Annotated in this window: 40 protein-coding genes and 3 pseudogenes; 17 read left to right on the forward strand and 26 right to left on the reverse strand. The window is 67.7% G+C overall.

The features are described from left to right. Both ABZ857_RS04540 and ABZ857_RS04545 read left to right on the forward strand, forming a co-directional pair. Positions 1–269, forward strand: a pseudogene (locus ABZ857_RS04540) (IS256 family transposase); the annotation flags it as partial. An 85-nt stretch (positions 270–354) separates the two neighbouring features. Next, on the forward strand, positions 355–759 hold the full coding sequence (locus ABZ857_RS04545; RefSeq protein WP_357037417.1) for a DUF4265 domain-containing protein: 405 nt from the start codon (positions 355–357) through the stop codon (positions 757–759). Between the two features lie 25 nt (positions 760–784). Here ABZ857_RS04545 and ABZ857_RS04550 read toward each other — a convergent pair. Both ABZ857_RS04550 and ABZ857_RS04555 read right to left on the reverse strand, forming a co-directional pair. After that, positions 785–1,341 (reverse strand): annotated as a pseudogene (locus tag ABZ857_RS04550) (site-specific integrase). A gap of 24 nt (positions 1,342–1,365) precedes the next feature. Continuing rightward, on the reverse strand, positions 1,366–1,524 hold the full coding sequence (locus ABZ857_RS04555) for a hypothetical protein (RefSeq protein ID WP_357037420.1): 159 nt from the start codon (positions 1,522–1,524) through the stop codon (positions 1,366–1,368). Between the two features lie 459 nt (positions 1,525–1,983). Here ABZ857_RS04555 and ABZ857_RS04560 point away from each other — a divergent pair, with 459 nt between their 5' ends. Next, positions 1,984–2,235 carry a winged helix-turn-helix domain-containing protein gene (locus ABZ857_RS04560; protein WP_357037423.1) on the forward strand — a complete coding sequence of 84 codons (252 nt, stop codon included), beginning with the start codon at positions 1,984–1,986 and terminating at the stop codon, positions 2,233–2,235. A 250-nt stretch (positions 2,236–2,485) separates the two neighbouring features. Here the strand turns inward: ABZ857_RS04560 and ABZ857_RS04565 are convergent, their stop codons facing one another. Genes ABZ857_RS04565 through ABZ857_RS04580 form a run of 4 tightly spaced genes read right to left on the reverse strand, consistent with a single transcriptional unit; the run spans position 2,486 to position 8,724 of the window. Further along, positions 2,486–3,874 carry an FAD-dependent oxidoreductase gene (locus tag ABZ857_RS04565; protein WP_357037426.1) on the reverse strand — a complete coding sequence of 463 codons (1,389 nt, stop codon included), beginning with the start codon at positions 3,872–3,874 and terminating at the stop codon, positions 2,486–2,488. 39 nt (positions 3,875–3,913) lie between these two features. Continuing rightward, positions 3,914–5,626 carry a CocE/NonD family hydrolase gene (locus ABZ857_RS04570; RefSeq protein ID WP_357037428.1) on the reverse strand — a complete coding sequence of 571 codons (1,713 nt, stop codon included), beginning with the start codon at positions 5,624–5,626 and terminating at the stop codon, positions 3,914–3,916. Positions 5,627–5,639: 13 nt separating this feature from the next. After that, positions 5,640–7,289, reverse strand: coding sequence for a CocE/NonD family hydrolase (locus ABZ857_RS04575; protein ID WP_357037431.1), 1,650 nt, complete (start codon positions 7,287–7,289; stop codon positions 5,640–5,642). Between the two features lie 16 nt (positions 7,290–7,305). Further along, positions 7,306–8,724, reverse strand: a complete 1,419-nt coding sequence (locus ABZ857_RS04580; RefSeq protein WP_357037433.1) for an amidase — start codon at positions 8,722–8,724, stop codon at positions 7,306–7,308. A gap of 207 nt (positions 8,725–8,931) precedes the next feature. Between ABZ857_RS04580 and ABZ857_RS04585 the strand changes: the two genes are divergently transcribed. The 7 genes from ABZ857_RS04585 (at position 8,932) to ABZ857_RS04615 (ending at position 16,318) form a co-directional block, all read left to right on the forward strand. Further along, complete coding sequence (locus tag ABZ857_RS04585) at positions 8,932–10,554, forward strand: ABC transporter substrate-binding protein (RefSeq protein ID WP_357037436.1); 1,623 nt, start codon at positions 8,932–8,934, stop codon at positions 10,552–10,554. Positions 10,555–10,564: 10 nt separating this feature from the next. Beyond that, on the forward strand, positions 10,565–11,524 hold the full coding sequence (locus tag ABZ857_RS04590; RefSeq protein ID WP_357037439.1) for an ABC transporter permease: 960 nt from the start codon (positions 10,565–10,567) through the stop codon (positions 11,522–11,524). A 2-nt stretch (positions 11,525–11,526) separates the two neighbouring features. After that, positions 11,527–12,381 carry an ABC transporter permease gene (locus tag ABZ857_RS04595; RefSeq protein ID WP_357037442.1) on the forward strand — a complete coding sequence of 285 codons (855 nt, stop codon included), beginning with the start codon at positions 11,527–11,529 and terminating at the stop codon, positions 12,379–12,381. Then, positions 12,378–13,373, forward strand: coding sequence for an ABC transporter ATP-binding protein (locus tag ABZ857_RS04600; RefSeq protein ID WP_357037445.1), 996 nt, complete (start codon positions 12,378–12,380; stop codon positions 13,371–13,373). Before ABZ857_RS04595 ends, ABZ857_RS04600 begins: the two co-directional genes overlap by 4 nt. Beyond that, entirely contained in the window at positions 13,370–14,167 is a 798-nt protein-coding gene (locus tag ABZ857_RS04605) for an ATP-binding cassette domain-containing protein (RefSeq protein ID WP_357037448.1), read from the forward strand. Before ABZ857_RS04600 ends, ABZ857_RS04605 begins: the two co-directional genes overlap by 4 nt. Positions 14,168–14,246: 79 nt before the next feature. Continuing rightward, entirely contained in the window at positions 14,247–14,759 is a 513-nt protein-coding gene (locus ABZ857_RS04610) for a hypothetical protein (protein ID WP_357037451.1), read from the forward strand. After that, positions 14,756–16,318 (forward strand): class I adenylate-forming enzyme family protein, encoded by a 1,563-nt coding sequence (locus ABZ857_RS04615; RefSeq protein ID WP_357037454.1) that lies wholly within the window; start codon positions 14,756–14,758, stop codon positions 16,316–16,318. The genes ABZ857_RS04610 and ABZ857_RS04615 overlap by 4 nt, the downstream gene beginning before the upstream one ends. A 20-nt stretch (positions 16,319–16,338) precedes the next feature. Here the strand turns inward: ABZ857_RS04615 and ABZ857_RS04620 are convergent, their stop codons facing one another. Then, a complete protein-coding gene (locus tag ABZ857_RS04620; protein ID WP_357037457.1) occupies positions 16,339–16,950 on the reverse strand; it encodes a TetR/AcrR family transcriptional regulator in 612 nt (203 codons plus the stop codon). A gap of 314 nt (positions 16,951–17,264) precedes the next feature. Then, on the reverse strand, positions 17,265–18,029 hold the full coding sequence (locus ABZ857_RS04625) for an IclR family transcriptional regulator (RefSeq protein ID WP_357037460.1): 765 nt from the start codon (positions 18,027–18,029) through the stop codon (positions 17,265–17,267). A 115-nt stretch (positions 18,030–18,144) separates the two neighbouring features. On the opposite strand from ABZ857_RS04625, the gene ABZ857_RS04630 reads away from it, so the two are divergent. From ABZ857_RS04630 to ABZ857_RS04640, 3 genes and pseudogenes are all read left to right on the forward strand, one after another. Next, complete coding sequence (locus tag ABZ857_RS04630) at positions 18,145–19,137, forward strand: PDR/VanB family oxidoreductase (protein WP_357037463.1); 993 nt, start codon at positions 18,145–18,147, stop codon at positions 19,135–19,137. Between the two features lie 30 nt (positions 19,138–19,167). Then, complete coding sequence (locus tag ABZ857_RS04635) at positions 19,168–20,385, forward strand: cytochrome P450 (protein ID WP_357037466.1); 1,218 nt, start codon at positions 19,168–19,170, stop codon at positions 20,383–20,385. A gap of 4 nt (positions 20,386–20,389) precedes the next feature. Further along, a pseudogene (locus tag ABZ857_RS04640) lies at positions 20,390–20,574 on the forward strand (S-(hydroxymethyl)mycothiol dehydrogenase); the annotation flags it as partial. 214 nt (positions 20,575–20,788) lie between these two features. On the opposite strand, the gene ABZ857_RS04645 reads toward ABZ857_RS04640, so the two are convergent. The 14 genes from ABZ857_RS04645 to ABZ857_RS04710 all read right to left on the reverse strand — a co-directional run bounded on the left by ABZ857_RS04645 (position 20,789) and on the right by ABZ857_RS04710 (position 33,361). Continuing rightward, a complete protein-coding gene (locus ABZ857_RS04645) occupies positions 20,789–21,652 on the reverse strand; it encodes a PhzF family phenazine biosynthesis isomerase (RefSeq protein WP_357037469.1) in 864 nt (287 codons plus the stop codon). A 49-nt stretch (positions 21,653–21,701) separates the two neighbouring features. After that, positions 21,702–23,375 (reverse strand): asparaginase domain-containing protein, encoded by a 1,674-nt coding sequence (locus ABZ857_RS04650; RefSeq protein ID WP_357037472.1) that lies wholly within the window; start codon positions 23,373–23,375, stop codon positions 21,702–21,704. Then, positions 23,375–23,851: a DUF488 domain-containing protein gene (locus tag ABZ857_RS04655; protein WP_357037475.1), complete on the reverse strand. Its 477-nt coding sequence runs from the start codon at positions 23,849–23,851 to the stop codon at positions 23,375–23,377. Before ABZ857_RS04655 ends, ABZ857_RS04650 begins: the two co-directional genes overlap by 1 nt. 58 nt (positions 23,852–23,909) lie before the next feature. Continuing rightward, a complete protein-coding gene (locus ABZ857_RS04660; RefSeq protein ID WP_357037478.1) occupies positions 23,910–24,917 on the reverse strand; it encodes a methyltransferase in 1,008 nt (335 codons plus the stop codon). A 47-nt stretch (positions 24,918–24,964) separates the two neighbouring features. After that, positions 24,965–25,339 carry a DUF4186 domain-containing protein gene (locus ABZ857_RS04665; RefSeq protein WP_357037481.1) on the reverse strand — a complete coding sequence of 125 codons (375 nt, stop codon included), beginning with the start codon at positions 25,337–25,339 and terminating at the stop codon, positions 24,965–24,967. 13 nt (positions 25,340–25,352) lie between these two features. Beyond that, on the reverse strand, positions 25,353–25,766 hold the full coding sequence (locus ABZ857_RS04670; RefSeq protein ID WP_357037484.1) for a VOC family protein: 414 nt from the start codon (positions 25,764–25,766) through the stop codon (positions 25,353–25,355). Between the two features lie 57 nt (positions 25,767–25,823). Beyond that, positions 25,824–26,315, reverse strand: a complete 492-nt coding sequence (locus tag ABZ857_RS04675; RefSeq protein WP_357037487.1) for a PhzA/PhzB family protein — start codon at positions 26,313–26,315, stop codon at positions 25,824–25,826. Positions 26,316–26,414: 99 nt separating this feature from the next. Beyond that, positions 26,415–26,816: a Rid family hydrolase gene (locus ABZ857_RS04680; protein ID WP_357037489.1), complete on the reverse strand. Its 402-nt coding sequence runs from the start codon at positions 26,814–26,816 to the stop codon at positions 26,415–26,417. 135 nt (positions 26,817–26,951) lie between these two features. Beyond that, positions 26,952–28,796, reverse strand: a complete 1,845-nt coding sequence (asnB, locus tag ABZ857_RS04685) for an asparagine synthase (glutamine-hydrolyzing) (RefSeq protein WP_357037492.1) — start codon at positions 28,794–28,796, stop codon at positions 26,952–26,954. A 46-nt stretch (positions 28,797–28,842) separates the two neighbouring features. After that, a complete protein-coding gene (gene phzG / locus ABZ857_RS04690; RefSeq protein ID WP_357037495.1) occupies positions 28,843–29,460 on the reverse strand; it encodes a phenazine biosynthesis FMN-dependent oxidase PhzG in 618 nt (205 codons plus the stop codon). After that, the gene (locus ABZ857_RS04695; RefSeq protein WP_357037498.1) at positions 29,457–29,801 is read right to left on the reverse strand and encodes a hypothetical protein; all 345 of its coding nucleotides are present in this window, start codon (positions 29,799–29,801) and stop codon (positions 29,457–29,459) included. The genes phzG and ABZ857_RS04695 overlap by 4 nt, the downstream gene beginning before the upstream one ends. Next, positions 29,798–31,720, reverse strand: a complete 1,923-nt coding sequence (locus ABZ857_RS04700; protein ID WP_357037501.1) for an anthranilate synthase family protein — start codon at positions 31,718–31,720, stop codon at positions 29,798–29,800. Before ABZ857_RS04700 ends, ABZ857_RS04695 begins: the two co-directional genes overlap by 4 nt. Beyond that, the gene (locus tag ABZ857_RS04705) at positions 31,717–32,340 is read right to left on the reverse strand and encodes an isochorismatase family protein (RefSeq protein ID WP_357037504.1); all 624 of its coding nucleotides are present in this window, start codon (positions 32,338–32,340) and stop codon (positions 31,717–31,719) included. The genes ABZ857_RS04700 and ABZ857_RS04705 overlap by 4 nt, the downstream gene beginning before the upstream one ends. Before the next feature lie 379 nt (positions 32,341–32,719). Then, entirely contained in the window at positions 32,720–33,361 is a 642-nt protein-coding gene (locus tag ABZ857_RS04710) for a hypothetical protein (protein ID WP_357037507.1), read from the reverse strand. A 526-nt stretch (positions 33,362–33,887) separates the two neighbouring features. Between ABZ857_RS04710 and ABZ857_RS04715 the strand changes: the two genes are divergently transcribed. The 3 genes from ABZ857_RS04715 (at position 33,888) to ABZ857_RS04725 (ending at position 36,933) form a co-directional block, all read left to right on the forward strand. Further along, on the forward strand, positions 33,888–34,298 hold the full coding sequence (locus ABZ857_RS04715; RefSeq protein ID WP_357038393.1) for a winged helix-turn-helix domain-containing protein: 411 nt from the start codon (positions 33,888–33,890) through the stop codon (positions 34,296–34,298). An 858-nt stretch (positions 34,299–35,156) separates the two neighbouring features. Continuing rightward, positions 35,157–35,474: a hypothetical protein gene (locus ABZ857_RS04720; RefSeq protein ID WP_357037510.1), complete on the forward strand. Its 318-nt coding sequence runs from the start codon at positions 35,157–35,159 to the stop codon at positions 35,472–35,474. Positions 35,475–35,808: 334 nt separating this feature from the next. Further along, positions 35,809–36,933: a lipase gene (locus ABZ857_RS04725; protein WP_357037513.1), complete on the forward strand. Its 1,125-nt coding sequence runs from the start codon at positions 35,809–35,811 to the stop codon at positions 36,931–36,933. A 6-nt stretch (positions 36,934–36,939) separates the two neighbouring features. Here ABZ857_RS04725 and ABZ857_RS04730 read toward each other — a convergent pair whose 3' ends face one another. Both ABZ857_RS04730 and ABZ857_RS04735 read right to left on the reverse strand, forming a co-directional pair. Further along, positions 36,940–37,614, reverse strand: a complete 675-nt coding sequence (locus tag ABZ857_RS04730; RefSeq protein ID WP_357037516.1) for a response regulator transcription factor — start codon at positions 37,612–37,614, stop codon at positions 36,940–36,942. Continuing rightward, positions 37,611–38,759, reverse strand: coding sequence for a histidine kinase (locus ABZ857_RS04735; protein ID WP_357037519.1), 1,149 nt, complete (start codon positions 38,757–38,759; stop codon positions 37,611–37,613). Before ABZ857_RS04735 ends, ABZ857_RS04730 begins: the two co-directional genes overlap by 4 nt. Before the next feature lie 387 nt (positions 38,760–39,146). Here ABZ857_RS04735 and ABZ857_RS04740 point away from each other — a divergent pair, with 387 nt between their 5' ends. Continuing rightward, positions 39,147–39,851 (forward strand): hypothetical protein, encoded by a 705-nt coding sequence (locus ABZ857_RS04740; protein ID WP_357037522.1) that lies wholly within the window; start codon positions 39,147–39,149, stop codon positions 39,849–39,851. Here the strand turns inward: ABZ857_RS04740 and ABZ857_RS04745 are convergent. Beyond that, positions 39,800–40,999, reverse strand: coding sequence for a histidine kinase (locus ABZ857_RS04745; protein ID WP_357037525.1), 1,200 nt, complete (start codon positions 40,997–40,999; stop codon positions 39,800–39,802). The two genes, ABZ857_RS04740 and ABZ857_RS04745, sit on opposite strands and share 52 nt — an antisense overlap. Further along, entirely contained in the window at positions 40,993–41,688 is a 696-nt protein-coding gene (locus ABZ857_RS04750; RefSeq protein WP_357037528.1) for a response regulator transcription factor, read from the reverse strand. The genes ABZ857_RS04745 and ABZ857_RS04750 overlap by 7 nt, the downstream gene beginning before the upstream one ends. Between the last annotated feature and the right edge of the window lie 443 nt (positions 41,689–42,131).

The raw sequence follows: 42,131 nt of genomic DNA on the forward strand, positions 1-42,131 counted from the left end.
TTCCAGCCGAGCATTGGGTGCATCTGCGCACGACCAACCCGATCGAGTCGACGTTCGCCACCGTGCGGCACCGCACCAAGGTCACCAAGGGCCCCGGATCCCGGGCGGCCGGGCTGGCCATGGCGTTCAAGCTGATCGAGTCGGCCCAGGCCCGCTGGCGCGCGGTCAACGCTCCCCACCTCGTTGCCCTGGTCCGCGCCGGAGCGACCTTCATCAACGGCAAGCTCCTCGAACGCCCCGACGATCAGCCCTCACCAGCAGCTGCTTAGGAACTCGTGATCCACAGGTCTTGACGATTGCTCCATCGCGATCATCGCGCACGACAACCCGATAGGTCGTGGCTCCACTAACTACATGATCCACGCCGACCTCTCCGAGCGGGAGAACGGCTGGCGCGAACAGTTGTGGACGCACCAGGTGTCGCCGGACACTTTTGAGATCGCCTGCCTTCCCTTCTTCACCTATGGCATCTGCTACCGCGACATCGTGACGATCGACGATCAACACCTCGTATCCGCTGTGGTTCGGAAGTCCGGCCACCGCACCTTGCGCGTCGCCCTGGAACAGCAGCACCCGCAAAGTGGTCAACTCCATGAGCTGCTACACGAGAAAGTCGTTGAGACCGGCCTCGCCCACGAGTGGCTGCAGGGCACCTACCTAGCCGTCGACCTACCTCCCGGCGCTGACCCGAACCCCCTCGTTCAGGTTCTCCAAGGTCTAGAAGGAACAGAAGCACTCTCCTGGGAGATCGACTCCTGACGGCTTAGGGGTCAACCCTTAGGTCTTAGGCAAGACCTCCGAGCGCCTTTTCGAGCTTGTCGAGCGCTGTCGCTTGGTGCTCGGGTAGCACGTGGGCGTAGGTGTTCATCGTCAGCACGATCGTGCTGTGGCCGAGGATCTCCATGATCGTCCGGGTGTCCACACCCTGAGCGAGCAGGATCGTGGCGCAGGTGTGCCGGAGGTCGTGCAGCCGTACGCGCCGGATGCCCGCCGCGTCGCACACGGCCCGGAAGTGCCGGTAGAGGTTCTCCGGCTCGATGGCGGTCCCGATGTGCGTGGTGAACACCAGGCGTGCGGGTTGTTCCACGCTGATCCGGCTGCCAGGCGCTCCGCGGCTTGCTCGGCCCTGTGCTCCTTGAGGACCTTCACCAGGTTCTCCGGGAGCCGGATCGTACGACGAGAGCGCTGCGTCTTGAGCGGCACGAGCTTGAGCCCCTCGCCCTTCTGCCGCTGGAGTGCCTGCCGGACGCGGAGCACTCCGTTGTCCAGGTCGACGTCGTCCCAGCGGAGCCCGAGCGCCTCACCGCGCCGGAGGCCGACGCCCAGCGCCACCGCGTACACCGCGTAGAACCGGCCCTTGCGTGCCTACCGGCGGAACTGCTTGGCCTCGTCGGGGGTGAGCGCCTGGATCTCCGGCCTCTCGACCGTGCCCAGTTGGACGTCCTTCGCGACGTTGCGCAGCACCAGGTCTTCGCGGACCGCCTGAGCGAGCGCGGCCCGGAGCAGCGCGTGAAGGTACTGCACCGTCCGGGACGAAGGCACCCGGGTCCTGGACGAGGCCCCGCAGCTTCGCGTTCATCTCGCGCCGCTCAGTGCGAGGTGTCCCAAGCGGCAGGGCACTGCGCTTCGCTGTTGGGCAGAGCGCCAGCCAGGGCGGCTTGCCGTCGAAGCTCCTCCGCCAGTTGGGCGGCATCATCGCCGTCGATGGTCTGGCATAGGCCGCGGTTGTAGTCCTCGTGTAAGACGCCCGTTCCGCGTAGCCCACAGTCGTCTCGCCGAGCTTCGCCAGATGCTCCAGCCGGGAAACGCCTCCCGCAAGCTGCTCACGGTCAGGACAGGGACACTCGCCGCCTTCTCGCCGCTCACTTCGCTCTCCTCCCACAGGCCCATGAGCTGCATCGTAGGCAAAGAAAGCAAAGGTATGGCACGCTATAGCGTGCTGCCCATCGCCACGGCGTGCAATGGCTTCCTACCGTTGCTCGCGTGGTGGAGTTCAAGGCCAATCAGTCCAAGTGGCGGCAGGTCTACGAGATCATCAAGACTCGTATCGCCTCCGGCGAGTACAAGCCTGGCGAGCGCATCCCATCACTCGTCGCTCTGATCGAAGAGTTCGGCATCGCGAACGCCACCGGCCAGAAGGTCATGCGAGCACTCAGGGCAGACGGCCTGATCCACACCGAGCCCGGCATGGGCAGCTTCGTCACAGCCCCGGAAAAGCGCGACAAGCCCGAGTGACCAGGCCCGGAGGCGCGTGAACTGACGGCAACCGTTGACGGCAACGTCGCCAGACACCTCCGGACGCGACTGGACTCCCCTGGACCGACGTCGACGTCGACGCCCGGGCCGACCTCCCAGATGCCGAGCTGGGCGGGGCCGATCGCCGTCAACGATCGGCCGACCGTCCGCAGCGCGGCGGAAACGCCATCGGGTTCAGTCGTTTCCGACAACAGGTCCGCACTGATGAGGCGCCGGGATGTGGTCTCGGTTATGAGTCGAACCCGAGGCCAAGGCGGTCCAGAACACGCAGCCAGAGGTTCCTTCTGCCGGTGTCGTCCTCCCGGGCTAGAGACCAGCGGGTGATCTGGATGCCGATCCACGCCAACGGCTCGGGGGGAAAGGGCAGGGGTCGCTTCCGCACCATGTCCAGTCGTGTCCGCTCGGTCTGCCGGCCGGAGAGCAGGTCCAGCATGACGTCGGCGGCGAATCGGGACGCGCCCACCCCCAGTCCGGTGAAGCCGGTCGCGTAGGCGACGCGGCCGCCGTGGGCGCTGCCGAAGAACGCGCAGAAACGACTGCAGGTGTCGATCACCCCAGCCCACTTGTGGGTGAACCGAACTCCTTCAAGCTGCGGAAACGTCTCGAAGAACTGCAACGCGAGTTTCTCGTAGGTCTGGTCGCGGTCCTCGTGCCCACGCTTGATCGACCGGCCGTAGTGATAGATCGCGTCGTAGCCGCCCCAGAGGACGCGGTCGTCCTGAGTGCGCCGGTAGTAGTGGAACTGGTTGCCACTGTCGGAGATGCCGAAAGGCTGTTCCCAGCCGATGGACCCGAGCTGCTCGGGGGAGAGCGGCTCTGTGGCCAGGACGTAGTCGTACACCGGGACGATCGCCGCCCGGTTCCTTCGCAGCAGCGAAGTGTTGGCGTTGGTCGCCACAACCACCTGGCGGGCACTGATCCTGCCTCGCTCCGTGTGCAGGACGACGCGGTCCCCCTCGCGCTTCATGCGGAGGACGCGAGTGTGCTCCGCGATGCGGACGCCGAGCCTTTCCGCGGTGGCGGCCAGCCCCCACGCCAGCCTCGCGGGGTCCACGACGGCGCTCTCTCCGGGTATGAGACGCCCGGCGAGATAGGTCGGCGAACGCACGAGGTCGCGGACCGCGTCGCGGTCGAGGAAACCGGGTGTGCCCGGCCCGAACTCCGCGACCTCGTGTCCGCGGGTGGCGACGACGAGCGTGCCCGATCGGGTGAAGCCGCAGTCGATGCCGTACTTCTCAATGGTCTGCTCGATCTCGTCGAGGTTGCGCAGACCGAGTTCACGCAGTTCCTCGTATTCGCTGGGCCAGCGCCGCCGTCCGTTCCTCTCGCCATGGGTGAGGCTCGCCTCGCAGAAGCCGCCGTTGCGGCCGGTGGCGTGTTCTGCGAGACGGTCACCCTCGACCAGCAAGACGTCACGGCAGTGATCACGTTCGGCGGCTCGCAGGGCGCTCCACAGGCCGGTGAATCCCCCACCGATGACCGCCAGGTCCACACTGATGTCGCCGTCCACCGGCGGCCGGGGCGCCGGCCGGTCGGGGACGGCCAGCCAGAGTGGAGCTTGTTCGGCTCCGCGCAGGGCCGCGATGGCGGCCTCTTGCCGTTCTGTTCTGGTGCTCATACCTGCCTCTATTTAGAACAATCTTCATAAAAAGCAGGATCAAGGTCCTGAATGCGGCGGAGGTCTCAGGCCGGGTCGTCCGTCGCGACGTCCAGCACCGTGAGGCTGAGACGGGCCGGGAGTGGCCGGGCAGGCGTGCAGGGTCTGGGTGGAGGCGCGGCGTTCGGCGGCGGTCCACGGGTTGGCCCCGTCCCCGGTGCTCGGAACGTACTCGGGGAAGTCGCTGCTCGCGATGTGCAGACGCAGCTTGTGGCCGCTGCGCAGCCGCAGGCCGACGTGGCCCATCTCGATGCGGACCTCGGCATCGGGTGAGGGGCTGGTGAGAGTCCCCTGCCCCCGCACGATCAGGGTCGCCCGGCCGTCGGGCGCGACATCGAGGAGCTTGGCGAAGACATCGGCCCGTTCGGCGGTGGAGTCCACGGCCACCCACAGGTTGACGGGACCGGCGAGATCGATGTCCCCCTCGGTCGCTGGCAGGTCGAAGCGCAGGACATCGGGCCGTTCACCCGCCGGAGACTCGTCGGGCCATTCGAGCAGTTGCGACCAGGAGTTGACGCTGCTGGAGGGGACGAGGTCCGAAGGGTCGTACGTCCAGGTTGCCCGCTGGTGGACGGTCGGCGCGATCCAGGTGAGGGCTCCGCCCTCTCCCCCGGCGGCCCGCTCCAGGCCGTCGAGGTAGAGCTGCGCTTCCCGGGCGTGGCTCGGCGGCCATGTCTCGGCGGTGCGGTAGCCGACATGGCCCTGGTGCCACTGGACGCGGGGAAATCGTGACGCGTCAGCGCTCTCGCGGACGAAGACGTCGAAGAAGTCGATGGCCGGCTCGACATAGCGGTCCAGCAGGATGTCCAGCGCCTTCGGGTCCATCGTCGCATGGTCGTGCTCGGGCCGGATCGGGACGTAGTCCAGGTGGTAGTTCTCGTGATCGATGGAGTCGGCGAACAAGTATTGCAGCGGACCCCAGTTCGGATCGGCCAGGAACTCGACATAGGAACGCATGGAGGCGATGGCGAGGTTGTCGTACCAGCCGACTGTATGCAGAACGGGGATCGGGCGGGCGCGAAGCGGGTGCCCGAACGGGAAGACGGGGGTCCGCAGCGGTCCGTGGACGAACTGGTCGAACCACGGCGAACGGGCGCCCAAATCCTGGAAGACAGCGTCAAACGCCTCGGTGAGAGGACGCGTCGTGTAGTCGGCGACCTGCTCATTGAGGCCGCGGTCGACCCAGCACTGCTGCAGGTAGGTGCCGAAGGTCAGCCATGGCGGGTCGATGACGGTGGGCTCGCGCCGCTCAGGCATGCGGTCGAAGGCGTGAGTGGTGACTCGGGGCACGATCGCCCGCAGGGCGGGGTGAGACGTGCTCGCCGCGGCCCACTGGGTGAATCCGTAGTAGGAGTCGCCGAACATCCCCACTCGTCCGTCTGACCAGGGTCGGGTGACGATCCAGTCGAGTGTGTCGTGCCCGTCGGCGGCTTCGCTGAGCAGCCCGAAGGTCTCGCCCTCGGAGTCGAACTTGCCCCGGACGTCCTGGACGACGCACGCGTAGCCACGGGCCGTCAGACGCGCCGCGATCTTGTCCGCGAAGCAATACTCGCTGGTCTTGCCGTACGGGAGCCTGATAAGGATCGCGGAGATGGCGCTTTCGGGTGACGGTGGTAGGTAGACGTCGGTGGCGAGACGGACTCCGTCCCGCATGGGGACCATGTGGGTTCGCGCCTCTTGCGGCACCGTACGGATGGTCCCGGCCCAGTTCATGAGGTCGTCCCTTTCAGCTGGCGGGCGAGTGACCGGATGGGGCGAGCGCCCGAAGGCTGAGTACGGCGGACTCCCCGGTGCCGATGCTCTGCTTCGACGCCACGAAGTCGACGGCTTCGAAGGGGTCGCCGTCGTCGCCGGGCGTCATGACGTAGTGAGGGAAGTCGCTGCTCATGAGCTGCAACGCCAAGCGGTGGCCGCGGCGCAGCCGGTAGCCGACATGGAGAAGGTCCACGGTGGCGAGGCCACCGCCGGCTGGCATGACGACCCTGGTCTGTCCCTTGGCAATGAGGAAGGCACGGCCGTCGGTGTCGATGTCCAGGAGGCGGGCGTGCAGGTGGGTGACCTGCACGTCGGCGCTGAACGGCACCTGGAGCGCTACGGGTCCGGCATAGATCTGATCGTGCTCGGCGGCCGGGCCGGTGAACTGCACGACGTCGGCGCGGTGTCCCGTATCACTGATGTCGTGCCAGTCGTAGAGGATCGCGAAGGGGTTCCGGCCGATCGAAGGCACGGGGTCCGCTGGGTCGTGGCTCCAGCTGATCCGGGTGCTTGCCGCGGGCTGCTCGGGGGTGAGCGTCCGCTTGCCGCCTTGTTCAGACAGGAACATGCGGACCTCGTGCGTGTCCTCCGGCGGCCACGACTCGCCACTGTGAACGCGCCCGTGGCAGATCTCGTAGGAGACCCGGGGAATCGGAGGTCCGGGTATCCCACGGACGAAGTGGTCGAAGAAGTCCAGGGTCGGGTCGAGAATCCTGGCGAGCACGTCATCACCGATGGACCTGTCAGGCGGCGCGGGCGCCTCGTCCAGCCGGAGGTTCTCGTGGTCGATCGGCTCCATGCGCAGGTGAAGCTGCCGCGACCAGGCCGGATGCTCCATGAGGGCCCTGATGTCGTGCCAGGACCAGGGCGCGCAGTTGTCGAACCAGCCGACGGTGAAGAGAAGGGGCACCGTCCTTTCCTGGAGCAACAGCCGTTCGAGGGGCGGTGGGACGTGGGAGGTCTCGGGCGCGAACTCGGCGTCGAACCCCGCCGAGCGCCTGCCGATCTCGGCGAAGAACTCCTCGAAGCTCTCCCGCAACGGCCTACGCGACCAGTCGGGCTCCCATTCATAGGTGTCCTGCTCAATGTAGACCGAGGCCAGGTAAGCCCGCCGCGCGGTCTGCTCGACGTCGCGATCGCCGTCCGGGTTCGTCAGCGTCATGGACAGCTGGGTGCCGGTGAGCCGGGGCGCGATGGCTTTCAGCGCGGGATGGCCGCTCATCGCGGCGGCCAGCGACGTGTAGCCGTAGTAGGAGTCGCCGCACATGGCCACGTTGCCGTCGGACCATGGCTGGGACACGATCCAGTCGATGGTGTCCCAGCCGTCGTCGACCTCGTGGCGGCCGAACTCGGTCGCGCCCTGCGAGCGGAACTTGCCGCGGACGTCCTGGATCACCGCGGCGTATCCACGTTGCGTCATGAGCCGGGCGAAGCGCGGCATGTAGCAGTAGGCGCCGTCTTTGTCGTAGGGCAGCCGCACGAGGATCGCCGGGTGCGGGCCGGGTTTGTCAGAGGGTAGGTAGACGTCCGTGGCCAGAGCGACGCCGTCACGGACCACGACCTTGTGCTCGGTCGCGTCGTCGGGCACGGGCGCCGCAGTGACGCGGAGATAGCGGATCATGATGTTTCTTTCGTGGTCAGGGCAGCTCGGGTCGGCGATCCTGCCAGGGTGAGAGCCGTTCGATAGCCGCGGCGACCTCGATGACGGCGGCATCCGCGTGCGGCCGGCCGATGATCTGCAGGCCGATGGGCAACCCATCGGAGGTGAAACCGCACGGTATGGAGATCGCGGGCAAGCCCGCATGGCTGGGCAGCTCGGTCAGCCGGTGGAAGAAGAGGGCAGGGTGGCGCACCCTCTCGCCGTCGACGATCTCCATCCCGCCCAGGGCGTTGTGGGGGAAGGGCGGCGTGGGGGTGGTGGCGGTGACGATGAAGTCGTACTCCTGCAGAACGCGGTCGAAGCCGTCGTAGATCTGGGTCTTGGTCTCGCGCAAGGACCGGCTTACGTCGCGGGCGGACATCGTGCGCCCGAACTCGGCGATCTCCTTGATGAGCGGCCACACCTCGGTCCCGGGCGGGAACATCATGTCCACCCCCTCGGCGAACTCCGCGGACCAGTACCTGAGGAAGTTGTCGATCGCGTCCGGCAGGTCCATGGTCACGATGTCGACCTGGGCTCCGCCCTTGGCGGCCAACCGGCCCATCGCCGCGTCGACGACGCGGCGCGTCTCCGGATCGACCGGGCCCTGATCCAGGCCGATGCTGTAGGCGAACCTCACCTCGGAGAGGTCGGCTCCGCGCAGCGCCGACTTCACGTAGTTCTCGCCGGTTGCGGGAAGTGAGAACCGGTCCGCATGATGCGGGCCCACGGTCACGTCCAGCAGCATCGCCGCGTCGATCACCAGGCGGGTGAGCGGACCTTCGGTGGAGTCGCCATCGGAGGCCCGGCGAAAGGGGATGCGGCCGGTCGACGCCTTGAAACCGACCACTCCGCAGCTCGCGGCCGGCACCCTGATCGAGCCGCCACCGTCCGAACCCCAGGCGAGCGGGGCGATCCCCGCCGCCACCGCCGCGGCCGCGCCTCCGCTGGACCCGCCGGCCGTGTGCGTGGGGTTCCATGGCGTGCCCGTACTGCCGGTCAGGTGGCTGTCGGTCACACCGAGCATGCCGAACTCGGGAGTCGTCGTCTTCCCGATGAGGATGGCGCCGGCAGCCTTCAATCTGGCCCAGGAGATCGCGTCGGTGTCCGGCACATGATCCTTGAACTGCACGCAGCCGTAGGTGGTACGGACCCCAGCGGTGTCGGTGAGATCCTTGACGGTGATCGGCAAACCGTGCAGCGGCGGGAGGTCCTCGCCGCGCAGAACCGCGGCCTCGGCCTGCTTCGCCTGCTGCCTGGCGGAATCAGCGGTCACGGTGACGAAGGCGTTGATGGCGGGGTTGACCTCTTCCAGGCGAGCGAGCACCGCGTCGACCACTTCGACCGGCGACACCTCTTTGCGCCGAATCAGGCCGCTCAACTCGTACGCACCGGTCCAGGTCAGCTCAACGGCCACGGCATACCTCACTCACAGCGGGCGTTGACCGAGCCTGGCCCGGTCATGGAACAGCCTTTATAGAAACGACTCCTCCCTCACCCCGTCAAGAGGTAGCCGCCTCGCCACCACCCAGAAACGGAAACCTTGTGGCTTTGGAACAAGCTTTATATATTCCAGTCCCATCTCGCGTTGACCTCGCACGAGGCCTGATCAAAGGAGCGCCTCATGCCCGTACGCCATCTCGCCACCGCTCTTCTCGTTCTCGGGCTGACCGCCTGCTCGGCCGGTCTCGGGCGTTCTTCCGACGCAGCCGATGCCACCCAGCCGACGGAGCTCCTCGCGCGCCTACCCGCCGCCAAGGGCGAAGTCGATCAGATCGTCTGGAATCTCAGCGGAGAGCCCGACACCCTGTTTCCGCCGAACGCGGCCACCTACGGTGGCGGGCAGGTTCTCGGCAACCTCTGCGACACGCTGCTGAAGAGCGACGCCGACTTCCGCCTGACTCCTGGCCTCGCCACCTTCGAGCAGGTCGACCCGCACACGCTCGTCTACAAGGTCCGCGACGGCGTGAAGTTCTGGAACGGTGACCCGCTGACGGCCGAGGACGTCGCCTACAGCATGAACCGCGCCAAGGACCCCTCGTCGCTCGTCAGCTACATCTACCAGAATGTGAAGAGCATCAAGGCCGCCGGCGACGAGGTGACCGTCAAGTTCTCCACCCCGGACGAGCTGTTCAACCACGAGATGGCCAGCATCGCGGGCATGGTCATGCAGAAGACGTACGCCGAGCAGGCAGGCAAGAACCTCGGCGCGCCTAGCGGCGGGGTGATGTGCAGCGGCCCGTTCAAGCTGGACTCGTGGAAGAGCGGTGACAGCATCACCCTGTCGCGCAACGACGCGTACTGGGACTCCGAGCGCCGGGCTCTGGCCAAGTCGGTGAAGTTCACGTTCGTCACCGACAGCACCGCGCTGACGCAGGCACTCAACGCCGGCGAGATCGACGGCGCCTACGAGATCTCGCCCTCAGCCGTCCCCGCGTTGCGCTCGTCGAAGGCGGGCAGGCTGGTGTTCGGGCCATCCATGCAGACCACGGGACTGGCCGTGGCCAGACCCGACGGCCCGCTGCGGAACGTCAAGCTGCGTCAGGCCTTCCAGACGCTCATCGACCGCGAAGCGCTGGCCAAGGTGGTGTTCAACGGCGCGGCGACCCCCGGCTACACCAGCTTGTCCTCGACCACCTGGCCGAACGACCAGAAGCAGGTGTACCAGGAGGCATACCAGCCTTTCGTCAAGGAACGTTCCTTCGACGTCGCCAAGGCCAAGGCGCTGGTCGCGGAGTCGGGATACCAGGGCCAGGAGCTCGTCCTCGCGATCAGAAGCGGCGACGACAGCGGCTCCCGTACCGCCCAGCTCGTCCAGCAGCAGGCCAAGGCCGCCGGCATCACCATCAAGATCAGCCCTCTTCCGCCGCTGGCGTTCGACCAGGCCGGATACGACCCCACCAAGCGCCAGGGCCTCGACCTGCTCCTGGGGGGGAGCTTCAACGTGGCCCAGGATCCGCTCGAACCGCTGGGCTTCACCCTGCTGCCCGGCCAGGCCTACAACTACACCGGCTATGACAACGCCGAGGTCACCAAGCTGCTCACCGAGGCCCGCCAGACGTTCGACCCCGCCGAGCGGGCGCGGATGATCGTCGCCGCGCAGCAGCTCTACGAGCCGGATTCCGCACTCATCCCCCTGGTCGAGAACAGCACCATCACGTTCCTGAACCATCGCCTCAGCGGCGCCATCACCGCGTTCTCCTACTGGACGATGCCGCAGATGGCCTTCGTCGGCGCTGCCGGATAGCGGCTCCGACATGGTGAAGAACCGTGCGCCCATGCGCACGATCAGGAGATGGTCCGCGAAACTCGGCGGGGCGGCCGTCACGCTGCTCGCCTCGTCCTTCGTGGTGTTCGCCGCACTGGCGGCCGCTCCCGGCGACCCGGTCTCCCAGCTTGTGGGGCAGAAGGCCACCGCCGCGCAGCGCGCCGCGATGAGAGCCGAACTCGGGCTGGACGACCCTCTGGTCGTGCGCTATTGGCACTGGCTGACCGGTGTGCTCCATGGCGACCTCGGCACCTCGCTGACCTACCGCCAGGAGGTGAGCGCCCTCCTGGGCCCGCGCATCGCGAGCACGCTCGCCCTCGTGGCGCTCTCCGCACTGATCACCCTGGCGACCGGCATCGGGCTGGGCGTCTTCGGCGGGGTCAACTCGCGGTGGAGGCCCGCCATGAACGCCCTGACCGGGCTCGGCGTGGCCATCCCAGGGTTCGTGGCGGCAGCCGTGCTCATCGGCGTGTTCGCCGTCGGGCTGGGCTGGTTTCCCACCTTCGGTGCGGGAAGCGGCTTCGCCGACCGGCTGTGGCATCTGACGCTCCCCGCCCTCGCGCTGTCGATGAGCGGAACGGCGTACATCGCGCAGGTGACAGCGGCGGCGGTCGGCGAGGAGGCGGGACGCGACCACGTCTCCACGGCCGTAGGCCGGGGACTGCCACGCTCGCTCATTCTGCGGCGGCATGTCGTGCGCAACGCCGCCATCCCGGTGCTCACGGTGTCCGGCCTGATGGCGGCCAGCCTGGTCGCCGGCGCGGTCGTCGTCGAATCCGCCTTCGCGATCGACGGTCTCGGCTCGCTCCTGGTCAAGAGCGTCATCAGCAAGGACTACGCCGTGGTCAGCGCTGTCTCGCTCATCATCGTCACCGTCTTCGTCGTCGTCATGACCGTCATCGACGCCGCGCAGGCGGCCCTCGACCCGCGGCTGCGGGAAAGGAGGTAGGCGTGAGCACCGCACAAATAGCGCGCTCCCCTGCCCTGGTCAAACGGCTCGCCCGCCATGACCTGGTCCTGTCCGCGACGATGCTGCTCTGCGCGATCCTCATCCTGCTCGCGCTGGTGGGTCCTTTCGTGACGCCCTACCCGCCGGACCAGACCGACATCCTCGCCGCGGGTCAGGGCCCCTCGGCGCTGCACCCGCTCGGCACCGACTCTCTCGGACGCGATCTGCTGTCCCGGCTGCTGGCCGGAGCTCGGCCCAGCCTCCTGTTCCCCGCCATCACCGTCCTGATCAGTTCCGTGCTCGGGACGGCCATCGCCATCGCCGCCGCCTGGCACGGTGGCCGGGTCGACCAGGTGACGGCGCGGGTACTGGAGATCATGTTCGCGGTGCCGGGCATCCTCGTCGCCGTCATCGGGGCCGCGGTGCTCGGGACCGGCCCCTGGATGCCCGTGGTCACCCTGTCCCTGGTCTACATCCCCTACGTCGCGCGAGTGGTACGCAGCGCGGCAGTGCGCGAATGCCGTCTGCCGTACGTCGAGGCATGCCGCCTGGCCGGCCTGTCGGGCTGGCGCATCTGCACCCGGCACGTGCTCCGCAACGTCGCCCCGCTGACGGTGGCGCAGGCGACCCTGGCCTTCGGATGGGCGCTGATGGACTTCGGCGCGATCTCCTTCCTCGGCCTCGGCGTTCAGCCGCCGCAGGCGGAATGGGGCGTCATGGTGAACGAGGGACGCCCGGAGATGCTCGACGGCGCCCTGCAGCAGAGCCTGTCCGCCGGTCTGCTCATCGTCCTGGCGGTGGTCACTTTCAACATCCTCGGCGAACGCCTGTCCGCGCGGATCGGAGCGAGCACGTGAAACCTCAACTCCTCGACATCCGGCGGCTGCGTGTCGAGCTCGCCCCGCGGGAGCGCCGAGGCGAAAGGCGCACGGTCATCCATGACGTGTCCCTGTCCGTCGCGCCCGGCGAGTCGGTCGGGCTGGTCGGCGAGTCCGGATCGGGCAAGTCCATGACGGCCAAGGCCGTCATGGGGCTGCTGCCGCGCGGCGCGGTGGCCACGGGCGAGATCCTCTACCGTAACCGGGCGGTCCTGGAGATGAAGGGCGCAGAGCTCGCCGGCTTCCGCGCACGCGGCGTCTCCATGATCTACCAGGACCCCCGGGCGCACATCAATCCGCTGCGCACGGTCGGCGACTTCCTCGTGGAAGGAGTCGTCGCCAGTGGCGCGATGCGCCGGCCGGAGGCACTGGAGGCCGCCTGCGCCCTGCTGCGCGACGTCGGCGTGACCGACCCCCGGCGGCGCGTGGCGCAGTACCCGCACCAGCTCTCCGGTGGCCTGCTGCAACGCGTGATGATCGTGATGGCCCTGCTGCCGTCTCCGGAGCTGATCCTCGCGGACGAACCGACCACGGCGCTGGACGTGACGGTGCAGTCCGACGTCATGGCGATCCTCTCCGAGCAGATCCGCGAACGCTCCCTCGGCATGCTGTTCATCACCCATGACCTGGATCTCGCCGCCGCGGTCACGGATTCACTGGCCGTCATGTACGCCGGCGTGATCGTGGAGCACGGCCCGGCGGCGGATGTCTACGCCGCCCCACGTCACCCCTACACGGCGGCGCTCCTGGCCTCCCGGCCCAGCCCGACGAGCGTCGAACGGCCGGTGTCCATCCCAGGACGGCCGATCTCGGCCTTCGAGGCGGGCGAAGGCTGCGTGTTCGCCGCGCGGTGCTCCCACGCCACCGGCCTGTGCCGTACCGAACGCCCCGATCCGCGCCCGGTCGCCACCGGGACCGTGGCCTGCCACTACGCGGAAGAGCTGGAACCTGCCGAAGGAGTGCGCTCATGACCGCGCCGTCTCTGGGGCCGCTTCTGAGCGTGCGAGGTCTGCGCAAGGTCTTCGCCGACGACGTGGTGGCCGTGGACAATCTCACCTTCGACCTGTCCCAGGGCGAGTCGCTGGCCATCGTCGGCGAGTCCGGCTCCGGCAAGACCACCACGGCGCGGATCATCGCGGGTCTGGATTCGGCGACAGCGGGCGACGTGCTGCTCGACGGACGTCCCATGGCGGGGACCGGCCGGCGGCGACGCCGGGACGTACAGATGGTCTTCCAGGACCCGTTCGGCTCGCTGGACCCCCGGCAGAAGGTGGGTGCCGCCATCGCGGAACTGCTCGCCGTGCACTTCCGCCTGTCCAAGGCTGAGCGCCGGAGCAGGGTCGCCGGACTGCTCGACGAGGTCGGGCTGGATGAGCGGCACGCCTCCGAGTACCCGAGAAACCTGTCCGGTGGCCAGCGGCAGCGCGTCGCGATCGCCCGCGCGCTCGCTCTGGAGCCCCGCCTGCTGATCCTCGACGAGGCGGTGGCGGCACTGGACGTCAGCGTTCAGGCGCAGGTGCTCAACCTGCTGATCGACCTGCGGGACCGGCGCGACATCTCCTATCTGTTCGTCTCGCATGACCTGGCCGTGGTCCGCCAGATCAGCGACCGATGCCTGGTCATGTGCGCGGGCGCCCTCGTCGAGCAGGGCGAGACCCGCGATGTCCTGGACAATCCACGCGAGAGCTACACCAGGCAATTGCTGGATGCCGTGCCGCGCCCCGGCTGGATCCCTCGCCGTCGGCAGGCGGGGACTCCCTCCTGATCTTCCGTCCCGTGCACGCGAGCCCCTGTCCGGTATTTGTAGAAGTTGTTCTAAAAAACTCTGGGAAGGACCGACACGCATGGCCATCGACCTCTCCGATCTGTCGGAGGTGGTGACCCTCAGCACGCGGCATCCATCGGAGGCGCCGCTGCTCCTGGGCAAGACCTTCGTATCCCCTTGGTTCAGCATTGACGCCGATCGCTCGACGCTGTTCGAAACGGCGACGTACATGGAAGACCTGCCTCACCCCTACGGAGGCGGCGCCGGGTACGGCGACGACCTGGTGGAGGGCTACCACCTGCTCGGCATGCTCGACCTCCTCCTCAACCACGTGCTGTGGTCCGAGGGACCTTGGATCGCCTGGAACTACGGCCTGGACCACGTCCGCTTCGTGTCCGTCGTGCGGCACGGCGACCGCTTCCGCGTCCGCGGCACCGTCAGCCAGGTGATCGACCGAGGCGAGCAAGGGCACCTGCTCGTCCTCGACTGCACCGCGGAGGTCGCTGGGCGCGAACGTCCCGGATTCGTGGTCACCCAGCGCATCCTCTGGAACTCGCACTCGCCCGTTCAGGAAGGAACAGCAACACCATGACCACGCACCTGTCTCTCGAACTCACCCCCCATCACCAGCAGCTACTGAGCCTCACGATCCCGGAGTCGCTCGACCTGGCGGCGCGGACCTGGCCCGACAAGGGCGCCTTCCATTTCGTGGAGTCCGCGCAGCGGATGACCTGGGCGACACTACGGACCGCGGTCAGCCGGGTCCGGTCGGCGCTGGAGTCCCGGGGACTGCGGCCGGGCGAGAAGGTCGGCATCATGCTCCGCAACCAGGCGGAGTTCCCCCTGACGTGGCTGGCGGTCATCGAGGCCGGCGCCGTGGCGGTACCGCTGAACCCCAAGTACACGCGCCGGGAGGTGGACTTCGTCCTGAACGACTCCGGAGCGTCCTGGCTCGTCGCCGCCGAGGACCTCCATCCACTCATCGATGGAGCCGTCCCCGCGGAACGCGTCATCCTGACCGGCCCGCAGTTCGACGCGCTGCTCACGCATGCCGTCACGGACAGGACCCATCAGGCCGGGCGCCTGGACGTCGTGGGGATCCAATTCACCTCCGGGACGACCGGGCTGCCCAAGGGCTGTCTCCTGACCCACGAGTACTGGCTCGAGATAGGCGTCCACACTGCGGCGCTCTTCGACGACCCGCAAGAGTTCCTCGCCAACAGTCCGTTCTACTACATGCAGAACCAGGCCTACTTCATGATGGCCCTGGCAGCGGGCGGCCGGTTGCACGTCACCCCCGGACTGAGCCGCAGGAAGTTCATGGGCTGGCTCATCGACCACGATATCGACTTCGCCTGGATCGACGAAGGACTCCTGGATCTGGAGCCCTCCGAGCTCGACAGGCGCCTGAAACTGAAGAAGGCCCCCGTCGAGGCGTTGACGCCGAGCCTGCACCGGCCCTTGGAGGAACGCTTCGGCCTGATGGCGCGCGAATTGTACGGCAGCACCGAGATCGGGTCCGGGACGTTCGTGCCCTGGCACCGCACCGACCTGGTCGGCTCGGGCTCCATGGGATGGTGCATGCCCAACCGCGAATCCAAGGTGATCGACAGCGCCGGTGCCGAGGTCCCCCCAGGCGAGCCTGGCGAGTTGTGCCTGCGCGGTCCCGGCATGATGCTCGGCTACCACAACCGCCCCGAGGTCAACGCCGAGCTGTTCCTGCCGGGCGGATGGTTCAGGACCGGCGACATCGTCCGCAAGACCGCGGAGGGCGAGCACTTCTACATCGGCCGGACCAAGGACATGATCCGCCGAAGCGGCGAGAACATCTCCGCAGTCGAGGTCGAACAGCACATCGCCGCCCTGGCCGGCGTCCTCGAAGTCAGCGTGATACCCGTCCCGGACCCCAAACGCGAAGAGGAAGTCAAAGCCATCATCGCGCTCAAACCTGACAGCACGCTGACTGTGGCCGAGGTCCTCTCCTGGTGCCGGCAAGGACTGGCCCCCTTCAAGGTCCCCCGTTACGTGGAGTTCCGTGACGCGCTGCCGCACACCCCCAGCGGCAAGATCGCCAAAGAGAAACTGAAGGCAGAGGACCCGTTCGCCGGTGACGTGACGGATGCGCAGTCCCTGACGGCCGACCCGGTATGACTGGTACGGCCGGGACCGCGTCAGTCGATCCCGGCCGTACCAGCCGAGGTGACCGGCTCGAGCAGCGGCAGCGTGGCAACGAGACGGTCCACCACCCGCAACTGGCGCTCCCGTGTCCAAATCTCCGGGTGCTCCACCGTGGACAGGGTGATACCACTGGTCCACGACCTGATCAGGTCGATGGTGAGTTCCAAATCCTCCTCCGCGACCAGAGCCGCGACATGATCCCGGCAGATCCCTCGCATCAGCGGCTCAAGCCGCACGAAGAACGCGTCCACCGCCGGGTCCGCGTCTCGATGGGCCAGCAGCGCGATCCTCGCCCGCTCCATGGTCAGCGACCACTCATCCAGCGGAACGGACCATTCGATGACCCGATGCAGCCGCTCGACGGGGTCGGCGACCTCCCGCATCTCGTCGTTGAAGGTCGCGATGTCGTCCTCGGCGGTGGCCAGGATGCCCTCGATGAGCGCTTCTCTATTGGGGAAGTAGTGCGTGATGAGAGACATCGAGCCTCCCATCTGCTTGGCGATGTTGCGCAGAGTGAACTTGGCGAACCCGCCCTTGCCCAAGATGCTCAAGGCGGCGTTGACGATCTCCCGTGCTCGCTCCTGCGGATCCACGATCTTCGGCATCGTCCTACCCTCGGTGGCCATCCTCCACCAACCCTCGTTATGTTACTAGCTTTACACGAAGTGCGGGAGGACGACGCGGTGATCCACTGCTCGACCGATTACCAGGCCAGGCGTGTCCTGGCTGCGTTGCACGCGCGGATTGCCCAGGTAGGGCTGGGGCTTCACCCGGATAAGACGAAGATTGTGTACTGCCAGGACAGCAGACGACGTAAGGCGCGCACCCCTCCGTCAGCGGCCACCAGGGCCGCTACGAGATGCGGGAGATCGTCAACGCGAACACTGTGGTGCGACAGCTCGACTCTTAACCTCAGGTCTCAGCGGCAGGTATAGCGCGGGTCCGACAGCGCCCGGGTCACACCTCGGGCGGCTGCCATGAGCAGTTGCACGTGAGCCTCGGCGCGGCCGTCGTTGGGCACGATCAGGGAAAGCGCGGCCACCACCTCGTTGAAGGCGTTGCGGACCGGCACCGCGACGCCTGTGGCGTGTGGGTGGACGTGGCCGGGCAGCAGGGCGTAGCCCCGTCGGCGGGTGTCGTCGAGTGCGGCCCGCAGTTCCTCCGGTGTCGTGATGGTGCGGTCTGTGTAGCGCTGCAGCGGCCGGCTGAGGATGTGTTCCTGCAGTTCAAGGGGCCCGTTGGCGAGCAGGACGTGGCCGGAGGAGGAGATGTGCAGGGGCAGTCGGCCCGCGATCCGGGAGTAGTTGACGATGGCGTCGCGGGCGGAGAGCCGTTCGATGAACAGAACGTCCAGGCCGTCCAGGATTCCGAGTTGCGCGTGCTGCCCGACGACGGCGTGCATGTCCTCCAAGTACGGCATGGCGGCGTTGCGCAGCGACAGGGTGGGGGATGCGCGTGAGGCGAGTTCCCACATCTTCACCCCGACGCGTACCTCTCGGTTGGGGCCGCGCTCGAGTAGACCGTGGGCGGTGAGCTCGGCGATGAGCCGGGAGGCCGTGGCGATGTGCAGGTTGGTCCGGCGGGCGATCTCGGAGACTTGCAGGGAGACGTCGTCGGGCGTGAACGTGGCGAAGATCCGGACCGCTCGCGCGATCGACGACTCCCCGGTGGCGGTCCGCGGCATGCGGTCAGTGTCACATGCGGATGTCCTCCTCATCATGGCGTTTCTCGTCCAATGAGAATGCGTTTCGCCCTCGATGAGACGTGGCTCACGCTGTCTCCAACGAGGAGGAGGGCACGTGATCCACACACTGACCGGGGTGATCGGCACCGGGAAGGGTGCCGTCTCTGCGCAGGTCGCCACGCTCCGCGTCACCGCCAAGCGGCTCGTCGCCGACGACGTGCTGACGCTGGAGCTGGCGTCCCCCGCCGGATACCGTCTGCGGGACTGGGCGCCGGGCGCGCACGTCGATCTGGTGCTGCCGAACGGGATGACTCGGCAGTATTCGTTGTGCGGCGATCGATGGGACCCCTTCACTTATCGCGTCGGAGTGCTGCGCGAGCCCGCGGGGCGGGGCGGCTCGGCCTACATCCATGACGAGCTGCGGGTCGGGGACCTGATCGGCGTGGGCGGGCCGCGCAACAACTTCGCGCTCGTGCCGTCGGAGCGGTACCTGTTCGTGGCCGGCGGTATCGGTATCACCCCGCTGCTGCCCATGGTGCGGCAGGCTGAGATGCTCGGTGCGGACTGGCAGCTGTTGTACGGGGGCCGCCGCCGCGCGTCCATGGCGTTCCTCGACGAGCTGGCCCCCTATGGTGATCGCGTTCAGGTCGTCCCGCAGGACGAGTTCGGACTGCTCGACCTGCCCACCTTTCTCGGCGCGCCCGGAGCCGGAGTGAAGATCTACGCCTGTGGGCCGGCTCCGTTGCTGACCGCAATGGCGGGCGCGTGCGCGGCCTGGCCGCCGTACACCCTGCGCACCGAGCGGTTCGTGGCGGAAGATCTCGGCGCGCCCGCCCGCAGCACCCCCTTCGAGGTGGAGCTGGCCAGAACCGGCACGACGGTCGCCGTACCCCCAGAGCAAACGGTGCTCGAAGCCGTCACGGCCGCCGGCGTCGAGGTGCTGTCCTCCTGCAGGCAGGGCACCTGCGGCACCTGCGAGACCGTCGTCCTGTCTGGCGTACCCGACCATCGCGACGCTGTATTGGAGGACCACGAGCGCGCGGCGAACGACTGCATGTTCATCTGCGTGTCCCGCTCCCGCTGCGACCGCCTGGTCCTCGACCTCTGACACTCCCCGATCTCCCAAAAGGCGCTGCCCATGACCGTGACTCAGGGTTACGGAACCCTGCCCGTCAACGATGCCGATCCCTTCGGCCACGAGGTGCTGGAGAACCCGCTGCCGCTGCACGCCGAGCTGCGCGACGCGGGCCCGGTCGTCTACCTGACCATGTACGACGTCTACGCGTTCGCCCGCTACGAGCACGTGCACGCCGCCCTCGCCAACTGGCAGGGATTCCAGTCGGCCGCCGGTGTCGGCCTGTCCAACTTCCGATACGAAAAGCCATGGCGGCCGCCGAGCCTGCTGCTGGAGGCCGACCCGCCCCGGCACGACGCGCCCCGGCGGGTGCTGACCAAGGTGCTCGGCCCGCGCGCGCTGCGCCGGTTGCGCGAGGGCTGGCACGCCGACGCCGAGCGGCTCGTCGATGAGGTCCTGGCCGGCGGCGACCAGTTCGACGCCGTCACGTCGCTGGCTGAGCCGTTCCCGCTGCGGGTCTTCCCCGACGCCGTCGGCATCCCGAACCACGGGCGCGAGCACCTGCTGCCGTACGGCGACCACCTGTTCAATGCCTTCGGCCCGCCCAACGACCTGGTGGCCAAGGGCGCCCCTCGGGCCGCCGAGCTGTCCGCCTGGGTCAACGCACAGTGCGCTCGTGACCTGCTCACCGGCGACGGGTTCGGCGCGCAGATCTGGGCGGCGGCCGACCGCGGCGAGATCACGCCTGAACAGGCGCCGCTCGTCGTCCGCTCGTTGCTATCAGCGGGGGTGGACACCACGGTGCACGGCCTGTCCGCGGTCCTGTACGCCTTCGCCACCCACCCGGAGCAGTGGCGGCGGCTGCGCGAGCGGCCGGAGCTGGCGCGGGTCGCGTTCGACGAGGCGGTGCGCTGGGAGTCTCCGGTGCAGACCTTCTTCCGTACGGCTACCAACGACGTCCGGGTCGGCGACCACGTCGTTCCCGAAGGCCGCAAGATCCTCATGTTCCTCGGCGCGGCCAACCGCGACCCGCGCCGCTGGGACGACCCCGACGCCTTCGACCTGTCCCGCGACCCATCGGGGCACGTGGGGTTCGGGATGGGCATCCACCAGTGCGTGGGCCAGCACGTCGCCCGGCTCGAGGCCGAGGCGCTGCTGACGGCACTGGCCCGCCGGGTGCGCCGGATCGAGCTCGATGGGCCGACCCGGCGCCACCACAACAACACGTTGCGGGCCTGGGAGAGCATCCCGGTCCGCGTTCACCTGGAGAAGAGCATCTGATGACCTGACCTACAAGGTTCAAGCCGTGATCGCCTGCGGCAAAGGTGAGCCAGTGTCCGTCGAGACCATTCTCGTCCCGGGCCCCGGCGAGGCGGTGTGGCGAATGGGCAGACCTGCGGGGTGTGTCGCATCGACCTGCACTATCGGGAGGGCCGGATCAGCGACGACGACGCGTTCCTCCTGGGTCACGTCTGGTCGCTGATCTGCAGATCGGCGGCCACCTGCTGCACGGTGCGGCAGGCCTTCAGCAGGTCCAGGACTTTGCGACGGAACTCGGGGGATAGCTCCTCGGCATGCCGACCTCTCTCGGGATTCAGGCATGCCAGTCAACCAAGGTGACTCCACGAAAGCCCGTGGAACATCACACACGCGACGTTGCCGAGAAGACCTCAAGACCCTGTTACTACACGTGCAGTGTTCCCCGACCGACAATGACGGCGGACCCCGCCACCTGGACGGACTCGATCCCTTCCGGCGTCCCACAGGCCCGGGCCCGCATCGTCGAAGGACGGCCGATCTCGACACCCTGCAGGATCTCGATCCACTCCCCGAAACCGATCAGGCCGTGCCGGGCCAGGTGCACAGCGAGCGAACCGGCGGCCGATCCGGTGGCCGCATCCTCCACGACGCCATAGGCGGGCGAGAACATCCGCAGCCTCCAGTGCGAGCCCGAACCGGCGAAGCAGTTGGCGGCCATGTTGGGGAGCCTGGCGAGAACCCTTTGGTCCGGCTCCAGGGCCGACAGTGCGGCCACACTGTCCAGGCCGACGAACACGTGCCGTGGCCCGTTGTCGTGAACCTCGACCGGCAGGGTGGACGCCGCCACGCCGAGACCGGCGAGTAGCTCGTCGGCCTGCTCGTAGGGCTCCCAGGTGGGGATGGGCTGCCACATGCTAGCCGCGCCGACCCGGCCGCCGGGGGTGCGTTCAAGGTCGAACTGCACGGTGCCCTTGGCGGTCTCCATCCGCAGCGTGTCCACTGCCTGCAGTTCACCCAGCACGTTCAACTCGCCGAGCACGATAGCGGTGCCCAGGGTCGGATGCCCTGCGAACGGCAGCTCGTTCACGGGGGTGAAGATGCGGACCCGTACATCACCGTCGGCTTCGGCGGGGAGGACGAAAACGGTCTCCGACAGATGCATTTCCTGGGCGATCTGCTGCATGCGCTCAGGGGGGAGATCGGCGGAATCGAGGAAGACCGCGGTCGGGTTGCCTTGCAGCGGAACGTCGGTGAAAACGTCGGCCACTGCGTACTCATAAGTGCCCATAGGTTGTCCGTTGCCTCCTGTATGCATGTGGTGGTGGATCGGTACCGGGTCAGTGGGTGTCGAACAGTGCCTGGTATCGAGCGACCGCCTGCTGTGTGGCCGCACGCTCGTCAGAGGTCGGGTTGAACGGATTCGCGGCAGGAGGCAGGGCGCCGAGTTTGAGGAGCGCGGCCATGAGAAGCATGCGTGCCTTGGTGGCCGTGAGGTTGTTGCCGGAGATGAACGTCGGGTCGGTCCGGTACGCCATGCCTCCGGTGTTGCCACGGCCGGTGCGGACCACGGGCATGCCGGCGAAGATGGCGACGCTCAAGGCCGCGTTCCTGGCCGGGTCGGCCATCCCGAACGGCGACATGCCCTCGCACACGAAACCGGCCAGGGGTGCCTGAGCGAGATTGGCTTTGATCCGCGCCAGGATCTCGACTTCGTCATCCGTGATGGGTGAACCCTCGGTGCCAGGCCCTGTCGCCGCATACCGGGTGTACTTGGTGATCGTGACGTGCGGCATCGAGGCCGGAACGAGTCCGTTTGCGTCCTTCACCACAACGTCGACCAGGGACACGCCCTCTTCCAATGCCCCGGTAACGCCGGTCACCCGCTCACCGAGCACGGTGAGGCGCAGATCCGAGCAGTGCGTGTGCTTGCGGGTGGGAAGGTAGGTGAGCTGCGGGGGGCCGTAGCCACCCAGGTCGGCGACCACTCCCCCGTGACCGCCGGTCACCTCGTAACCGCCCGGACGGGCGTCGACCTTGGTCACATCCCGGGCCGAGTAGACGAGTTCATCGACGATCACACAGGCGCCCACGCGGTCCTCACCCCGCTCGTTCAAGGCGACGCCGGAGGCGATGTACTTCACGCCGTCCACCACGTTGCGGTCGCCGTCGGCGCTCAGGGATTGGTGACGGCGCTGAGCCGCGTGCCCGACGAGCGGCACCGTCGTATCGATCATCAGCCCAAGCCAGTACAAGGTCTCCTCGACGGTCGGGCTGCCTTCAAGCCATTGGACGCCCGCGTATTCGCCCGTGGCCAGGACGGCCTGGACCTGGTTGGTCGCCTTGGCGAGGTTCGTCAGGCCTGGCTCGCTCTGCAGGTGGTACGGATAGTAGACAAAGAAGTCCTGCCCGTGCCGCTCGGCGTCGGGGCCGGTGGTGTATCCCCCCGACGGGGCAGCGCGGAAGAAGTCGAATTCGGCGACCGACCCGAGCGAGGCGCCGGTGCCGTGGTCGGCGAGGCCGAACCGTTCGATCTCCTCATACAGACGGCGGGCGTCGGGGTAGAACGTCTGCCGGGCGTCCCCCGGTGGAGCCAGCGGTGTGGCCGCCGTTCCGTCCCACGCGGACCCATCCGCCTGCCTGGCCATGTAGGGCAAGGGATAGAGACCGTCGTCGGGGTGGAGTTCGACGACATACACCGGTGTGGCATCCCCGGAAGGCCGCTCATCGTGGAAGGTGCCGCCAGAGTCGAGCCAGCCGTCCGGGGGAGCGTACAAGTCGGCTGCGTCCCGTTCGAGCGGGTGGGCGCTGAACGCCTCGATGTACACCGTCACCGGCGCCGCGAGCCGCTGAGCGCGAAGGGAGTCGAAGCGAGAAGGCCGTAGCGGCAGGCCGTGACGTGCGCGCGCCTTGTTCGAGGTGACCAGGTCCGGTGTGTTCAGGATCGTCGCCGTCGGCCCGGCGAACACCGCGATACGGGGTCGAGGCGCGCCGTCCGGAATGATGTCGCCCATCACAGCGGGCGCAGGTGCTCGAAGGTGACGCCGTATTCCTCGGTCAGCCGCTGAGCGATCAGCGAGCGATGGCAGGCCTCGGCGTCGCGCTCCACACAGAACAGCGCCGCGATCCCGCGGCCCGGCAGCCCCGCCACGATCGGTTCCAGGTCGACCTGGTCGAGGATCTCGGTGGTGTAGCGGTGGGTGTACTCGGTGAAGAGCTCACGGCGTGCGCGCTTGCCGACCCCTTGGCGATCGTCCTCGGCGTACTGCAGCTTCCGCAACTCCGTTGTCGGGGCGAGTTCAAGGTGGTGCTCGTAGGCGATTCCGGCACCGGCGAGAGCCTCCTGTAACCGGCGTGCGTTCGCCCAGGCGTACTCGGCTCCACGAACGCCGCGACGCTGGCGTACGTCCAGCAGCAGCGACACACCAGCCTGCTGCAGACGTTCTAGATAAGAACCGACATCGAAGCCATAGACTCCGATGGTTGCCATTGCCGGCACCGCAGACCTCCCGTCCGCTCACTTACTCTCGACGATGTTCCGATGGCCTCTAGCCTCGTGGCGCGACGATCAGGGCGGTCGTCTCCATCGGCAGATCGGCGCTCCGCTTGATGTCCAGGCCAGCCCGGTTCAGCAGCGCCGTGATCCCGTTCAGGGTGCGGTGCTCGCCGCCCGTCGTCACCAGCAGGTGCAGGTCCCACAGGGAGGGCAGCACGGTGGGCTCCTCGTCCTCGACGAAACGATCAAGGATCAGCAGCCGCGACTCCGAGTCCGCCATGGCGCGGCGGCAGTTCTCGAAGACGCTGACGACCGCGTCGTCGTCGTGGCCTGCCAGCACGCGGCAGAGGATGTAGACGTCCCCACCCTCCGGGACTTCGATGAACATGTCACCCCCAACCACCTGCGCACGGTCGAGTCCGACAGTGGCGGCCAGGTGCTCACGCGCCTTGAGCGTCATGTGTTCGCGGTCGAACAGCGTGCCCGCGGCGTCCGGTACGGCGCCGAGGATCGTGGCGAGCAGGTGCCCGCCCCCTCCGCCCACGTCGACGACGGTCTTACCGGAGAAGTCGAAGACCTCAGGTACCTGGTGGAAGAACATGCTTCCGGCGTTCATGGTGCGCCCGAACCGCTCGGCAAGGGCCGGGTTCTGGCTGAGATAGTCGTACAGCGGCTGGCCGTAGGCGACTTCGAAACCCGAGCTTGCCGTACTGATGGCGTGGTGGGCGTGCCCCCAGGCGGCGTAGAACTCCTCACCGTAGAGCAGGCACATGTCACGCTGCGATTGGGGGCCCTCCACCAGCGCCGCGCTGACACGGGTGCTCCGGTAGCCGGTCGACTCACTGCCCTCGAAAACACCCATGGCGACCAGAAGGCGCATCAGACGGCGAATGCCCTTCTCATTCGCCCCCGTCGCTTTGGCGAGTTCGGCACAGTTAGTCCGCCCGGCCTCGATCTGGTCCGGGAGTCCAAGCTTGACCGCCGTGTAAAGGGCCTGCGCCCTCCACCCACCAGTGATGATGTCGACCACGTCCCGAGTGACCTGCACATCGGCTGTCACGAACTCATCTCCTTGTTTCATCACGTTGAGCCCGCCCCAGCCACTGGTTACGGCGGCGGTTGGTGGGGGGCGTACTGCTTGGTGATCCACCGGCAGATCGCCTCCACGACATAGGCCCGCTCGTCATCGTCGAGCGTGTGCCCGGCGGGGATGCCGTGCCAGCGCTCCAGACAGGTGCGACAGCACGTCGCGGTGGCGTGCTGGGCGACGAACACCGGATGCCCCCGGTAGGGCGTTTGACGGCCGTCGTTGCGCGGCTCCGCAGGAGCCAGCCTGCTGCTGATCAGCTCCTCGGCGTGCCTGCGGACGATGACGATGCCGCGCAGGTCGACCACCGCGCGATCTCTTCCGTACAGCCGGAACCTCGCGCGGAAGGGATGCCGCGCGATCCGGTCCAGCCTGTCATCCAGCTCGTCCGTCATCGGGTTCGGTGGCTCAGGACCGCTGCCTGATGTTCACCATCCAGGTGATCCCGAACCGGTCGACGACCGTACCGGCCTCGTCACCCCACGACTGCTTGGCCAGAGGCAGCGTCACGGTGCCGCCCTCCGACAGCTTGGTGAAGTAGTCGCGGAGTTCGGGGTTGTCGCCACCGAGGTACAGCGCAACGTTGGTGCCCGGGTTGAAGGGCACCCTCTCCGGCACGTCCCAGGCCATCACCGTGAAACCGTCGGGGGTGTCGAGCCGGCCGTGCATGATCGTGCCGCTGTCGCCGCCAGGAGCTTCAGGAGAGCCGAAGTCGCCGTACGTGCCCAGCTCCAGCACGCCGCCGAGGACGTCCCGGTAGAACTCCAATGCCTGCCGTGCGTTGCCGTTGAAGGCGATGTACGGGTTGAGCCGAGATCCCATCCGATGCTCCTGGGGTGTGAGAGCGGGCAGTGTGAACGAAGGGCGACCGTTCGAGCCTCAGGTGGGGATGCCGCCGCGATTGATCTTCGGTACCTCGATCCCCAGCGCGCGCAGTTGCTGGAACGGGTTCATGAACTCGCGTTGCAGCTTGATCTTTCCGTTCTCGAACAGGAACGAGTGGATGAAGTGGTTCCTGTAGTGGCCGGGCGGGTAGTCCGGATAGAGGATCTGTCCCTCCCCGTCGCACTCGACCCAGAACCTGTTCGGGTCTTGCGTGTCGAAGATCTCCACGTTCGTCCATTCCCAGTCAGGGAACATCCGCAGCGACCACTCACCGTGCGCCTTGAGTTTCTCGTGCCCCTGCGAGACGACCGGTGCGCCGGTGTCGGTGGTGTACAGGCCGGCGCTGCCGTCCTGCGTGAACAGCAGATAGCGCGTCAAGCGGTTCTCGCCTTTGCGGCTCATGTAATCCGCGACGACCTCACGGTTACGGCGGCGTAGGTCGGCGTCCGTGTCGAATCCCTCGGGCTGCGTCGTGGTGTCTGACAATTTTCGACTCCCCTTACCGTTTCCAGTGCTCGATCACGCGGCCGGGCCCCACCGCCCGCGCCCGGGTGGAGATCCCGGAGCGCGGACGGCGGCATGGCGTCAGGACCGCGCGGCGACCGCTTCGACCTCGAACAGGATGTCGGGCGCGGCCAGACCGGCGACCCCGATTACGGTCTGCGTCGGCGGCTGCTCGGCGCCGCCGCCCGCCACGGCCTGGCCGATGATCCCGAGCTTCTCGAAGTCGGGGTTCACTACGTACGTGCGGAGCTGGACTACGTCAGCGAGAGCAAGACCGTGGGCCGCGAGGGCCGTACCCAGGTTGACGAACGCCTGCTTCACCTGCTCGGCGAATTCGCCGGAGACGACCTTGCCGTCCGGGCCCGAACCGTACTGACCCGAGACGAACACCAGTTCGCTGCCGGCCGGGACGGCGGCGGTGTGGCTATAGCCGAACGGGACCGGGTTGTGCAGGCCGTCAGGGTTGACAATCTTGTGTGCCACGTTGATCACCTCTCGTGTGGTGGCTGGATGTGTTTCTTGCGCTGGCGATCAAGCCGGTCACGGTGTTCCGTTCCCGGTCGCCGCCGTCGATGCCGCCTCCGGCGCGTGTTCCGAGGGCGGCATCGAGAAAGGGGGTCAGGTCAGGCGAAGCTCGGGGCGGTAGATATCCAGCCAGGTGCTCAGGTCGAGGACTCGCTCCATGCCGTTGCGGACGTCGATGGGCATCCCGTCCGCCCCTTGCTGCGTGATGTTCTCCAGATAGCTGCGGTCGACCAGCTCGAATACCGGATCGTCGGTGGCGAGCAGGTCCTTGCACTGCTGCAGCAGGGCGCCGGTGTAGTGCGGGTCCAGGGTGGCCGGGTAGGGAGCCTTCACCCGGTCCAGCACCGACTGGGGCAGCAGGTCGGCGGTCGCGGCGCGCAGCAGGCTCTTCTCCCGGCCGTCGAAGGTCTTCAAGGACCACGGGGTGTTGTAGACGTACTCCACAAGCCGGTGGTCGCAGAAGGGGACGCGGACCTCCAGCCCGACGGCCATGCTGATCCGGTCCTTGCGCTCCAGAAGCATCCGGACGAAACGAGTCAGGTGCAGGTGGCACATCACCCGCATCCGCATCTCGTGGTCGCTTTCACCCTCGGCCCGCTCGACCTCGCCGACCGCGCTGGCGTACTGGTCGCGGATGAAGGTCGGCAGGTCGAGGGCCTTGGTGATGTCGGCGTTGAACCGGTCCGACACCTGGGCCCGCGCGCCACTGACGAAGACGGCCATCCAGGGGAACGTCTTGGCCGCCTGCACCTCCGGCTGGAAGAACCACCGGTACCCGCCGAACACCTCGTCAGCGGACTCCCCGGACAAGGCGACCGTGGAGTACTTGCGGATGGCCCGGAACAGCAGGTACAGCGAATTGTCCATGTCGCCGAGCGTGAGCGGACTGTCCCTACAGGTGATGACCGCACGGCGCACCTCCGGATCCGCGATCGCGGCATGGTCGAGCACGATGGCCTCATGCTGCGAGCCGACGTGCGAGGCTACCTCGCGTGCGTAGGGGGCGTCCGTCGTGCCGCGCAGCTCATCGGCGACGAAATCCTTCTCCCGCCCGACGAAGTCCACGGCGAAGCTGCGCACCTTCTCGCCGTCTTCGCCGAGCTTGACTGCGGCCAGTGCGGTGGTCACGCTGGAGTCCAGCCCACCCGACAGCAGCGTGCAGCGCGGCACGTCGGAGACCATCTGACGGCCCACGATGTCCTCAAGCAACGCACGTACGTTCGCGATGGTGGTCCGCTGGTCATCGGTGTGAGGCCGGGTCGGCAGGGTCCAGTAGCGATGCTCGCGCAGGCCACCCCGGTTGACGGTGACGATGCCGCCCGGGAGCACCTCGTTCATTCCGCACCACAGCGCGCTGCCGGGCGGCATGGTGAAGCTGAACACCGCGCGCAGGCCGTCAAGGTCGACGGCGCGTTCGGCCAGCTGGTTGGCGAGGATCGCCTTCGGCTCTGAGCCGAACAGCACCCCGTCGTCGGTGCTGTAATAGTAGAGCGGCTTGACACCCATCCGGTCGCGGATCAGCACCAGCTTTTCGGCCCGGGCGTCCCAGATGGCGAAGGCGAACATGCCGTTCAGACGTTCGGCGACCGCCTCGCCCCACTCCAGGTAGCCGTGCAGGACCACCTCGGTGTCGCTGCGGGTCCGGAACCGGTGGCCCCGGCGCAGCAGCTCATCCTTAAGCTCGGTGAAGTTGTAGACCTCACCGGTGTAGGTGATCGTGACCACGCCTTCGCCGGTGTCCACCGACATCGGCTGGGTGCCGCCCTCGATGTCGATGACCGCCAGCCTGCGATGCCCCAGCGCCGCATGCCGGTCAACCCAGGTGCCGCAGGCGTCCGGTCCCCGGCAGGTCATGGTCGCAGTCATCGCGTCCAGCTCCGCCGCACCCTGCTGAGTCAGGTCCCGATCGAAGGAGACCCAGCCCGCAAGTCCACACATGTGATACGCCTTCTTCCTCTTCGAGTGCACTGTGTTCAGGGGCGGGTTACGGCTGAAGCCGGCCAGCCTGCCAGGCGGAGCCGTCGCGCTCGTAACGCAGCCTGCGATGCAGCCGCTCCGGGTCGGCCTGCCAGAACTCGACCGACGCGGGCTCCAGCAGATAGCCCAGCCAGCGGTCCGGGCGAGGCAGCGCCACACCCGCGCTACCCAGCTGCCGCGCCTTCTGTCTCAGCGCCTCCTCGTCCAGCAGCGGCGCACTCTGATGCGAAGCGACCGACATCGGATGCGTGTCGAGCGGCCGGGCGGCCCACAGGGCGTCTGATTCCGCATCGGGCAGCGGGCGGGCCGCGCCGGTCACGATCACCTGGCGGCCGGCCTCGCGCCAGAACAGCACGCCCGATGCCCGGCCGGTCTCAGCCAGGTCCCGGCCCTTGCGGCTGTCGGCGTGGCTGGCGAACACCAGGCCGTCGTCGCGGACCGCGAGAACCGCCACGATCCGGTTGGTGACGCGGCCCCCGGCATCGGTCGTGGCCAGCGCCAGGGCGCCCGGCTGGCGAACACCGTCGGCGACGGCGCCGTCGAACCAGGTCTTCAGCAGGCCCATCGGCTCGGCGGGCGGGGCGGAGAACTCCTCAGCCGACAACGGCTCGGTTGGTGCGCTCATGACTTCCCCTCTGATGCGAAAGCCAGCCCGCGATCGATCAGCCGGCCAGAGTGAACACCTTCGACGATCGCCTCGACATCGCACGCCAACCGGACGGTCGGGGGGTATCCGATGAGCTCGGTGGCCCGGTTCGGCGGCATCGGTTGCTTCAGATCGGCGCCAGAGTCCCAGAGCATCACCGCACCCCAGCGGTTGGTGTCCCGATCGGAGATCCAGAATTTCAACCGCATCCCGTGAACCCGCTCCCACGGCTCTACACCCTCATCCCGCAGATACTCACGCAGGGAGTCGATGGTCTGGCCGGATCCCGACAGGTCCCACCAAGCGATGGTGGCTCTCATGCGTTCAGTACCTCCTCGATCTTCATCAGCGGGACCACCAGCTCACCCAGGACGCGTTCGGCGCCCTGGGTGAGCACCGATTCGAGGTGGAACTGCACCGAGCTGAAATGCGGCCCGCGCAGGGCGTGCACCTCGCCCGTGCCGCTGTCCAGGCTGACCCTCACCTCACCGACGCCGGGACACTCCACACGCTCAGCTGGGCCGATGGCTTCGTAGGAGTTGTAGAAGCCGACCCGCTCGGGTGAGCCGAACAGGTCGATCTCGCGCTGAGTGCCCTGGTTGGGGACCTGACGGCGTCTCAACTGGAAACCCAGGCGTCGGCACAGCAATTGATGACTCAGGCACACCGCCAGGAAGGGGGCACGCCGAGCCAGCAAATGCTCGATCACCGAGGCGAGGTGGGCCATCCTGGGCTGGTCAGCCTCCCTCGGGTCGCCGGGCCCGGGACCCAGCACGACAAGGTCGTGGTCGTCGACGTCGTGGGGCTCATCGAAGCGGACGAGCTGCACCGTCAGCCCGATGGCGCTCAGCTGGTGGGCCAGCATCGAGGTGAAAGTGTCCTCAGCATCAATGATCAGCGCCCGGCGGCCGACCAGCGGCGTATACGGCTGTGCCCGCGTATCGGTGTCGCTGAGCCAGAATCGCGCGATCGACTGGTTGCGCTTCCCCAGGGCTTCCTGGATCAGCGGATGCCGGCCGAGCCGCTTGTTCTCGCCCGGCCCTTGGGGAGCGGAGACAGTTCCGTGGGTCAGCGCAGAGAGCAGGCCCGCGGCCTTGGTGCGCGTCTCGGCGACTTCGGCATCGGGGTCGGAGTGCCGGACCAGGGTTGCTCCCACCCCTATCTCAACGTCGCCTGAGGCAGTGATGTCGGCAGTGCGGATGAGGATCGCCGAATCCAGGGTGCGCGCACCGGCGGCATCACGGCCGATAAGGGCAGCGACACCCCCGTAGTACCCGCGTCCATGCGCCTCGTAGCGGGCGATCACCCGGCAGGCATTCTCCAGCGGGCTGCCGGTAACGGTGGGGGCGAACATCGTCTCCCGCAGGATGTCGCGGGGATCGAGGTCGCTGCGCCCCTCGATGATGTACTCGGTGTGGGCGAGGCGGGCCATTTCCCGCAGGAACGGGCCCACCACCTGACCGCCGCCCTCGCAGACCCGGGCCATCATCTTGAGTTCCTCATCGAGGACCATGTACAGCTCGTCGGTCTCTTTGCCGTCGGCGAGAAAGTCCACGACCTCCGACAAGACCGGCCCTGTCGAGGGGTAGCGATAGGTCCCGCTGATCGGGGTCATCGCCACGACGCCGTCACGCAGGCTGACGTGACGCTCCGGCGTGGCGCCCACGAACGTGCGCGTACCGGTGTGCACCAGGAAGGTCCAGTATGCGCCGGTCTCCCTGGTGAGCAACCGACGGAACAGACTCGGTGCGCTGCGCGTGGAGTACCCGGTGATGGTGGTGCCGAACGAACGCTTGATGACGAAGTTGGAGCCCTCACCGGTGCCGATCTCGTTGCCGAGCACCGCGCGAACCGTGTCAGCGTACGCGTCGTCCTCGATGTCGAAACGCCCACCGGTCAAAGTAATCGGCTCGTCCGGCAGGAGCCTCAGCGCCTCGGACACGGCGATCTGCCCCTGGTCGGTCACAGTCATGGTGATCAGCGGTGAACCGTCCACGGCGGCCGCGTAGCCACGTTCGGTGATCTGCTGGTGGGGCACCAGAACCAGCGTTTCATGCCGGGCCTCGCCCAGCCGCGTGGCCTGGTCGGCCAGCGGGATGTCGGCGAGTCCGGCCGGGGTGGCGACCTCGCCCAGCAGGATCTCCACCCGCTCCGGTCGCACGGTCTCGGGACGGTGCAGCAAGGCGAAAGCACCCGGGTTGGGCCCCAGCACGTGCTGGAGCAACTGAGGCGGACTCATCGGAACACCTCCCCGGTGGTAGTGACCACCGAGCAGCGAACGGCCGCGTAGTCGAGGGTCAGCCGGTGGTACTCGGCGGAGAAGTCACCAACGGCGTCGGCGACCAGGAACGTCTCGATATCGTTGGTGAACGCCTCAAGAGCCGTCGCCAGGATGCCGACATGCCCGTACACCCCGCAGACGATCAGTTGGTCGCGGCCCCGGTCGCGCATCTGCGCCAGAAGATCCGAACGAAAAAATGCGCTGTAGCGCCACTTGGTGAGCACCTGGTCCCCAGGCCGGGGTGCGAGCTCCTCGACGATCTCACGATCGACAGGGTCCCTTCGCATGCCGGGGCCCCAAATGTCCTTCAGCAGGCCGCGTTCCTCATCGGTCATACTGCCGGGTTGCGCGGTATAGATCACCGGAACCCCGAGCGCAGCGCAGCGTTCCCGCAGCAGCACGCAGTTGCGCACCAGCGGGGTACGCATCGGCGGGGGGAACGGCGCGAGGAAATAGCGCTGCATGTCGTGCACGAGTAGCACCGCCCTGCTCGGATCGGGGGTCCACTGTGCGGTATTGGCGGGCAGTTCATTCGAAGTGGGCAATGGGTAGGCGGGGATCGGAGCTATGCCCGACACAGTTCTCCCTCTGCATGGTCCTCAACTTTTGCGTCTGCCACGCCGAAACCACCGATACCCCAGCGTCGTGTAGTTCTCGCCGATCCGGTCGGTGCCGCAGTGGGTGTCGACGCATTCGGTCACCGCGTTGGGGGTGGTCTCCAGGTGGAACCCACCAGGCACTCCGCCCGCTGCCCGGACGGCGGCCTGGAACGCCGTGACCTCTCCACAACTCGGCTATACGGCTTTCACCGACGGCCCATTCGCTCTTGGCCAAGTTCCCTGGACAAGGGTCGTCGAAAATACTCGAAGTTGGAGGCGGCAGGTTTGAACTCGTGGTGCCGCTAGCTCGCCGGTCAGGCCGGCTGAGCACAGAGAAGGACTGCCGAAGTAGCCCCGATCAGTGGTGATGTGGGCTCACTGATCCGCTGTTCGCGAGACTTGCCGCTTTCGACGGCGAGATTCTCCGGCCCGCCGACGAGGCCGCCGCAGCGCCACCGTGGGGCGGGTAGGGGTTGTCCTGGACGTACAACCAGCTACCGTCCAACTGCTCCTGCACGGTGTCGCAGAAGTTCCCGGTGAAGCTCTCGCGCTTACCGTCCGCGCCGGTCTGCTCCAGGGTATATGTGCCCATGATGGACGCCGTACGGAGAATGACCAATCCGTTCCACAGGCGCGCCCCTCCCGCTATCACGACCTGGCCAGGATTGACCGTGAGCACCGGATCCGCCTTGAACCAATCGATATAGAAGGCCTTGATGTCCTTGTGGCCCCTGATGACCGACAGGTCGTAGTTGACGATCGCGGCCTCGGGCTCCTGGAGGGCGATGATGCCGTCGACGTCCTTGGCCTTGATCCGCTCGCCCAGGAGCGCCAGCAGTTCCTCTGGGCTCCTGGCCTTCATACTGCCGGCAGCCGCCGGGACGGTGGCGCTCGCACCCGACTCCGCGCTCGCGATGTAGGTGCCCGTCACGCCGACAAGCGTCCCGGCGGCGAGCACGGTGGCCATGGAAACCGACAGCACGCGGCTGAACTTCTTCACGGGATCCCCCAAATCCGTAGGCGAAAACGAGGTAGCAACCACACATCTGGCAGGTTAACGGAATGCCAACTTATAACTGATAGCGATGCAATTCCGCCAATAGTCCGTTTTTACCCTTTTGTCTCGCGAGAGCAATAATGCCGTTCAAATTCAACCCCTGTCAAGCCTTGACATTTCACCAATTGGCGCCATTTCACACCAAGCTCAAACTAGACATAAGATAATTAAAATCCCCAAAATCGTACAAGAAGGATTAAATCGTGCATAGGCGATTGACGAGGAGCGACCATGTTCCCGGCGGCGAGGGGGCCCCGAGTCGACGGCCAGAGCGTCGGCACTTCGCAACCGCCTACTAAATGCGGATCGTCGAATGGTGCAGCTCTTCTACAGGGACTGGTTACTGACCTTTCGTGTTGTTTCCCAACCATGTGACCCTCCCGGGTTCTGGCGGTATATCCAGGTCATGCGGTACACACAAGGCGGCGGGCTGACCGCCGCGTAACGCGCCAAGCGCGAGCAGACCCGGCTGGAGGCGGTCGAACCGTTCGCTCACGGCTACACCGAGACCCGGGCGGCCAAGGAACTACGGGCCAGCCGCATGTCGGCCAGCCGGTGGAACCGCGCCTGGGCACGCGGCGGCAGCGCGGCGCTGGCCATCGCAGGCTCGGCCTCGCTGCCGCTGCTGGACGAGGAGCGGTTCGTCCGGTTGGAGGCCGCGCTGCTGCACAGCCCGGCCGCGTACGGCTGGGACGACCAGTGCTGGACCCTGGCCCGCATCCGGCGGGTGACCGGCCGGATGTTCCACCGGTCGTACTCCCTGCCCGAGGTGTGGAAGCGGCTCACGCGGCACGGCTGGTCGTGCCAGGTGCCCGCCCGGAACTCCGGATCAAGGCGCCGCCGCGTGACCACCTGCGTTCCGTGTAATTCAGCGGTCTAGAGGCACGGACCCAGACCTTGGCCTGGCCGGACATGGCTTCCCCTGCCTGGAGAGCGTTTCTCTAGGCGAGGAGGTCCCGGGTCGGTCAGCTTCATGGGTTGTGGCAGATCACGGATCGTTCGGCCTTGCTGATCCGCACCTCCTTGACGCCCATGTTCTGGCTCGATTGTGGTGTAGCGGCCCTGTCGGGACAGCGCGGCGTTGACCTCGGGTGATCCGGAAGCGGAGTTCATGTCCGGGGAGATGGTGTGCGGGTGACCAAGCCCTGCGGTTGGTACGGGTGAGATCGATGTGACAAGAGACGGCCACTTCGTAATCCTTGGAGTGGCTCAGATCAACACGAAGGCCCAGCGCAGATCCCAACCATGATCTCAAAGTGTCGCTGGAGTACTAGATCGTTGGTTCCAGTTCGGCGCAGGTGAACCTGAGAAATCGCGTCTCTAGGCGATTTCGCTGTGTGAGTCTAGTGACGGCTCTGCGACCTTCGGGTTCATCCTTTCAGCGCCTTCAGAACCCCGGAGTACGGCGGCGACCTGCGGGGCCAGGGCTGACCGTGGCATGGATCGGCCCGGAGCTTGGAACGCAGGCGGTTCGGTCTCCACATTACGAGGAGAATCCCAGAAAGGGGTTCTGGCATATCGATGGAGGTGGGTGCTCTTCTGTCGCGCAAAGGTGAGGACCGCCGGCAGGAATCGGTACGGGCGGCACCTCATTCGACCTTGATCGTTGCCGCCAGGACGACTAGCCTGATCGGCGTGCTGCCGGAAAGCGGGCCGGGGCAATCTCGTCACAAGGAAAGAGCCCCGACCACGACGAGCGGCTGGACCACGCCGCCATGAAGTTTGGGACCAACTGACGATGAACGCGGAAGAGGCTTTCAAGCAGGTCGGCGCCGAGCTGGCCGATCTGGGTGTATGGATCTCCAGGATGATGGGGAGTCCCGCGCTCAAAGATCAGACGGGAAAGGTGTTCGCGACCTTGCAGCGCGACGGCGCGATGGCGTTCCGGCTGGTCAGGGATACCCCCGAGTACACAGCCGCGTTCACACTGCCCGGGGCGTCTCTGTTCGACCCCTCGGGACGGGGCAGGGTGATAAAGGACTGGGTGGTCGTGCCCTACTCCTCAGCCGAGAAATGGGTGGATCTGGCCGAGGCCGCCCTCAGCCGCCCACGCTGACCGAGGTCGATGGTGAGCTGGAGTGCCGACGGCATCCCTCTTTGGCAGGCTCAGGTCGGCTTCGGGGAGGGCGTTCAGCGGTCTGGCTGCAAGATCACGAGAGTCACGGAGAACGTCCGCATTACGGCGATCTATATGCCCGCCTTGGCGAAACCTGGCGGAGCCGCGGTCTGGGTAAGGCGGGTGTCGCCGGCAGGTCCTGGGCTCAGGCGCGGTTCGTTCGTGAGCGTCCTCCCTGAAAACGATCTTCTTCGAGCTCTACCCTCCTGGGTTGAGCCGGAGATCCTACCCACGCCAGAGGCGGCAGCCGTACACGACCGGCACCGTGAACAGGGTGAAACGTGCACTCATCATCACCGCCCTGGCCCTCACGCTGGCCGGATGCGGCTCCACCCCGCCGCAGCGCCTGACGGTCCCGAAGCCGACGGGCCCGCATCCGGTGGGGACCGTCTCGGTCCACCTGGTCGACCAGTCCCGCCCGGATCCCTGGAGCGGCTCCGGCAGGAAGCGGGAGCTGATGGTCAGCCTGTGGTACCCGGCCCGGGACGTGCAGGCCTACCCGGTCGCCCCCTGGATGCCGAAGGCGGCGGCGGAGCGGTACTTGGAGATGAACGACCTGGAGCCGGGCTCGGTGCTGCTGGACAGGACCGACGGCCACGAGGGCGCGCCCGTCGACGCGAGCCTGGGCAGGCTGCCGGTCGTCCTGTACTCGCCGGGCGCCAACGCCTCGCGCGCGTACGGGACCGGCGTCGTCGAGGAGCTGGCCAGCCGGGGGTATGCGGTGGTCACCGTCGATCACCCCTACGACGCGGCGGTGGTGGAGTTCCCCGGCGGCCGGGTGGAGACGGGCGCCGAGCTGACCGACTTCGCCAAGGCGGTCGACGTCCGGGTGGCCGACGTGCGCTTCGTCCTGGACAGCCTGCCTTCCCTGGAGGAGAAGCTGCCCGGCCGCAACGGGAAGCCGCTCTTCGACCTCGCGCGGATCGGAATGTTCGGGCATTCGCTCGGCGGCGCGGCCACCTCCTCCGCGATGTACGCCGACCCGCGGATCAAGGCCGGGCTCGGCCTGGATGGCGCCGTCTTCGGCAAGGTCACGCAGTCCGGCCTCGACCGGCCGTACATGGTGGTCGACACCGACGGGAAGGGCGGCATGGCGACCAATCCGACGCTGCGCACCTTCTGGGACGGATTGCGGGGCTGGCGGCTCAACGTGACGCTCAAAGGGGCGGCGCACAACTCCTTCGGCGACGACGTCCTGCTCATTCCCATGTCGGCCGAGCCGCTGGGGCTGGGAAAGGAGCAACTCGAGGAGATTGTCGGCACGATCCCGGCCGAGCGGGCGCTGGCCTTCCAGCGCGCCTACCCACTGGCCTTCTTCGAGCAGCACCTGCGCGGCCGTCCGCAGGCGTTGCTGCAGGGCCCGTCAGCCGCCTTCCCCGAGGTCTCCTACCGCCGCTGATGGCGCCTACCTGCCGGCCGTGACCACGCCGCCCTCGTAGGCGGCGATGACGAGCTGCGCCCGGTCGTGCGCGGCGAGCTTGGCCAGCAGGCTGCGGATATGTGTCTTGACCGTGGCCGGCCCGATGCCGAGTCGCTCGGCGATCTGCGGGTTGGTCAACCCTCGGGCCACCAGCAAGAGCACCTCCCGCTCCCGTCCGGACAGCTGGGTCAGCCCCGCCGCCAGCCGGGCCGGGATTCCGGTGGGCTCGCGCCGGGCGAACTCCCCGATCAGCCGCGTGGTGACCGACGGGGCCAGCAGCGCCTGTCCCTCTCCCACAATGCGCAGCGCCTCCAGCAGATCGCCCGGCCGGGTGTCCTTCAGCAGGAATCCGCTGGCTCCGGCCCGCAACGCCCCGTAGACGTACTCGTCGAGATCGAACGTGGTCAGCATCACCACCCGCGTCTCGGCGGTCACCGGGTCGGCCCGGATCAGCTCGGTGGCCTTGATCCCGTCGAGGCCGGGCATGCGGACGTCCATGAGCACCAGGTCGGGCCGGAGGCCGCGGGCCAGTTCCACCGTCTGCTCCCCTGTCCCGGCCTCGCCGACGGCCTCCAGGTCGGGCGCGGCGTCGATCAGCCTGCGCAGCCCCGCGCGCAGCAACGCCTGGTCCTCGGCGACCAGCACCGTGAATGTGCTCACCTCTCATCCTCCCCGGAACCGCCTGGCAACAGCAGCCTCGCGCGAACGGCGAAGCCGCCTCCGGGCTCCGGTCCCGCCGAGAACGTTCCGCCGTAGAGGATCACCCGCTCTTCCAGCCCGGCCAGCCCGTGGCCCCCCACACGTGGCGCACCCCCGCGACCGTCGTCGACGACCTCGACCACCAGCTCACGCTCCCCACGGGTGCCGACCGCCACCCGGCATCGGGCCGGGCCGGCGTGTTTGAGCACGTTGGTCAGCGACTCCTGCACGAGGCGATAGACGACGAGGGCAGCCTCGTCGCCTATCGCGAGGCCGGGCTCGACGTCGAGCTCCACCCGCACGTCGCCGGCCGGAATCGCCGCGACCAGCTCGCGCAGCGAGTCCAGCGTGTACGGCGGGCCGTCCCGGTCCCCGGAGGCGTCGCGGAGCAGACCGAGGAGGCGGCGCAGGTCCACCAGCGCCTTCCGGCTGGTCTCCTCGATGATCGACAGGGCCTCGCCCGCCTCCTCGGGGTGCGTGGCGGCGACGTGGTTGGCGATGCCGGCCCGCATGGAAATCAGGCCCATGCTGTGGGCGACGACGTCGTGCACGTCACGAGCCATGCGCAGCCGTTCCGCCGTGGCCGCGGCCTGCGCCGACCGCGCGACGGCCTGCGCGGCGTACGCGCGCTGCTCCCGTACGGCAAGCCCGATCGTCCACGCCAGGCCGAGCACCAGCCAGGCGAATCCGCACGCCGACGCCGCCTCGGTCCACGAGGGCGAGTCGATCGCGACACCGGCGGCGGTCACCGCCAGCGCGGCCATCAGCGCCGCTACCGCCGTCCGGCGCGCGTCCAGGAGCGCCACCGCGTGCAGCGCGACCGCCAAGGGCACAAACGCCTCCTCCCAGCCGGCGAACGGCGCAAACACCGCGGCCACCAGAACCAGCGCGCAGACCGGCACCGGCCACCGGCGCCGCCCTGCCAGCGGCAGGCAGGCCAGCGCGATCACCGGCACAGCCGCATACGGCGGCACTCCGGCGGACTCCGGCACCAGCACCGCCGACACCGAGAACCCGGCGGCCAAGGCAACGGCCGCGAACGCGTCGACGGCGACCCAGTGTCCCGGTCGCAGCCTGCGCGCGATCAAGGGACGCCGTTCGGCCATGCGCCCACCCTAGACGGGGCCGACCAGCAACCGCCGCGGACGGGGCAGCGGCGGCGTGCGAACAATGTGCGTTCGGCTGCGCCCGTCGCCCGTACCGGCTGGGACCCGCCACCGGGACCGGTGACGGGTTGGGGTTTGTGTCGAGATCATGCACGACTCACTGTGACGCAACCTTTCGGCACCGCCGAATCCGCGGCAGAGCCGTTGACGGGACGGACCCGAAAAACCCGTCCCAGCCGTCGAGTGGAGGCCTCGTACTGTCGATGACGGCTCCGCTCAAACGAGGAGCGCCGATCGGTCGTCGGGGGGACGACGCGCGGCGGCGCCGACATCTACCTTCCCAACCTGGCCGCGCCGTACATGGCGCACGTACAGAAGGAAAGATCAATGTCGGTGCTCTCAGACCCACGCACATTTCGTCGATCGGCAGCGGGACTCTGCCTGATCATCGCGCCGCTCGTCTATGTCGCGGGCATCCTCACCGACCCGGCGCTCAGACAGGGACGGGGCGATGACACCGTCGGTGTCTACGGCCAGTATCCGGAGCAGGTCTCGGTCAGCGCCTCGGTGCTCCACTGGAGCTGGGTGTTGCTGCTCCCCGGCATCATCGGGATGATCCACCTGATCCGGCAGCGCGGGGTCGTCTTCGGGCACATCGCCGGGGGGATCGCGTTCCTCGGCATCGTGAACTTCTCCAGCCTGATGCTCGGCGACTTCTTCTACTCGCGGCTCGAACGAGCCCTCCCCGCCGCCGAGGGGGCCGGTCTCGCGGACCAGGCGTTCGCCGACCCCGGGGCCCGATTCGCATTCCAGATGCCGGGTTTCATCGGGCTGTTCGGCCTGTTCCTGCTCGGCCTGGCCCTGGCCTACGCCCGGCGCGGGCCGTGGTGGGCTCCCTTCGCGATACTGGCCGGCATCCTGTCGGCGCCGATCTTTCCGTACGGCACGATCGCGGGCGGGGCGCTCTATCTGGCCGGCGCCGGTGTGATCGGGCTCCGGATGCTGCGCATGAGTGACGAGGAGTGGTCGGGGGAGCCGGTTCAGCCGGACTTGACCGGGTCGCCGAGCGGGAACCTCGCGAACACCCGGTAACCCCCGCCCGCGATGGGGCCGGCGGACAGTTCGCCGCCGTGCATCTCGGTCCGCTCCCGCATCCCGATCAGGCCGTGTCCGCCGTCTGACGGGCGGCGGGCGGCGCCGTCGTCCGGTCCCGCACCGTCGTTGATCACGAGGATGCTCAGCTCGGCGGGGCCGTACGCGATGGTGATGTCGACGCCGGAGGCACGCGCGTGTTTCAGCACATTCGTCAAAGCCTCCTGGATCAGGCGGTAGGCGGACAGATCGAGCCCGGATGACAGGGGCATCGGGGTGCCGATGACCCGCAGCTCGATCTGCGGCCCCGCCTCCCGGACCTGCCCGATCAGCTCGTCCAGACGGTCCAGGCCCGGCTGAGAAGTGGGGGCGTCACCGTCGCCGGAGGACCGCAGCATCCCCAGCATGAGCCTGAGCTCGCCGACGGTCTCCCGGCCGGCCTGTTCGACGCCGAGCAGCGAGGCACGTTCGCGTTCCCGTTCGGGGCCGTCGCCGAGCATCCTGCGCACCCCGCCCACGTGCAGGGTCATCAGGCTCACGTTGTGGGAGACGATGTCGTGCAGTTCGCGGGCGATCCGCGCGCGCTCCTCGGCCACCGCCCAGCGGGCCCGCTCCTCACGTTCCATCTCCAGGCGGGTGCTGTGCTGGGCCAGCCGTGCCGTCCGGTCCATCTGCCGGCGCAGCAGGATGCCGCTGGTGTACGCCACCCCCACGAAGATGGCGCTGATCAGGACTTCCGGGATATCGATGTGGCTCAGGGTCTGCAGGTGACCGTACGCGATCAGCAGGCAGCCCAGCCCGGCGATCCCGCGGCGGCTGCGCAACTCGGCCGCGCTCGCCACGGTGTGCAGAAGGATCAAGGTCGAGTAGAAATGCCACGCGGCGTAATACTCCGCGTTCGTCATCTTCTGTACGGCGAAGCCGAGCGCGGTCAGCATCAGCAGAGCGGTCATCGGAAACGCGCGCCGGAAAAGCAGCAGCGCCCCGGAGAGGATCGCTCCCACCGCCATCGGCGTCGGGTTCTCGATCTGGTCGTATCCGATCCCCTGGCGGCCGAAGGACTCCACCAGCCCGGCCACGGTCACGGCGAGGGAGAGCAGCAGATCCGGCCAGGTAGGCCGCCGGCCGCGGAACAGCCTCGTCAGCACGACTCGCCCCACACGCCGTCCCGCGAGCCCTCCCGTCGTCGCCCGGGCCGTACGATCCCGGCCTCGTAGGCGAACACGACCGCGTGGATGCGGTCGCGCAAGCCGAGCTTGTGCAGGATGTGCGCGACATGGGTTCGCACGGTCGCCTCGCCGATGTGCAGGTCTCCCGCTATCTCGGGGTTGGACATCCCGTCCGCGATCAGCCGCAACACCTCCAGCTCGCGCGGGGTGAGCGTGGCCAGCTCGGGCGGCGGGGTCGGCTGGGGCTGGGCCGCGAACGAGTCGATCACACGTGGGGCGACCGCGGGGTCGATGACCGCGTCTCCGGCCGCCGCCGCGCGTACGGCCTCGATCAGTTGCTCGGCGGGTGAGCTCTTGAGGACGAAGCCGTGAACCCGAGCGCGCAGCGAGGCATGCAGGTGGTCGTCCGTGTTGAACGTCGTCAACATGACGATCTTGGGTGGTTCGGGATCTTCGAGGAGCTGCCGGGCGGCGCTCAGCCCGTCCAGTCCCGGCATGGCGATGTCCATCAGCAGGACGTCCGGCCGCAGCTGACGAGCCACGCTGAGCACCTGACGGCCGTCGGCCGCCTCCCCGACGACCTCGATGCCGGGCGCCGTCTCGACGACGAGCCGCAGCCCGGCGCGGATCATCGCCTGATCGTCCGCGATGACCAACCTGATCGCCACTGGATTCTCCGGTCTTTCGGCAGCGCCACACCGTAAAGGTACGAGATCGGAGAGATAGTGGTATCCCCCGGAAAGGGGGAGGTGAGACCGGTATGTCTCCGCCACGTGGCGGACCTTGCCTCCGCCACGTGACCGATCCGGTTCCTTCGTAGTTGTCCTGCGGCGTTCGCGGTGGCGTCTTCACCACCCGCAGGCCCTCGCCGGCGAAGTCCCGGGGCACATCACGCCGTCCCGCCAAACCAGGGCAAGACCCGCCATCGCCATCAAGCCCGAGAACGGGCCCCACTGGTTTCCGCGATGGTCGGAACAGCAGGATGATCTGGGCTCTCCGCATGACCGCGGCGGGGGGGGGGGGGGGGCCCGCCCCCCCCCCCCCCCCCCCCCCCCCCCAACCCGCCCCCCCCCCCCCCCCCCCAAAAACCAAGCCCCCCCCCGGCAGAACA

The organism is Microbispora sp. NPDC046933, assembly GCF_040644635.1.
GTDB lineage: Bacteria > Actinomycetota > Actinomycetes > Streptosporangiales > Streptosporangiaceae > Microbispora.

What these genes read in the sequence shown, in the direction of transcription:
- ABZ857_RS04565 (WP_357037426.1), bottom strand. Translation starts at nt 3,874, where the DNA reads ATGAGCACCAGAACAGAACGGCAAGAGGCCGCCATCGCGGCCCTGCGC.
- ABZ857_RS04695 (WP_357037498.1), bottom strand. Translation starts at nt 29,801, where the DNA reads ATGAGAGCCACCATCGCTTGGTGGGACCTGTCGGGATCCGGCCAGACC.
- ABZ857_RS04620 (WP_357037457.1), bottom strand. Translation starts at nt 16,950, where the DNA reads ATGCCGAAGATCGTGGATCCGCAGGAGCGAGCACGGGAGATCGTCAAC.
- ABZ857_RS04610 (WP_357037451.1), top strand. Translation starts at nt 14,247, where the DNA reads ATGGCCATCGACCTCTCCGATCTGTCGGAGGTGGTGACCCTCAGCACG.
- ABZ857_RS04665 (WP_357037481.1), bottom strand. Translation starts at nt 25,339, where the DNA reads ATGACGGACGAGCTGGATGACAGGCTGGACCGGATCGCGCGGCATCCC.
- asnB (WP_357037492.1), bottom strand. Translation starts at nt 28,796, where the DNA reads ATGTGTGGACTTGCGGGCTGGGTCTCCTTCGATCGGGACCTGACTCAG.
- ABZ857_RS04655 (WP_357037475.1), bottom strand. Translation starts at nt 23,851, where the DNA reads ATGGCAACCATCGGAGTCTATGGCTTCGATGTCGGTTCTTATCTAGAA.
- phzG (WP_357037495.1), bottom strand. Translation starts at nt 29,460, where the DNA reads ATGAGCGCACCAACCGAGCCGTTGTCGGCTGAGGAGTTCTCCGCCCCG.
- ABZ857_RS04545 (WP_357037417.1), top strand. Translation starts at nt 355, where the DNA reads ATGATCCACGCCGACCTCTCCGAGCGGGAGAACGGCTGGCGCGAACAG.
- ABZ857_RS04700 (WP_357037501.1), bottom strand. Translation starts at nt 31,720, where the DNA reads ATGAGTCCGCCTCAGTTGCTCCAGCACGTGCTGGGGCCCAACCCGGGT.
- ABZ857_RS04650 (WP_357037472.1), bottom strand. Translation starts at nt 23,375, where the DNA reads ATGGGCGACATCATTCCGGACGGCGCGCCTCGACCCCGTATCGCGGTG.
- ABZ857_RS04740 (WP_357037522.1), top strand. Translation starts at nt 39,147, where the DNA reads ATGTCGGTGCTCTCAGACCCACGCACATTTCGTCGATCGGCAGCGGGA.
- ABZ857_RS04570 (WP_357037428.1), bottom strand. Translation starts at nt 5,626, where the DNA reads ATGAACTGGGCCGGGACCATCCGTACGGTGCCGCAAGAGGCGCGAACC.
- ABZ857_RS04670 (WP_357037484.1), bottom strand. Translation starts at nt 25,766, where the DNA reads ATGGGATCTCGGCTCAACCCGTACATCGCCTTCAACGGCAACGCACGG.
- ABZ857_RS04635 (WP_357037466.1), top strand. Translation starts at nt 19,168, where the DNA reads ATGACCGTGACTCAGGGTTACGGAACCCTGCCCGTCAACGATGCCGAT.
- ABZ857_RS04575 (WP_357037431.1), bottom strand. Translation starts at nt 7,289, where the DNA reads ATGATCCGCTATCTCCGCGTCACTGCGGCGCCCGTGCCCGACGACGCG.
- ABZ857_RS04645 (WP_357037469.1), bottom strand. Translation starts at nt 21,652, where the DNA reads ATGGGCACTTATGAGTACGCAGTGGCCGACGTTTTCACCGACGTTCCG.
- ABZ857_RS04625 (WP_357037460.1), bottom strand. Translation starts at nt 18,029, where the DNA reads ATGCCGCGGACCGCCACCGGGGAGTCGTCGATCGCGCGAGCGGTCCGG.
- ABZ857_RS04735 (WP_357037519.1), bottom strand. Translation starts at nt 38,759, where the DNA reads ATGGCCGAACGGCGTCCCTTGATCGCGCGCAGGCTGCGACCGGGACAC.
- ABZ857_RS04615 (WP_357037454.1), top strand. Translation starts at nt 14,756, where the DNA reads ATGACCACGCACCTGTCTCTCGAACTCACCCCCCATCACCAGCAGCTA.
- ABZ857_RS04585 (WP_357037436.1), top strand. Translation starts at nt 8,932, where the DNA reads ATGCCCGTACGCCATCTCGCCACCGCTCTTCTCGTTCTCGGGCTGACC.
- ABZ857_RS04605 (WP_357037448.1), top strand. Translation starts at nt 13,370, where the DNA reads ATGACCGCGCCGTCTCTGGGGCCGCTTCTGAGCGTGCGAGGTCTGCGC.
- ABZ857_RS04590 (WP_357037439.1), top strand. Translation starts at nt 10,565, where the DNA reads ATGGTGAAGAACCGTGCGCCCATGCGCACGATCAGGAGATGGTCCGCG.
- ABZ857_RS04720 (WP_357037510.1), top strand. Translation starts at nt 35,157, where the DNA reads ATGAACGCGGAAGAGGCTTTCAAGCAGGTCGGCGCCGAGCTGGCCGAT.